Source organism: Microbacterium sp. 13-71-7, from assembly GCF_002257455.1.
Taxonomy (GTDB): Bacteria; Actinomycetota; Actinomycetes; order Actinomycetales; family Microbacteriaceae; genus Microbacterium.
On sequence record NZ_NCKN01000003.1, the window covers coordinates 1 to 47904 of the forward strand.

Here is a 47904-nt window from a genome sequence, read left to right on the forward strand (position 1 = left end):
TGCGTCGTGAGGGTCGTGTTGTAGTCGGCGAACGGGAGGCTGTCGAAGGTGATCGACTTGATCTCGGGATGCGTGGCCTTGTAGCCGTCGGCGATCGAGGCGAACAGCGCGAGCTGCGCTTCGTTCGAGGTCCACACCGTCATCCGGAGAGCCACGCTGTCCGGGGCGGCGGTGGTGGGGGCAGGGGTGCTCGGAGTGGCGCTGCATCCGGTGATCGCGACGATCGCGGCGGTCGCCAGGGCAGCAGCGCCGACCAGCTTCTTTGCTGTGTTCATGGGGGGGCTTTCTTGATAGGAGGGGGCTCGCTAGTAGCCGAGGATCTCCGGCCAATGGAGTTCGATGCCCGACTCGACGAGTCGGTTCTGGAACCGCTGTCGCAGCTCCTGGTCCGAGAGCACGTGCCTCGGAAGCGTGGATTCGTCGAGGCAGAAGCTCGCGAGCTCGCCCGCGGCCTCCCCGATGTTCCATTCGACGGGATGGAGCCGATAGGCCCCGTTGGTGATGTGGGTCGTGCCGATGTTCTTCGCGGCGGGGATGAGGTTGCGCGTGGCGACCGGCACGAGCGCGCCGAGCGGGATCTCGAACGGCGCGCACTCGACGTCGATGTAGTTGTCGCCGCCGGTCGAGGGGTGCAGGTCGATCCGGTACATGCCGATCCCGACCGAGTCGTCGAACGTCGCCGGCCCCGCGTGCCCGCGGTGGGCGACCGAGATGTCCTGCTCGACCACGGTGGTGACCGCCCTGATCCGGCGGGACTCGCGGATGTAGGGGGCCTGCGCGAATCCGTCGGCCGTTCCGGTCTGGTCGCCCCTGGGACGGAGTCCGGGCCACCCCGTGCCGCCGTCCGGACGCGGCGCCTCCGTCTGCAGCCAGTACAGGTAGGAGCGGGAGAGCTCCTTGGCCGCCGCGCGATGGGCCTCGGCGTCCGGATCGTCGATGATCGACCCGTCCAGATAGTCCAGCATCGGCCAGTTGGCCACCACGATGTCGCTCTCGTAGGCACCGGGCTCGAAGTTCTGACGGGCGATGATCCGGCGGAACTCCCAGAGGTCGAGGTCGCCGGGATCCTTCCGCGGATCCTCCGCGGCGCCCGTGCCGTAGGGCGGGTTCACGTGGAGCGTGCGGGATTCCGGCTCGAGCGTGCGCGGCTGCGGCGCGGTGAACGAGAGCAGCCGGTCTCCCCAGAACGCGGGGGCGTACTCGCGCCAGTAGTCGTAGTTCGCGGGCCGATCGATCGTGAAGTCCGCGCCCTCGATGTGGTCGAAGACGAAGCACCACGAGATCGACTGGACGTTGCCGGGATCCGCATGCTCCGGGGCGCTCGGCTCACCCGTCTCGGCGCGCGACTCGGCCCCGAGGACGAAGTCGGTGCCGGTGAGCGGGAGGAGCTCGCCGGTCTCGGTGGCGTCGAGGATGAACGGCGCCTCCACCCGCACCTCCGTGCCGTCTTCGGCATGGCGCAGGACCACGGAGGAGACGACGTGCTCGGCCACGGCGGCCGAGGTGGGCGTGTACGGCTGCAGGACCGTGAGCCGGCCGCTGGAGAGGTGGGGGGCCAGCTGCTGCGCGATCACCGCGACGGCGACCCGGGGTTCGTGGCAGAGCCTGCTCACGCGCCCGAGCCCGGGGTTGAGCCGGAGGTCGCGCCGGGCGGCGTCGGTGAGCGGATAGAAGGAGCGATAGTGCGCGCGGATCCCCTCGCGCAGCGCGCGGTAGCGGGCGGTGACGCCGAACTGCTCGACCCAGACGTGCTCGTCGGGCGGGACCGCCTGCGAGGTGAGCTGGCCGCCGAGCCACGCGTACTCCTCCGAAAGGACCACGCGCTTGCCGCGGCCGAGGGCGGCGAGGGCGGCGGCGACGCCCCCGAGTCCGCCTCCGATGACGGCGACGTCCGCACGGAGAACCCTCATGCGTCCGCCCGACGCGCCACGAGCGTCTCGCCGAGCTCGAGGGAGCCGTTCAGGAGCCGCTGCCGGTCGATCGTCGCCGCGTCCTCCGGCTCAGCCGAGATCAGCTCGCGGAGCAGGCTCAGCGCCTCGAAGGCGATCCGCTGGCGCGGAGTGTGGAATCCGGACAGGCGCAGCCCGCCGACCGTGTGGCTCTGCACCTCGCCGAGCGCCGCGAGGGAGATGTCGCCGGGCAGGGAGATGCCGAGGCGCTCGAGGGCGAGGGCGAGATCTTCGGCGGCGAACGCGTCTTCGGCGACCACGAGCGTCGCTCCGCTCTCGACGATCGCGCGCGCGGTCGCGGCGAGGTCGCCGCCGACGTCCGGCAGGGAGAGGAAGGACAGGGATCCGCTCTCGCCCGCCGCCTCGATCTCGGCGAGACGGTCGCGCGACGAGGGGGTGTCCCTGTCGCCGTGCACGTAGACGGCGGTCGTGTGCCCCCGCTCCGCGGCCTTCGCGATCAGCTCCCGGGTGAGCGCGCGGTAGTCGATCCCGACGTAGGGCACGCCTTCGGCCTCGTCCCGCCGACCGACGGCGACGAAGGGGAAGCCCTCGCTGACCAGCCGGGCCAGCTCTTCGCCGTCCATGTGCTGGCCGAGCAGGATGCACCCGTCGGCGAGACGCAGCCGGGTGTTCCGGTGGAAGAGCCGGCGCGAGCCGTTCTCGACCGGGGAGCTGGTGAAGAACAGGAGGTCGCAGTCGTGCTGCTCGGCGGCGCGCTCGATCCCGTTGAGAAGGGGTCCGTAGAAGTCCATGCTCTCGGCGGTCAACGCCGACTCGTAGGTGAAGACGCCGAGGATCTTGTTGTCCAGCCCCGCGAGCCGTCGCGCGGCGGGATCGGCGACATAGGTGGTCTGCTCGATCGCGCGCCGCACCCGCTCCCTGGTCGCCTCCGGGATCCGGACGTTCGTGCCGTCGCGATCGTTGAGCACGAGGGACACCGTCGTCTGGCTGACCCCGGCGATCCGTGCGATCTCCTTCTGGGTCGTCTTGCCCGTCTTTCCCGACATGCCGTCCTCCGCGTCCGTCTGATAATGCCTATCACCAAGGCGTGACCACGACGCTAATGCGTATCTTCAGGAAGCGCAACCCTTCTTGACATCGCCGCGAACGAGGGAACAGACTGAGGACCACTCTGGCGCTAATGCGCATTATCACGATCGAAGGAGATCCGGATGACGAACGGGACCGACGACGCCAAGGGATTCACCCGACGGGGCTTCCTCGGCGCGACCTTCGCGGCGGGTGCGCTGCTGGTGGCGGCGCAGAGCCCGATCCGCGCGAATGCGGCCGCGGGCGATGTGACGCTCAGCGCGGACGGGGTGAGCATCGTCGCGAGTCCCGGCGGTCGCGTCGCCATCAGGGACGGCTCCGGCGTCATCCGCATGCAGGGCTCCAAGTTCCAGACCAAGGACACCGCGACGGGAATCCAGGTGTCCACGGGCGGCACCCCGACGCTCGTGACGCAGGCAGACGGAACGCCCGCGATCCGGATGGACTATGCGATGCCCGCCGCAGCGGGCACGATCGCGGTCTACGGGCTGTTCTCGATCAGCACCCGCCATGTGCGCCTCGAATGGCACGCCTCGGGATCCGCTGCGTTCATCCCGGACGGATTCCTGTTCAGCCGCGCGGTCCTGTCCGCGACCGAGCCGGACGGCTATGTGGCCCTCACCGAGTGGAAGCGGGACGCCGGCGGAGGAATACCCTTCGAGGACGCCGTGGGTGTCGCGCACACCTCCGCATGGGGCGCGCTGCACGGCCTGCTCATCCTCGATCGATCGCGCCAGTCCTGGACGAACTCGACCTGGGTGCACGCGCCGGGCGTGGTTCAGCCCGACGGCAGCGTCGTGAGCCGGGCGGACTTCTTCTTCAGCGACAAGCGCCCCTCGGCGGTCGCCGCGATCGGCACGGCGCAGGATCTCGGCATCGAGGTCTGGACGGACCGCCCGTTCGGCCTGTGGGAGTCCGCGGGGCAGCAGCTCACGATCTCCGCGCAGGTCGCGAACGGCAGTGCGACCGATCGCGCGGTCGATCTGGTGTGGTGGGCGCGCGACTTCAACGGAGCGCTGCTGGCGAGTCAGACCGTCTCCGTCGTCGTGCAGGCCTCAGGAACACTGGATCACAGCTTCCTCCTGACCGCGCCCGGATCCGGCTTCATCGTCACCGAGATCGCCGCGGTGGCCGGCGGGACGGAGGCGTTCGCCCGCACCAATCTCGCGGCGATCCCGCCCCGCGACCATCCGGCGACCTCGGACAGCATGTTCGGGATGGCCAACTACCCGTGGCTCCAGGTGCCCTCGGCGACGGCCGTCCTCGACCTGTGGCAGAGCATCGGCGTCGACCGGGTGCGGATCTCGTACGACGGTGGGCCCGGGCTGCCGCCTTCCGTCTTCGACGCACGGGGCATGTCGCACAACATCGAGCTGCAGCCCTCGCTCACGGCGACTCCCGCCGAAGCGACGGCGTGGGCCTCCGCGAACACCGCGATCGCCGTCGGAGCCGGTGCGGAGTACTTCGAGGTCGGCAACGAGCTGAACCGTCCGTTCAACACCGGGACCGCGGCGCAGGCGTACGTCGACAAGGCGCTGCGCCCCGTCCACGACCGATTGGTCGCCACCGGGGCGTCACTCAAGCTCCTGAACAACGGGCTCGCCGGCATGGACGAGCCGTGGGTGCAGAACTTCCACGCGGCCGGGGGCTGGGATCTCATCGACGGCATCGCCTTCCATCCCGGCCGCGGCAATTTCACCCCGGACTACGTGCCGCAGGATCCCGTGGACGCCGGATCGAACGGCACGTACTGGAACTTCCTCGGCGGTCTCCGCCGGCTCAAGGCGCTCGTCGCGCAGTACGGGCCGAAGGAGATCTGGATGACCGAGGCGTACGCCTGCACCAAGCCCAACGCGTGGTGGTACGACACCTACCGGCACGCCGCGGAGAACGTGTTCCTCAGCCTCGCGCTCGCCAAGGCCGAAGGCGTCCGCTGCGTGTGCTGGTATCAGTTCCACGACAGCGTCCTCGGCAACCCGCAGGTCGCGAACCCCGCGGACGCCGAGTACCACTACGGCCTGATGAACCGCGACACCAGCGCGAAGCCGTCCCTGCTCGCCTACGCGAACGCGGCGCGACTGCTCGACCGCGCCACGTTCGTCCGCTGGCTCGACTTCGCCGATGCCGACAACAGGGGCCTCCTGTTCGACGCGCCGGACGGCGAGTTCGCCGTGCTGTGGAACCGCGCCGACGGCTACATCCTGAACGCTGTCCACGACCCTGCGAGCAGCACGTTCCCCGCTCCCGAGCTCTGGCTGGATCCCTGGCCGACCAAGACGACGCTGGCGATCCCGGCCGCAGGTGCGAGCGTGATCCAGATCGACTGCATCGGACAGGAGACCTCTCTCGCGCCCGGCGCGGGAACCGTCACACTCACGCTCGACGGCGCGCCCCGCATCTACCGTGGGCTGGACTGCAGCGGCACGCAGCTCGGGGCGTGAGCGCTGCGCGCACCGCGTCAGATCCGCACCTCAGTCTGCAGGACGGATCCACGTCTGCAGGATGATTCCACGGGAATCGTCCTGCAGACGTGCAGAAGTCCTGCAGATGTGAGGACCGTGGCCCGACCAGCAGCGGTCGGCAGCAGCCCGGGCTAGGCCCTGGTCAACTCCTCCAGCACCTCGACGACGTGCCGGTACGGCTGCCCGGTCGCGCGGCTCATGCCGAGCTCGCACGTGCGGTTCGCCGACACATAGGCGTCGAAGCCGCCGCGGTCGACGCCGGCGGCCGCGATCTCGGCGGCCTCGACCGCCGTGGCGCTCGCGGTCAGCTCGGGGTGCAGCATGCCGCGGTCGCCCGCGAACGCGCAGCAGCCCCAGCCCTCCGGCACGTACACGTCGTCGGCGACGGCCGCGGCGAGCGCGCGCAGGGCGTCGTTCGCGCCGAGCTGCGTGGTGGAGCACGTCGGGTGCACCGCGACCGACCCGATGCGCTCCCGCACGGTCAGTCTCGGCAGGGCCTCCCGGGCGAGGAAGGTCGTCGCGTCCTCGATCCGCAGCGCGGCGTACTCGGGGCGCTCCGCGACGGCCTTCGCGAGCATGACGTGCAGCCCCTCGGTGCACGACGCGGCGTCGCAGACCACGGGCAGCGCGCCCTCGTGGCTCGCCCGCCAGAGGGCCGGCAGGACGCGTTCGGTCATCGTGGCGTAGCCGTCGAGCTGGCCCTTGGACTTCCACGGGGTGCCGCAGCAGAGGCCGCCGGCGTCCGGCGGCACGCTGTAGGCGATCCCGGCGCGATCCAGCAGCAGCCGCACGGCCTCCCTGGAGCCCTCGCCGTGCACGCCGTCGGCGTCCTGCTCCGCGCCGAACATCGTCCCGATGCAGGATCCGAACAGCACGGCCTGCGCATCGACGGGACTCTGGGCCTCCGGCGCGCGCGAGCCTCCGCCGGGGAGGCGCGCGTCGTAGAGCGGCACGGTGTCGGCACCGAGCACGGCTCGGGCGGCCCTGGTCACGCCGGTCACGAGCGGCGCCGGGAGCGCCTGCGCGACGTTCAAGGCGAGACCGCCGCCGCGGGTGACCGCACCCCAGCCCTTCGCCGCGGCGTTCCACACGCCCTGCTCGAGCCGGCCCGCCTCTTCGGCGCGCAGCCGGCGCACGAGATCCCCGGTGTTGATGTCGACCGGGCAGGCGACCCCGCACATGCCGTCGACGGCGCAGGTCTGCACGGCGTCGTAGTCGTAGTCCCGCGCGATCTCGGCGGCCACCTCGACCTCGCCGCGGTGCAGGGCCGCCGTCATGTCGCGGCGCAGCACGATGCGCTGCCGCGGGGTGAGCGTGACGTCCTTGCTGGGGCAGGTCGGCTCGCAGTACCCGCACTCGACGCAGCGGTCGACCTCGCCCTCCACGGTCGGCACGAGCTTGAGGTCGGCGAGGTACGAGCTCGGATCGTCCGACAGGACGACGCCGGGGTTGAGGATCCCCTCCGGATCCAGGAGGCCCTTGATCTCCCACATCATGTCCGTCAGCACGTCGCCGTACTGGCGGCGCACGAACGGGGCCATGATGCGGCCCGTGCCGTGCTCCGCCTTGAGGGTGCCGCCCTGGGCGAGCACGAGCTCGACGAGATCCTCGGTGAAGGCCTCGTAGCGGCGCAGCGCCTCCGGATCGTCGAAGCGCTCGTTGACCAGGAAGTGCACGTTGCCGTCCTTGGCGTGCCCGAAGATCACGCAGCCCTCGTAGTGGTGCTTCTCGAACAGCGCCGTGAGCCCCTCGCACACTCCGAGCAGGCGCTCGACCGGCACCGCGATGTCCTCGAGCAGCGCCGTCGTGCCCGACGGGCGGGCTCCCGCGACCGCGGTGTACAGCCCCTTGCGGACGGTCCAGAGCTCGCCGCGCTCTGCCGGATCCTCGGTCATCCGCGCCGGCGTCGTGAGCGGCAGGGAGGCGACGTGCGCGAGCGCCGCAGCCTTCCCCTCGGCGAGCGCCGCGGCATCCGGGGCGTGCACCTCGATGAGCAGCGCCGCGTGCCCCTGCACGTCGATCCCGGCGATCGCCTCCGGCACCGTGCTGAGCCCCTGCGCGACGCGCAGCGAGGCCGCATCCATGAGCTCGATCGTGGCGAGCCCGAGCGCGGTCAGTCCCGGCAGCGCCGCCATCGCATCGGAGAGCGTGTCGAAGACCAGCAGCCCGGTCGAGATCGCGGGCTGGATCGGGATGGTGCGGAACCGGGCCTCCGCGACGAACGCGAGCGTCCCCTCGGATCCGATCACGAGGTGCTCCAGGATCCGCACCGGGTCGTCGAAGTCGAGGAGGGAGTTGAGGCCGTACCCCATGGTGTTCTTCATCGAGAACTGACGTGCGACCTCGGCGCTCAGCGCGGGGTCGCCGCGCAGGCGATCGCGCAGATGCTGCAGCCCCCGGGCGATCCCGGGCTCCCGATCCCGCAGCTGGGCGAGAGCGTCGGGCGCGCCGGTGTCGAGGACCGTGCCGCTCGGCAGGACCAGCAGCATCGACTCGATCGTGCGGTAGGAGTTCTCCACGATGCCGCAGGCCATGCCGCTCGAGTTGTCCGCCACCACCCCGCCGATCGTGCAGGCGATCTCGCTCGCCGGGTCCGGCCCGAGCTTGCGCCCGAACCGCGCCAGCCGCGTGTTCACCTGGCGCACGGTGGCGCCGGGCTGGGCAGCGACGGAGGTCCCGTCGGCGCTCACGCTGATGCCGCGGAACGCGGAGCGCGTGTCGACCATGACGTCGCCGGTCACGCCCTGCCCGCTGAGGCTCGTGCCGCCGGAGCGGAAGGTCAGGGTGCGGCCCGCCGCGCGCACGGCGTCGAACACCCGCGCGACCGCTGCGGCGTCCTGAGGCACGAGCACCGCGTCGGGCACGAGCAGGTAGTGCGAGGCGTCGTGCGCCCGGGCGAAGCGGTCGATCGTCCGCGAGGCGACCCGGACGCCGGGCCCGAGGGCGGCCTCGTCCAGGGGTGAGGTCAGGGCGGCGGGCATGCGGGACTCCTCGCGACAGCGCGATCAAGATTGTCTGACAAGCATACCGATCGGGCCCGCATCTTCTACGCTGTTGCCATGATCAACAGCGCCCTGGACATCGTCGGCGTCGTCGAGGCGACGAGCCGGGTGCTGCGCGAACGGATCCTGAACGGAACGCTCCCCGGCGACGCGGCGGTCACCGAGGCCTGGGTGTCCGCAGAGTTCGGCATCGCGCGCCCGAGCGCCAAAGCGGCGATCGAGCAGCTCGTCGCGAGCGGGCTGCTCGTGCGGACCGCGCACCGCAGCGCCCGTGTGGCCGCGATCGACGCGGATATGGTGCGCGACGTCTACCGCACCCGCGCGCGCATGGAGAGCATGGCGCTGCGGGAGCTCGCGGTCGACGCCCGGATCCCGGCGGCGGCCATCGCGGCCAACGACGAGATCAGCGCGTTGCCTCCGAGGCCGGATGCCGCCACCGTCGATCCGGACATCCGCTTCCACACCGCGCTCATCGACGGGATCGAGAGCGCGCGCACCTCGCGCATGTACCGCACGCTGCTGGACGAGACGCGGCTCTGCATGGCCCAGGTGCAGGACCGCCGCCTGCTCGACGCGCATGACATCGCGGCGCAGCACCGCGCGATCCTGGACGCCGTCCGCGACCATGACGGGGATCTCGCCTCCCGGCTCCTGCACGACCACCTCGGCTCCGCCGAGGAGCGCCTGGTGGACGCACTGAGCGACTGAGTATCGCGTCGGATCCCGCCGCTCAGGCGCCGATGCCCGGCTCCGCCATCCGGTACACACCGTCGACGAGCACCGGCACGGTCGAGGACACGTCGGTCTGGGCGGCGAGCTCGACGTCCGCGCCCTGTCCCTCTTCACGCAGTTCGACGCCGCTCGACGAGGCCGTGAACAGGTGACGGGTCGCCCGGGAGAGGCCCGTGTAGGCGGCGCATGCCGCCGCGGCCTCGGGCGAGCACGCGTCGATGCCGAGCGTTCCCAGGGCGTCGATGACGGCGCCCGCCGCGAGCAGGTCCTCGACGGAGAACCGCACGGTCTCGTCGTCGCGCACCTCGCCGCCCGCGACCACGGCGACCTTCACGCGGTGCCCGACGGCGTGCTGGTGGTCGAGGATCCACTGCGCGACGGCGGAGCGGTTGCGCAGCGAGGCGGCGAGCACCGGCACGCCGAACCGCGCGGCGGCCGCCGACAGCCGCGAGCCGTTGAACGACGGCACCACGGCCCTGCTCGCACCGAAGGCTGCGACGTTCTCGGTCGTCAGGCTCGACGGCGACAGCGTCACCCCCGCTCCCCCGCGCGGGCCGGCAAGACGGGCCTCTCCGAAGCCGTGCTCTGCGGCGATCCGTTCGGCCTCGGTGCGCGTGCCGGGGAACGGCTGCACCTCGAGCCCCTCGGTCACCGCCCGCTCCACGGTCGTCGTGAACGAGATCGCGTCGATCACCACGATGACGCCGGCTCCCTGCGCGATCGAGCGCAGGCCCTCGTGCGCCCAGTCGAAGCGCACCTCGTAGTCCTGCTGCAGCGGATGGTCGGGGCTCATCGGGGATCTCACCCGGGAATGCTACCCGGCCGGACTCGGCGCCCCGCGCTCAGCCTCGCCGGGCTCCGGACTCCGGGCTCAGCCTCGCCGGACTCCGGGCTCAGCGCACGTCGTCGGAACGCAGCGGCGCACTGCTCCAGGTCGACGCCGACCCGGTCAGCGCCGCGTCGAGCGATTCCTGCGCGTACCGCATGTTCTCGGCGTAGCGCGGCTCCTGCAGGCGCTGCCACATGACATCCTCCGGCACGTCCTCGACCTGGGCGGAGACCCACCAGATGTTGCCGAACGGATCCTTCACGCGCCCGCCGCGCTGCCCGAAGGCGTTGTCGCCGAGCTCGGTCACGACCGTCGCTCCGCGGTCCAGCGCTCGCACGAAGGCCGCATCGGCGTCCGCCACCCAGACGCGCAGCAGGCTCGGCATGACCGGCCAGTCCTGACGCCGGTCGAAGGCCAGCACCACGGTGTCCCCGACACGGATCTCGCCGTGCCCGATCGAGCCGTCCGCGGTCTGCACCCGGGCGAGCTCCTCCCCCTCGAAATGCACCCGCGATGAAGTCGAGCAGTGCGCCGGTGTCGTCGGTCACGACCCAGGGCGCGACGGTCGTGTAGCCGGTGGGAGTGGCCGGATCGATCATCGCCATGGGGGATCCTCTCGTCGTGATCCCGAGCCTACGGACGGCCTCCGACATCGGACCGGATACCCTGTATTCCGCCGATCCGCCGCCGCAGACCACCCGAGGAGGGCGATGTTCGACAGCCCGCTCTCCGCCTCCGCGTACGAGGTGCTCGGCGTCGTCGCGAGCGCCTCCGACGAGGAGCTGCGCCGCGCCTACCGGCTGCAGCTGCGCCGCACGCACCCCGATACGGGGGGCGATGCGACCGTGTTCATCCAGGTGCAGCGCGCCTGGGAGCTCGTCGGCACGCCCGAGCTCCGCGCCGCCTACGACCGCGGGCACGGGTTCTCCGAGGACGAGGTCGCGTGGGACGGCTGGCGCGCGCCCGCCGCGCGCACCGACACCCGCCCGCGTGCGAAGGCCTACGGCGAGGCGGGCGCGAGCCGGCGGCGTCACTACGTCGCGCAGGTGCACGCCTGGGCCGGATCCGACGTGCCGGATCCGTACGACCCCGCGTTCGTGCGCACGATCCCCCGCGAGCTGCGCCGGATCCTCGCGCACGCCCTCGCCGAGGAGCACACCGCCCGCTCGGTCGCCGACCTGGGCATGGGCTTCACCGCGTGGCACGACGTGGCCGTGCCCGGCGGCCCTTCCCCGACCGACGCTCCCACGGCCGGGTCGGCCCCGGCACCCCCCGACGCGCTCGATCACATCGTGCTCGGCCCGTCCGGGCTCTACGGCCTGATGTCGGCCGACTTCGGCGAGATCGCGCGCTTCCGCGGCGGCGAGGTGATCGGGTCCGGACCCCGCGCCCCGATCACGGCGCTCGTGACGCAGGTGCGCACGGTCGCGCGCGCGGCGCGGGTGCGCTTCGGCGGCGCGATCCTGGTGCTCCCCGACGACGACCTGGCCCAGGCGATGACCCCGCTCGGCGCGATCCGCGGCACGACCGTGGTGGTCTCGCGCCGCAGCACGCTCCGCACCCTGCTGCGCTCCGGCGTGCCGGGATCCCGGACGATCGGCGGCACCGAGCTGTTCGACGTGCGCACCCGGATCCAGCAGACCGTCCGCTTCGCCTGAGCCCCGCGGAGCTCCGCCCCCGCGGAGCGTCCCCGCGTCGCGGCCCCGCGTCGCCTGCCCCGGCCTGCGTCGCTGCCGCCACCTGCGTCGGCGCCCCCTCAGGCGATCCGCGCCCCCTCTGGCGGACGTCACTGCGAGGGGGCGTCGAAACTGCGAGGGGGCGTCGACGTCTTGCGGCCCCGACGAGGCGAGCGCCCCGCGGCGCAGCCGCCGCCCCCGGCACGGGACTCAGGCCCATGGTCACCGCTGCGGCGACGCGACATCATGGGGGTGCGCGTCATGCGCATCGCGAGGGGCGAAGAGGAGAGGCGATGGCGGATCCGGGAACCGTCGACCTGCCCTCCGCCGTGCGCCCGCGCGGCGGGTCGGAGCGCCCGCTTCCGGCCGCCCTCGTCATGATCGCCGCGTTCGCGCTGCTGCTGGGCGTGGTCGAACTCGGCATCGGGCTGCGCACCCCCGACACGCTCTGGGTGGTCGCGCTGTTCACCGGCGTCTTCTGGATCTGGGTCGCCGCGGGCCTGCTCGCGTGGTGGCGCCGCCCGCACAACAACACGGGCCTGCTGCTCGTGGTCGGCGGGATCGCCCTGTTCCTCGCCGGTCTCGTGAACCTCGGGGTCGACGCGCTCTCGGTGCTGAGCGCGATCTTCGCGACCAGTCCGCTCGCGATGACCATGCATCTGCTGCACGCGTTCCCGTCCGGGCGCCTGCGCGGCCGGCTGTCGATCACCACCGTCGTGCTGGGCTGGGTGGCCTGCCCCGTGTTCCAGCTCGTCCTCGTCCTGCTCTCCGCGACGACCCCGGGGGCCGTCCCGGCGGTCGCCGCCGTGCAGAAGACCCTGGGGATCACCGTCATGGTGCTCACCGCGATCGTGCTGGCCCGCCGTCTCGTCCTCGCCGATCCGGGCCACCGGCGCGTGCTGCTGCCCCTGTTCGGCTACGGCATCGTCGCCGTGCTGCTGCTCGCCTTCGCACCCACGATCGTCGGCGCCCTCGGGTGGGATCCGTCGCTCGGCGGGGTGACGCAGCTCATCGTCTCCGCGGCGATCCCCGTCGCGTTCCTGCTCGGGGTGCTGCTCGGCGGGTTCCGCCGCACCGGCGCGCTGGAGCCGCTGAGCGCCTGGCTCGGCATCACCGGCGCGGGCGGCCCCGCGGTCGCCCGCGCGCTGGCCGGCACCCTCGGCGACGACTCGCTGCGGGTCGTCTACTGGTCGGCGGAGCGCGACGAGTACGTCGACGAGACCGGCGGCCAGGTCGACCCCGCCCAGCGCGGACCGGACCGCGGCTGGTGCGAGATCCGGGTCGACTCCCGGCTCGTCGGCGCGATCGTCTACGACACCCGGATGACGGCGGATCCGGCGCCGGTGCGGCGTGCGGGCGACGTGCTCGCGATCGCGATCGACCGCGAGCGCCTCACCGCCGAGCTGCTCGCGAGCAACGACGCTCTCACCCAGTCGCGGATCCGCCTCGTCGAGACCGCCGACCGGGAGCGCTCGCGCATCGCGCAGGACCTGCACGACGGCATCCAGGTGCAGCTCGTGCTGCTGGCCCTCGCCGCGCAGACCATCGCCAACGCCCCCGACGCGAGCGCGGAGACCAGTGAGGCCTCGGCGCGACTGAGGCACGGCATCGACGAGGCCGCCGCGGACCTCCGCCGCCTCGTGCACAACGTGCTGCCGGTCACCCTCACCGAACGCGGGCTGACCGCCGCCGCGGAGGACCTCGTCGATCGGCTGGCGATCCCGGCGACCCTCGAGACCGACGTCGAGGATGCGGCGATCTCGTCGACCACCGCGCACACCGCGTACTTCATCATCGCCGAGACCCTGACGAACACGGTCAAGCATTCGAAGGCATCGTGGGTGCGCGTCATCCTGCACACCGACGCGGGCCGGCTGCACATCGTCGTCCGCGACAACGGCGTGGGCGGGGCGAGCGTCGACCGCGGCGCGGGCCTGCGCGGCCTGCTCGACAGGGTCGACGCCCTGGGTGGCAGCCTGCGCATGCGATCGGAGCCGGGCCACGGCACCGAGGTGAGGGTGGAGCTGCCATGCGCGTGATCATCGGCGAGGACGAGGTGCTGCTGCGCGAAGGCCTGCGCCATCTGCTCGCACAGGACGGATTCGAGGTCGTGGCGGCCGTCGGCGACGCCGCGGCGCTGCTGGAGCAGGTGGATCTGCTCCAGCCGGACCTCGTGATCACCGACATCCGGATGCCTCCGACCCACACCGACGAAGGCCTGATCGCCGCGCTCCGGATCCGCGAGACGCATCCGGGGATCCCCGTCGTCGTCCTCTCGCAGTACGTGCAGCGCCGCTACGCGACCGAGCTGCTCGATCAGAACGGCGGCGGCTTCGGCTATCTGCTCAAGCAGCGCATCGCCGACGTCACCACGTTCACCGCCGACCTGCGCCGCGTCGCGGCCGGCGGCACGGCCCTGGATCCCGAGGTCGTCGCCGTGCTGGTCACCCGCGCGAGCCGGGCGAGCGGGGCGGTCGGATCGCTCACCCCGCGCCAGCTCGAGGTGCTCTCGCTCATGGCGGAGGGGCGCAGCAACGCGCGGATCGCGACGGAGCTGTTCCTCTCCGAGAAGGCGGTCGTCCAGCACACCTCGCACATCTACACCGCGCTGGGCCTGCCCGTCGACGGCGAGGACCACCGCAGGGTGCTCGCCGTCCTGCGCTTCCTGGCGTCCGTGGCGGAGGAGTACCGCTGAGGCGGATCCGATACCCGCTGCGAGGGGCACCGCGTTTCGTCTCGCTGCGCTCGCTCAACGACCCCGGGCGAGGGCTGCGCTCGCGACCCCGGGCGGGGGCTGGATCGCTCCCCCGGGCGGGGGCTGGATCGCTCAACGGCCCCGGGGCCTACTTCCGCGGCGGCGGCGCGTACGCCGTGCCCAGCTCGGTGGTGAGGGCGACCAGGAGCCGCACCGCGGGCGTCTGGCAGATCGCGTCGCCGGGGTCGTCGGTGAGCGTGGGCGACGTCGTGCAGCCGCCCGACGCGATGTCGCTGTTGGTCTGCACCGCGACGGTGGTGTCCGTCGCGGTGTCGTAGAAGAGCGAGGTGTTGTAGCCGGAGAGATCGCCGGTGTGTCCGACCCACCCCTGCGAACAGCTCATCCCGAAGCCGTAGCCGATCGGCGAGAAGGACGTCAGCCGCAGGGTCTGCGTCTTCGCGTCGACCAGCCCCTGCCCGGTGCCGAGGGCGCGGCCCATCGTCAGCAGATCGTCGATGTCGGAGATGATCTCGCCGGCGGTGAAGCTCCACGACGGGTTCCAGTCCGTGGAGTCGGTCGGGGCGTCGGGGGTCGCGGTGTTGCCGTTCAGCGTGTACCCGTGCGCATACGGCTCCGGCAGGGCGGCCGAAGTTCCCGGCCACGACGTGTTCGTCAGGTGCAGCGGGTCGAAGATCCGCGCCTGCATGACCGTGCCGATGTCCTGGCCGGTCACCTTCTCGATCACCTTCCCGAGGAGCACCGTGTTCGTGTTCGAGTAGGCGAAGCTCTCCCCCGGCGGGAACAGCGGCGAGACGGCGGCGCCCGCCTCGATCACCTCCTCCGGCGTGTAGACCGCGGTCGGATCCGCGAAGTACTTCTGCAGGAGCTTCTCGTTCATCGTGTAGCTCGCGACGCCGCTGGTCATGTCGGCGAGCTGGGTGAGCGTGATCCTGTCGCCGTTCGGGATCCCCTCCACGTACTTCGCGATGGTGTCGGTGAGCTTCAGCCTGCCTTCGTGCGCGAGCTGAAGGACGATCGTCGCGGTGTACATCTTCGTGAGCGATGCGATGCGGGTGTGCATGCCCACCTGCATCGCGGTGCCGGCGGCCGGATCGGCGGATCCGTAGGCCTTCGTCCAGGTGCCCTCGGGCGAGCGCACTCCGACGATCGCGCCCGGGGAGGCGCCGAGGGCGAACGCCTCGGCCGCGGCCGCATCGAGTCCGGCGACGGTCTCCGCAGGCAGCGCGGCCGTCGTCTTCGCGCCGGGCTTCGCGGCGATGGTCCTGGCCGGATCCGCGACGCACGCGGCCGCGGCGGTGGGCGCCGGGGTCGCCGACGGCGAGGGCGTGCCCGGCGACGCGGTGGAGGGGCCGGAGCAGCCGGCCAGGACGAGCGCTCCGGCGACGGCGGCGAGCGCCAGGATCCGGCGCAGGTCGCGCGGGGTGCGGCGGGAGTCGCGCAGCACGCGGCGGGGGGACGGCATCATCTCAACCTCCGTAGATGCTCTTCATGAGCGAGGTGGCGATCGTGGCGGCGGGCGGTCGCCCGTCGGCGGCGGGGGCGAGGTTCGTCCAGACGACGATCGTCACCTTCTGCACGGGGTCGTACCCCATGAACGAGTTGTAGCCCGGCAGCTCCCCGGTGTGACCGTAGAGCGGGCCGATCTTCGCGATCCCCCAGCCGTACTTCGGGTCCGGGAGGGAGACCGGGACCGGCTGCACGCTGGCCAGGCGCTCCTTCTGCAGGGTCGGCCCGAGCAGAGCGCCGGAACCGAGCGCCTCGACCCAGTGCGCGAGATCGCGGATCGTGGAGATTCCGGCGCCGGCGGCACCGGCCCACGACGGGTTGAGGTCCGTGGTGTCGCTCGGCAGCAGCGTGCCGGCCTTCGCCTGGGCGAGCTGGTCCGGCGGCAGCGCGCTCGACTCCATGGTGTCGACGTTCGTCGAGTACATGTAGCCGTGCGAGTACGGCTCCGGCAGCGAGGCGTCCGCGATGTCGGGGTAGGAGGTCTCCCGCAGACCGAGCGGCTCGAACAGCCGCTCCCGGAAGATCTGGGCGAGCGGCTTGTGCTCGAGCTGCTCCGCGATGAGGCCGAGCAGCACGGTGTTGGTGTTGGAGTAGTTCCAGCCTTCGCCCGGGGCGAAGGTCGGCGGCTCGGCGAGACCCATGGCCACGAGCTCCTCGGGATTCCAGGCGCGCTGCGGCTGGGTGTCGAGGGCCCGGTTGAGTTCGAGCGTCGTCGTGTAGTTCGCCAGCCCGCTGCGCATCGTGAGCAGCTGTTCGATCGTGATCGAGCCGCCGTTCGGCACGTCGGGGCGGTACTTCGCGACCTTGTCGGCGAGCGCGATCCTCCCCTCCTGCACGAGCTGCAGGATGACGGTCCCGGTCATCGTCTTCGTGTTGGATCCGATCCGGAAGTGGTCGTCCAGGGAGACGGGCGTGGATCCGTGCAGCTGGGTCACGCCGTAGGTCGCGGTGACCTCTCCTTGCGGCGTGCGCACGAGCATTGCCGCTCCCGGCACGCCGAGCTCGGTCGCGAGCGCGTCGAATCGCGTGCGCAGGGCGCCGGCGTCCGTGGTCACGCTGCCCGTGGTGGCACTGCCCTCGGATGCGGAAGGGGACGCGACGGCGCCCGAAGCGCCGCCGCTCGCACATCCCGACACGATCAGTCCGATCGCCAGGAGGGCGGCTGCCGCCGCGCCCCGTCGCACCCCGGTCTCCGCCATCATCGTGAGCCTCCTCGTCGCGCACATCGGAACCCCGCATGTGCGGATCCGGCCCCCGATCCCCTCGAGCATCCCCTGCGATCACCAGTCTCGCGGGGCAGGGCGCGGGCCGGAATGGGCCTACGTCTATTCCTCACGGGCGCGGCCGGTGCCAGAGTCTCGTATGGGAGAGGACTGATCCGCCTGAAGGAGCTCCGCCATGGTCACCGCTCGTCTCGCGAGGCCGATCGCGCTCGCGGCCGCCCTGCTCGTCCTCGCCGGCTGCTCGGCGCAGCCCTCGACCGGCCCCGCCTCGACGGGGGCCGGCACGCCCTCATCGACGGTGCCCGCGGTCTCGACCTGCGTCGCCGACCCTTCGGCCGTCGTGGCGCGCACCGCCGACCTGCCGACCTCGGCGCTTCCCGACGACCTGACCGCCACGATCGACAAGACCGCGCAGGCGGCCTTCGCCCAGACCTCGGCGAAGGGCGCGGTCGTGGCCTTGCAGTCGCCGAAAGGGCTGTTCCTCAAGGCCTACGGCGTGGCGGATCCTTCCTCCGGCGCCCCGATGACGACCGACATCTACCAGCGCGTCGGGTCCATCACGAAGCCCTTCACCGGAACGCTGACCCTGCAGCTCGCAGCCGAGGGCAAGCTGAGCCTCGACGACCCCATCTCGAAGTACGTCGACGGCGTGCCGCGCGGCGGCGAGGTCACGATCCGCATGCTCGCGGACATGAGCAGCTCGGTGACGAGCTACACGAAGGACGAGGCCTGGCAGAAGATCTTCTTCTCCGAGCCCGACAGGGTGTGGAAGCCGGAGGAGCTGCTCAAGGCCGGTCTGAGCCTGAAGCCGCAGGACTTCGCGCCCGGAACCGCGTTCGACTACTCGAACACCAACACGATCCTGCTGGGCTTCGTGATCGAGAAGGTGACGGGCAAGAGCTACCAGGACGTGCTGGCGGAGAAGATCCTCGGCCCGCTCGGCCTCACGCACACGATCTTCCCGGCCGGATCCCCGGCGTTCCCGGATCCGCACGCCCAGGGATTCACCCTGCAGGGCGGGCACGGCACCCCGGAGAAGCCCGCGAACACGACGAACTGGAACCCCTCGTGGGGCTGGACCGCCGGCGAGCTGATCTCGAGCCCGCAGGACCTGCTGAAATTCGGGCGGGCCGAGGCGACGGGGGCGGGGCTCGTGGCGGCGAAGTACCAGATCGAGCGGCTCACGTCCTTCCGTGAGTTCAACGGGCCGGGCAACGGCGGGTACGGCATCGGCTGGGGCTGCCAGAACGGCTGGGTCGGTCACACCGGCGAGCTGCCCGGCTACAACACCGCGATGTTCTACAGCACGAAGGACGACACCACGATCATCGCGATGGTCAACAGCGACATCCCCTCCGGCGACTGCCCGAGCGACGCCAGGACCCTGACCGACAACCCGACGGACCTGCCCTGCAGCTCCCCCGCGACCCGGATCTTCCAGTCCCTCGCGCAGGAGCTCGGCACCCCCTTCGCCCGGCAGAAGAAGTAGGTGAGCGGGCCGGGCGCGTTGCGGGCGGGCGCTTTGCGGGCGGGGCGCTTTGCGGGCGGGGCGCGTTGCGGCCGGGCGCTTTGCGGCCGGGCGCGTTGCGTCGACGCCCCCTCTGAGCGTCGGCGCCCCCTCGCAGCAACGTCAATACAGGGGGGCGCGGATGCTGCGAGGGGGCGTCGGCTCGCCCGGCTGGGATAGCGTGGCGGCATGAGTGGCTACGACGTGAGCGAGATCGGCGGCATCGACACCTGGGGTGTCGCGGAGGGCACCGGGAAGAGGTTCGTCGACGGCGAGGCGGCGCGGTACCTCGGGATGTCGGTGAACGCGACGGATCCAGGAGCGAGCTCGCCGTTCTGGCACCGGCACGACCGCTTCGAGGAGCTCTACGTGTTCCTCGACGGGCGCGGGCAGATGGCGCTCGACGATGACGTGGTCGAGGTGCAGTCGGGCACGGTGGTGCGCGTCGCGCCCGAGACCTGGCGGGCCGTGCACAGCGCCGCGGACGCCGAGACCCCGCTGAAGTGGCTGTGCCTGCGCGGGGGCGGCGACAGCCTCGCCGCGATCGGACGCGACGGCGAACTCGACAAGGAGCGGACGTTCCCGTGGACGGCGTGAGCGAGGACGTCTCCATCGGGGGCGAGGGCATCCGGCTCGGGCAGTTCCTGAAGTTCGCGGGGCTGCTGGACTCCGGCGGTGACGCCAAGGAGGCGATCATCGACGGATACGTGCGCGTGAACGGCGAGGTGGATCGTCGCCGCGGTCGGCAGCTCGTCGACGGCGACCACGTGACGTACGAAGGACGCACGGTGCGCGTCCGCCCCTGACGCGGTGCCGCGCGGATGAGCCGAGAACACAGCTGTTGCGCCGCTCCTCGTCTGCGCGGGGACTCAGCGCGCCATTCCGAAGAACACCAGGAGCAGTCGTTCGACCTGGGTCATCTGCTCGGCGGACAGGCGACCGATCCGCGCATCGACGTTCTGCCTGCGCACGGTCGTGGCCTTGTCGATCATGACGTCGCTCTCCTTCGTCAGGCCGGAAAGCTCGCCGGGGCTGATCCTGACTCTCAGCAGCGGAGCATCGATCAAAGCACCGGTCAACGGCAGCACGGTCACGGATGCCGTGCCGGCGAACAGGTCGTCTTGGATGATCAGGGCCGGCCGAGGCTTCGACGCGTACACACCGCCGGCCACAGTCCAGAGCTCGCCGCGGATCATTCGTCATCCCACTCGGCCGATACGGCTTCGATGAAGGCCTGCTCCTCTGTCGCCGATGCCGCACTCGCGATCAACGCGGCCTGTCGTTGCGCCTCCCCCGCGAACGACGCGCTGCGGACGTCGGGCACCCAGACCTGTATCGGACGGAAGCCCCGCTCGCGCATTCGCCGCCGATACTCGCCCACCCGCTCGTTGACGCCCATGTCCCCCATCGTTACATGTAACGGATCGCGGGGCAATGACGTGACCTTCATCACGATGCGGCTCGTGCGACTGCGGACGATGACTTCGACTGCGTGCGCTCTGTCATGACCCCATGATCGATGGACGAGGCTTCCACGGGGCCACGGTGCACGCAATCGGTGCGCAACGGGCTGACGTCGCGATCTGTGTGGACCGAACGGCCCGCGCTCGACCGATCGGTGCTCGACCCTGACCGATCGGTGGATCCCCCGGGCGCCGCGTCTGAGGACGCTGGAGGCATGAACAAGACACTCCCCCTCACCGCCGGCAGCACCCGCGAGACCGCCCGCCGCGCGGCCTTCCGTCCCGTCCTGCTGCTCAGCGGGGCCTTCGTCACCGTCAGTGCCGCCATGATCGCCTACCTCGGCGTCGCGAGCGCCGCCGGGATCGGCTTCGACACCGCGATCTGGATCCGCTGCTCCCTCGTGCTCGCGAGCGCGATCGTCGTGCTGGCGATCGCGGTCTCCGCCGCCCGCGGATCCCGCGGCGCCTGGGTGCGCCTGCGGATCGTGAGCCCGATCATCGTCGCCGCCGTCGTCGTGATCGTCTCCATCCCCGGGTTCCTCCCCGACTGGGTGCGTCTCGAGCAGGCGGTCTGCGGACTGCTCCTGCTGCCGGTCGCGATCCTGGTGAACCTGCCCCGCATGGGCGCTCATTTCCCGAAGACGGCGTAGGGTCGGGCCGTGATGGACTCGCGCTGGCGGAGCGTGCTCGCGGTCACCCCGTACGTCGTGCTGGGGCTGCTCGTCGCGTTCGTGACACCGGTGCAGTGGGGGCAGTGGTCCCGGCTCGGGCCCACGCTGGCGCTCTGCGCGGCCTACGGGCTCTGGGTCCTCCTGATGCGCACCCTGCCGTTCCGCTGGCGCGATCGGCCCGTTGCGATCGCCGTGTTCCTGACCGTCGCGATCGCACTCAACCTCCTGCTCGTGCTCCGCGAGGGCACGTTCGGATTCCTCGCGATCGCGACGTTCTCATTCGCGTACTCGCTCGTCGACTGGCCGTGGGAACTGCTCCCCGTCGCGGGGACCGCGGTCGTCGCGGGCCTCGCGCAGAGCTCCGGATTCCGCGCGGATCCGGCCGGCGTCGCAGGGACCATCGCGGTCATCCTGCTGAACGTCGTCGTGATGTGCGGGCTGTCCTTCGGCCTGCATCGCGCCGAGCAGACCCTGCACCGCACGGCCGTGCAGGACGAACGTGCCCGCCTCGCCCGCGAGATCCACGACACGCTCGCCCAGGGCTTCACCGGCATCATCACCCAGCTGCAGGCCGCCGAACAGGCCTCAGACGACGCGATCCGCCGCCGCCACACCGAATCCGCCCTCGCCCTGGCCCGCGACGGGCTCGCCGAGGCGCGCCGCTCGGTGCAGGCCCTGCGCCCCACCGCGCTCGAGCAGACCTCGCTTGCCGACGCCCTCTCCGGTGTCGCGCGCGCGTGGTCGGCGCGCACCGGCGTCCCCTCCGCCGTCACGGTGACCGGAACGGCGCGCCCGCTGCCGACCGAGACCGAGGTCGCGCTGCTGCGCATGGCGCAGGAGGCCCTCGCGAACGTCGAGAAGCACGCCGCGGCGAACAGGGTGACGATCGCGCTGCGGACGGATCCTGCCGGGGTGCGCCTCGAGGTGCGGGACGACGGCCGCGGCTTCGACCCCGTCGAGCGCCTGCAGAACGCCGCAGCGGGATCCGGCGGCTACGGACTCATCGCGATGCGGGAACGGCTGGAGTCCTCCTCTGGCTCCCTGATCGTCGAGGCCCGCCCCGGGCGCGGCACCCTGGTGCGGGCGGAGGTCCCGGCGTGAGCGCGCTCACCCTGCTCGTCGTCGACGACCACCCCGTCGTGCGGGACGGCATCGTCGGCATGGTCGGATCCGCAGAGGGCATCGAGGTCGTCGGCGAGGCCTCGGACGGCGCCGAGGCGATCGCGCTGGCCGAGGTGCTGGCGCCGGACGTGGTGCTCATGGATCTGCGGATGCCCCGGATGGACGGCGTCGCGGCGCTGCGGGAGTTCGCCCGGCGCGGCATCGCCAGCCGGGTCGTGGTCCTGACCACGTTCGACGCGGACGCCGACGTGCTGCCGGCGATCGCGGCCGGCGCCACCGGATACCTGCTCAAGGACGCATCCCGGGATGAGCTCCTGGCCGCGATCCGCGGGGCGGCGGCCGGCAAGACCGTGCTCTCGCCCGAGGTGGCGTCGCGCCTGGTCGGCCGTGTGCGCGCCCCGGAGGCGAGCCTGCTCACGCCGCGCGAGCTCGAGATCCTGGGCCTCATCGCCGATGGCGCGACCAATCGCGCCGCGGGAGACCGCCTGCACGTGAGCGAGGGCACGGTCAAGACGCACCTCCTCAGCATCTACGCCAAGCTCGGCGTCGGCGATCGCGCCTCCGCGGTCGCCGAAGGATTCCGACGGGGACTGCTCGACACGACGCGCTGATGGCATCCACGGGACGGCGGCCGACTGGGACAGGCGACTGGATATCGGAGTTGCCACATACGGGTAGATAGTCACTGGTTGGCGAACGAGGGCGTCAATACCCGGTCTGGACCTCGCGCGAGGGGTCGGCAGGACCATGACACCTGGCTCTAGCGCGAATCCCATGGGGGTGGCGCGCACTGCAATGCGCGCCACCCCCATGTTGTGTTCGGTCAGATCAGCGGGTTGTCGAAAGGTCTACAGATCGACCTGTGACGCTGCTTCCCAACTCGATCCAGGCGTTGGCCCCGTTTCGCTCTGGCATGCAGAAGGTGCCAAGGCCGTTGTTCCAGCAGAGCTTCGCATAGTACGGGCCCGTGTAGAAGTTGCCGCGATTCGGCCAGGTACCGCTCGTGACGCCGAGGTTGAAGTCATAGTTGAGAGCGGGTGGGCGGCCATACCAGGTGCCCACTGAGGTGAGCGTACGACTTGAGATGCCGCCGCCGGCGGCTCGCAGTAGTCCGCTCATCTCGGAGTCGGTCAGGCTCTGAACTGAAGTGATGTCGCCGGAGTTCGGATCGACCTGGATCTTCTTCGGTGCATCACTGCGCAGGACTTCCAGTTCAATGGTCGACAGCTGATCAAGGTCGCCAATGGTCGGAGCGTCCGATGCGAACGCAGGGGCGCCTAACATTGCGACAATAGCCAAAGCTGCGGCGGAACCCGCCAAAGCCAAGCGAATTTTCTGCATTAGTTTCCCTTTTCATGGGTGGCCTAGCTCGTTTGCTAGGACTATTTGATTTGCAGTTTTGCAGGTTGCGGTTTGATTCTGCTCGCGTAGACTCCCCCACAAGTACCTGTCCGACTGGAGGCCTGCATTATGACCCTTGAAGGCAAGACAACGAGCATTGTGCACAAGAAGTTGACCCCGTATCTCGCCGTAGTCTTTTTGGTGGCGACATTGATTGCAGCAGCCATTTCCGGATATTTCAACGGCACGGTCAATGGTGATATTCCGTTCCCGGCCACCGGTGCCGAACAGGCACATTACGACAGCGGCCGGATGTGGATGATCGTCGGATTGGTTTCCGCGCTCTGCGCCGTGGTCGCTTTGATCATTTGGAGTGCGCGCCGCGCTCGCAAGTCAGCAGGCTGGGCTGCAGTCGGGGTCATCGCAGGTCTCGCGGTCGGATCTGCGATGGTCTTTTATGCGTTCTACGCCTGGGGCCACACCATCGGTATCTGATGCCAGTCGAGCAGTCGCGGGGCAGGCGCTTCGGCGCCCGCCCCGCAGTCTGTCGTTAGGGATTGCACTTGGTGATGGGATTGCCCTGAAGGGTCCAGTGGATGTTGTCTCGCCAAGATTCCATGTCGTAGGTCGCTCCACCGCCGAGCCATCCGTAGTTCACGTGGCAGATGAACTGGTTGTCGATGGTCGCTGTCACTTTGTAAGCAAGTGATCCGAGTTTCGCTTTAAGCTCGGCGACGTGGGCGTAGTGGGTGTCGATTCCGCGATAGAACTCGCCCCAGGAAGTCGGAACAGCGTGGACGACATACTGAGATCCGCCTTGGTTGGTCACCCAAGCAGAGGCAACGAGGTCGTGCCCTGCCCATGGGTCCGCCACAACGGGATAGGCATCAGCGGGGACACTGGACAGATCCACGTGCTGACGGACCGTGTTCGCCTCCGTGACCTCGAACCGTGTCGGGATGTCGTTGCCCTTGGAGTCCCGCGCCCACGGTGTCGCGAGACCGCCCTTGAAGGTGCCGTCGGCGGCGGTGAAGACTACCGAGCCGTCCTCGAGCACCTTCGCGCGCGAGTCATCGGACGTGAGGGCCTGGAACTCGAACACGTCGCCGGCCGCGGGCGAGTCGATCACGATCGCGATCAGGGCGCTTCCGCCGTCCATCAGCACCGGCTGATATTCAACGCCCAACGTTTCCTGTGGGGCGACCAGCGACAGGGTCCCTGAGTCCGACTTGATCGTGATTGCCTCATCCGAAACCGTAGCGACCGCATTGTCCGAACTTGTGGAGAGCGCAGTCTCCGGTGCCACAGCATTTGCGACGTAGTCGGGCGCGACGCTACGAAACGTCGACAACGCGTCATCGGCGGTTCCGTCATCCGCGATCGCCATACCCGGAATAGCTGCCATGACCAACCCAGCGGCCACGGAAATCGAAAGAATTGCTGTACTCGATTTCTTCACAATCACCCTCTCGTATCTTTCGCTCCAAAAGGAATTGCTCGACCACTCGCACCTGACATTCTGTCAGTCGCGTCGCGGTCGCCCCCCGTTGGTTAGGAAGCTACTGAATCCCCTGCGGCTTGCCAATGTGCTCCAGCATCTTGACCCCTGAAATCGCCCGGCAGTATCGTAAGCAGGTTGAGGATGTGACGATAGGCACGCACGGCTCCCCGATGCGGATGTTGGGTGTGTACTGTCGAGGCATGGAATGCGGAGGCGCAGGCTCGCCGGTCGATCCCCGCGTCAGCATTGGAACGTCCATCGCCCGCAGGTCTCGGACCGGGACCAGGCGCGTCCGCGCCGCCGCCCTGATGAGGGCTTTCTTCTCGCTCGCCCTGTACTGCGCGCTATCTCTCATCCCGCTCGGCACGGCTCAGGCAGAGGACGCCTCAGCCGAAGTCGGGGCTGTCGCGTTCGCACGACAGTCACGTCTACCGAGGAGACGAGCTGACGCAGAAGAAGGACCGCTCACCGATCTGGAACTAGCTCACCGGCGTCGAGCACAAGCCCGCGCGTTCGGGGCGATGCTCCGAAAGGCCCGCCTCCTCAAAGGGGTGTCCCAGGAGCAGTTGGCTTTGGAAGCCGGAATCACCGTCTACACGTACGGTGGCCTCGAACGCGGACACACGCCTCGAGGAGGCGAGGTCAACCCCACCATGGATACGGTGATGCGAATCATCCACGCACTCGACATCGACATCGAGCTCAAGTTCCGCTTCGCGGACGGCCCGTAGCCCGGCTGTCCGAAACGCACGCCAGCATGTCACAAAGCCCCCAGAGCTGGAGGTTGCTCGTGCGTCTTGCGATCGCAGATCCGCCGTTTTCTCAGGCGTGCGAACCGGTGGTGTGGATCCAGTCGCGGTCACCGCGGCGCCCGACGGCCGGGCCTAGTCCTCGCGTCGCCCCTCGACCGCCGCGAGCGCGTCCCGCGCGCCGCGCGTCGGGGCGATCCGCACGAGTCCGCGGTAGAGGCGCAGCAGCGCTGCCCGGTCGGTCACGCCGGTGCGAGCGCGGTCGCAGTGCACGGACTGGATCGCCGCCTCGAGCTGGAACCGCCCGGGCTCCGCTCCCCCGGCGACGCCGGCGAGCCTCGCCGCACGGTGCAGCAGCGCCTCGCCCTCCGCGATGAGCGCGCGGTCCCACAGGGCAGGATCCTGCTCGTCCAGCGCGGGCCAGGGATCGCCGGTGCGCGCGGGCGCGCGGGACTGGGCGAGCGTCAGCAGCGCCGCCAGCCCCCACGCCTCCGGGTGCGTGTCGAGCAGGGTCGCGGTGAGCACGGCGAGCCAGCGCGCCTCATCGGCGAGCGAGGTGCGCACGTCGTCGTGCCGGTCCAGCCAGTCCAGCGCGTAGGCCCCGTAGATCGCCTCGAGCACGGCGGTCGTGCGCGCGGGCATGTCGGCCCGGGTGGGAAGGGCGAAGGGGATCCGGGCGTCGCGGATCTTGCGCTTCGCCCGCACGAGACGCTGCGCCATGGCCGCGGGCTCGACGTCGAAGGCCCGCGCCACCTGGGCGGCATCGAAGCCGAGCACGGCCTGCAGCATGAGCGGCGTGCGGATGCCCTCGTCGATCGCGGGGTGGGCGCACGCGAACAGCAGTTCGAGGCGCCGGTCGGGGATCGCCTCGCCGCGCTCGACGAGGGCGGCGACGTCCATGCCGGGATCGACGTCGCCCAGGGCGTCGTCGAGCGGGGCGCTCGTGCGGCGCGCCGCGGAGCCCCACACGTCGCGCAGTCTGTTGCGGGCCACGGTGAGCAGCCATCCTTCCGGGTTGTCCGGCACTCCGACATCGGGCCAGGTGCGCAGCGCACGTTCGAGGGCGTCGGCGAGGCAGTCCTCGGCGAGCGCGAGATCCCCGCTCCCGGCCGAGAGGAGTGCGACGAGCCGCCCGTAGGAGGCGCGGACCGCGCGCTCGGTGGCGGTCCGCGCCTCCTCGGCCGTGCTCATGTCGCCTCCTGGCTTTCTCGGATCCGGCGGGTCTCCGTCGCGGCGATCGGCACCGCGACCGGATGCGCCTACCGGACCGGTGAGGCTCCCTGCCACGCGCCGTCCGCGAAGCGCGTCGCCACAGGGCGCACCTCGACCGCGCCCCACTCGACCGACGGCGCCTTCGCGGCCCACGCGATCGCGGCGTCGAGGTCGTCCACCTCGATCACGAAGCTGCCGCCGAGCTGCTCCCTGGTGTCGGCGAACGGCCCGTCCTGGATCACAGGCCGGCCCTCGCGCACGCGCACGGTCGTGGTCGCGGTCGACGGGTGCAGCACCTCGGCGCTGCGCAGCACGCCCGCCTCGTCCAGGGCCTTGGCATAGACGTCGAAGGCGCGCATGCCCTCGGCGAGCACCTCCGGTCCGAGCTCCTCGGCACTCATCTCGGGGTACTGCAGCAGAAGCGTGTAACGCATGATCCGTCCTTTCGTAGGTATCGACATCATGGTGACGATCGAAGGATCCGCCGATCGACATCCTCCTCCGCGGCGGCGCGGATCGGGAGGGCGAGGATCATTCCCCGTGCGGCCAGGGCGGCATCGACTCCAGGAGCTCGTGCAGCAGACCCGCCGCGGCCAGCAGGGCGACGCTGCGGCGGGTGAGATCCGCGAGCCGCTGCTGCAGGATCCGCTGCGCATCGCCGCGGTTCCCGTGCGCGCGGACCTCCTGGAGGATGCTCCGGATCGCGGGGATCCCGTATCCGCCGGCACGGAGGGCAGCGGCGATCCGCGCCTCGGTCACGGCGAGCGCGCCGTAGCTCCTGGCACCGGAGCCGCCGGAGCCGCCGGAGCGCGTCGTGCGGACGAGCCCCTCCCGCTCCCAGTGCCGAAGCGCGGAGGCGCGCACGCCGAGGGCCTGGGCGAGCTCGCCGATCGTCATCGCGTCGCGGTCGTCGAAGTCCTCCGCGGCCTCGATCAGCACGGTGTCGAGCGCGCGGAGCGCCTCGTGCACCCTGCGGCGCTCGAGGGCGAGGTCGCCGTGCAGCTCGTCGATGCGGGCGGCCGCGGCGTCGACCGGGCCCTCCGCGAGCGCCGGCAGGAGGGTCCTCGCGGCGACCGGACCGATCGCGGCGGCCAGGGCGCGATACGCGCGGGCCGCAACCACGTGGCGGGCGCCGTAGCGACGGTAGCCGTTGGGGGCGCGCGATGCGGGCGGGAGCACGCCGAGCCGCTCGAGGTCGCGCACCTGCTGCGGGGAGTATCCGGCGAGCCGCCCGACGTCCGTCGTGGACAAGAGCTCTGGAGGGTTGGTGACCATCCCGTCCGATAGATCCGCGCCTTCCGGGTGCATAAGTCCACATAAGCACGTCAACCTCACGATGGAGGGATGGAGATGCAGCAGATCGTGGATCATGTCAGGGCGTTCGACGGCGTCCTCGTCCTCGCCCCGGAGCCCGGAGGGCCTTTTCCCGAGATCGCGTGGGGTGACGCGTTCTTCTACTACGCGCCGGACGGCGCCGTGCCGGAGCGCACCCAGCCCTACGGCACGATCGTCACGAAGGACTATCCCGACGACAGGGCCTCCGCACTGGATGCGCCCGATCGCTTCCGGGTCAACATCCATGTCGGGCGGGAGCGCGCCGCTCAGCTTCCGCTCGGAGAGGATCCGGCCGCGAGCGACGCCCTCGCACCGCACCCGCAGTACGGCGACGCCGGGTGGGTAAGTGCGGTGAACCCCGGATCCCGGACGGCAGCGCTGGTCCTCGCGCTGCTGCGCGAGGCGCACGACGCCGCACGCACCCGCACGGAGCGCCGGGGCGGGGGCGGGCGATGAGCCGAGCGCTCTCGGCGCAGGCGCTGTCCGAAGAGGACCGTCGCCTCGTGGCGGAGCGGGCCGCGGGCTGCGCCGAGCATGTGCTGTGGCTGTTCGAGGCGGAGGCGCCGGACGACGAGCGCCCCCACGACGCGATCGCCCGGGCGCGGGCCTTCTCCCGCGGCGAGCTCGACGCCGCGGGAGAGATCCGGCGCCGGTTCGTCGCCGGCCGCGCCGCGCACGCCGTCTCCTCGGTCGGGGCGGTGTCCGCCGCCCGTGCCGCGGCGCAGGCGGCGGGCGTCGCCCACATGGGAGCGCACGCCCTGGGGGCCGCGGCCTACGCCGCCCGCGCGGCCGGCGCAACCGCTGCGACCGCCGGGGATCGGTCGGCGGCGGTCGCGGCCGAGCTCGCCTGGCAGCGCGGCCGGATGTCCGACGAGGTCGCGGCCGCCCTGCGCCTGCTGCCCCCGATCGGCACGGACGACGCGGGCCCCCTCGGGCGGGGCCTGCTCGCCTCCGGAGAGCTCGGCTCGAACATCCGCGCGCTTCAGGCGGCACTGGGCTGAGGCGCCGCAGGGTCAGAGCCTGCCGAGGACGTCCCTCGGATCGGCATCGAGTGCGAGCGCCTCCAGCACACCGAGCAGCTGCCGTTCCTCGAAGGCGAAATGGTTCTCCATGATCGCTCCGACACCGTCGAGGTGGCGTTCGAGGTCCTCCGGGGGGACTCCGCCCTCCGCGGCCGCGGCCAGCGCCGTCAGCAGCACGTCGATCATCGCGTGATCCTCCGTGAGCGCGCGCAGCACGGGAGCCAGCTCCGGGTGCGCGGCCTCGATCGCCGGGAAGAGGGCTCGATCCTCGCCCCGGTGGTGCTGGTCGAGGGCCGTGCAGAATCCGCGGCAGTGCAGCAGCAGGTCGCGACCCCGTGCCGGCGGATCCGATCCGTGCACCTCGGCGCGCACGATGCGCAGGGCTTCGCGCAATCGCGCGTGCGCCTGTCGGAGTTCGCTGCTCCAGGCGATCAGCCTGGTCGTCTCGCGCTCAGTCACGCGAGAGCGAAGGGTGGGACGAGAACATCGTCACGCTCCTTCCATCCGGCGCCTCCATGCCTGACACGGTCTGCCACCGGCACGCGACGCTCGGGCCAGTGTACCCGGCGCGATCGCGACGCCCGTGGGCGGCGGGCGTAGGGTGACAGCGGAGCCACCGGACGCAGAGGAGATGCGATGTTCGGAGAGAAGCGACGCGAGGAGAAGCGCGAGGAGGCGGCGCTCGCGGAGGCGAAGGAGCAGGCGGCCGCCGCGGTCGAGGAGAGCGAGACGGACGACGCCTCGTTCGAGCCCGACGAGCAGCTCGAGGAGCAGGAGGAGCCGGACGCCGGCGACGTCCGCCGCTGACCAGGGCTCACCCGGATCCGGCGTCCGAAACCGTCGTCATCGGAGACGCTCTCCTCAGCCGAGGACGACGCTCGCCTCGGACGTGTACGCCGAGAACGTCAGCGACTCCTGCGCGTAGAGCCGGATCCCGTCCGCGTCGTGCGAGAGGTAGCCGATCGCGACGTCCTGGCCGAGCGTGAGCGCGTAGTCGCCGCCGCGCATCGTGAGCACGATCGCGCCGTCGAGCGCGGGCGCGAACACGATGGCGCCGTCGTCGCCGACCAGCCGCTGCAGGTGCTCGTGCACGGGGTGGCCGTGATCGACCGTCTCGGAGGCGGCGGTGTAGAGCTCGGCCGACAGCAGCAGCGCGTACGGACCCTGCACACCGACCGTGCGGAGCGCCGTGAGCGCCTGGGCGACGGCCGCCGGCAGCTCACGCGGATCGGCCGCGAGCGGGATGCGCGCGTTCGAGCTGCTCGCGACGATGCCCTGCACCCCCGCCGCCGCGGAACCGGCGAACACGAGCGTGTCCTCGGCGGTCGCGAGCGCCTCCACCGCGTCCTTCACCGGCTGCCAGTCGGAGTCCTGCGCGCCGCGATCGACGTCGTCGACGGCGGCGCGGGTCACGGTGAACTCAGCACGCAGCTCGATGAGCGGCTGCACCTGCCGTCGCCGCGCCTGCACGGCGGCGGCGGCGGCGGCGGGAGAGTCGATGGGCTCGACGTGCCCCGTGCCGACGGCCGACAGCGCCGTGCCGCCGGGTGCGGGCACGTCGACGACGCGGCGCCCGGCGATCCGGGTGATGAAGGTGCGGCGCGCCTCATCGTCGATCTGGTCCCATGCCGCCGAGGAGATCGGCGCGAGCGTGCGGTGGAGGTTGTCCATGTCTGCGACCTTTCGCTGTCTGACCGTCAGTTCTCGCCGGATCCGCGAAGTCCGCCGATGCCCAGATCGGCCGGCTCCGCCGAGACGGCGTCGCCGTCGTCCGTGACCACGGGGTCCACGGAGGCGGCGGGCCCCGGCCCCGGGGGCACGTCGTCGAGGAAGTCCACCGTTGGCACGAAGAAGAGCGATCCGGTGCGTGCGGTGGAGAAGTCCAGGATCCGGTCCGTGTTGCCGGGAGGGTCGCCGAGGAACATGTTCCGCAGCATCCGCTCGATCACATCCGGATCGGCCGCATAGCCGATGAAGTAGGTGCCGAACTCCCCGGTGCCCAGCTCGCCGAACGGCATGTTGCTGCGGAGGATCTGCCGCTCGGTGCCGTCCGGGTCCACGATCGTGTTGAGGTGCACGTGCGAGTTCACGGGCTTGACCGCATCGGGCATCTCGATGTCCTCGAGCTTGCTGCGGCCGATGACCCGCTCCTGCTCGTGCACGGGCAACTCGCCCCAGGAGGTGAGGTCGTGCGTGTACTTCTGCACGATGGCGTAGCTGCCGCCGGCGAAATCCGGATCCTCGTCGCCGATGAGCACCGCCGCCGTGGCCGCGGATCCCTCCGGGTTCTCCGTGCCGTCGACGAAGCCGAGCAGGTCGCGCTCGTCGAAGTACTTGAAGCCGTGCGTCTCGTCGACGACATCGGCATGACCGCGGAGTCGGTCCACGACCTGGCGGCACAGCTCGAAGCACACGTCCATGTGGTGCGCGCGCACATGCAGGAGCAGGTCCCCCGGCGTCGCGGGCGCGACGTGGCGGGGGCCGTGCAGCGCCTCGAAGGGGTGCAGCCCCTTCGGTCGCGGTGCGCCGAACATCCGGTCCCACAGCAGCGCGCCGATGCCGAGCACCGCGTCCAGGTGGTCGGTCGGGGTGCGGAACGACACCGACCGGGTGATCCCGGACAGGTCGGCGAGCAGGTCGCGGACGACCTCCTCGCTGCCTTCGCGCACGGTGAGCACGAGGAAGAGAGCGGCGCGCGCGGGTGGTGCGACGACCTGCTGTGTGACCACCGGATCCGTCCCCTCCGCGCGCGCGTCGGCGGCGCACGGTCAGCCTGTCACGGGCGGGCATCCGCTTCAAGTTCCGCGGGGACGGAGGTCATCCGCGGCGCGGTCGCGCCGGACGCCGACATGCCCGGCCGACATAGCGAGGTGACCGACAATGGGCCTGGCCCCTTCCCCCGACCGAGGACCTTCGTGAACGACTCCCTGAACGCCCTGGGCCGTTACGTGCGCGCACGGCGCGGCGTCGTGCAGCCGGAGGAGGTCGGTCTCGTCAGGCAGCCAGGGAGACGCGTCAGCGGGCTCCGGCGTCTCGAGGTCGCGGAACTCGCCGGCATCAGTGCCGAGTACTACCTGCGCATCGAGCAGGGGCGCGTGGGGCGCCCGTCCGAGCAGGTGCTCTCCTCCCTCGCCCGCGCGCTGCGCCTCGACGAGGAGTCGGTCGCGCACCTGCAGCGGCTGGTCGCCGGCCACCCGCCGATGAGGAGCGCCCCCAGCCCGGAGATCACGGAGCGCATCGCCCGAACGCTCTCCCGCTGGTACCGCACCCCGGCGTACATCTCCGACCCGCATCGGGACATCGTCGCCTCCACCGCCCTGGCCGCGGCCCTCGGGCACGGCGGACTCGCCGTGGGATCCAATCAGGTCGCCGCCCTCTTCAACGCGCGTATGAAGAGCACCCTCGTGGAGTGGGAGGCGATGACGCGTTCGGCCGTGGCGACCCTGCGCAGGGATGCGCATCCGGACTCGCCGCGACTGGCCGAGCTCGTCCGCGAGCTCTCGTCCGATCCGGACTTCGTCCGCATCTGGGAACGGCACGACGTCTCCGGCCCCGAGGACACGACCTTCCACATCGCCATCGAGGGTTTCGGCGACGTCGCGATCGATGCGCACAACTTCGCCGTGCGGAGCCTCGCGGGCTACCAGCTCACCGTGCTCTCGGCCCCTCCGGGCGGGATCGCGGAGACCCTCTTCGCCGGCCTCGCGGCATCCGTCCCGCTCTCCGCAGAACCGATCACCACCCCGCCCCGGCGAGAGGGACCGTCCGCCGGAGGGTAGTACTGCGCGGGCCTCCCTCCCTCGTTCCGTCCGGGCATATCGTGTGGTCGCGGACTTGCGTCGACCTCGTCGCCGCAGGCCGCACCCCCTCCCCAGGAAAGGACACACGATGCCCTACATCACCACGCCCGACGGCACCGAGATCTACTACACGGAGCTCGGCGAGGGCCGCCCCGTCATCTTCAGCCACGGCTGGCCGCTGAGCTCGGACGCCTGGCAGAAGGAGCTGAAGATCTTCGCCGACGCCGGATACCGCGCGATCGCGCACGATCGCCGTGGTCACGGCCGCTCGTCCCGCACCTACCACGGCAACGACATGGACACCTACGTCGCCGATCTCGCCTCGCTCGCCGAGCAGCTCGACCTGCAGGACATCCTCCTCGTGGGCCACTCCACCGGAGGCGGCGAGGTCGTCCGCTACGCGGCCACCCGCGGCGCCGGGCGGGTGTCCAAGGTCGCGACGGCCGGGGCGGTGCCCCCGATCATGCTGCAGTCGGCGACGAACCCCGAGGGCACTCCGCTCGAGGTGTTCGACGGCATCCGCGCGGGCGTGCTCAACGATCGCTCGCAGTTCTACAAGGACCTCGCCGAGTCGTTCTTCGGGTTCAACCACCAGCCGGAGAAGCGCTCGCAGGGGCTCGTCGACGACTTCCAGCGCCAGGGGATGATGGCCGCCCTCAACGCCGCCTACGACTGCGTGAAGGTCTTCTCGGAGACCGACTTCACCCAGGACCTGCAGGCCCTCGACGTCCCGATCCTGCTCGCGCACGGCGACGACGACCAGATCGTCCCGATCGCGGCCGCGGCGGAGAAGGCGATCACGCTCGTCTCCCAGGGGACCCTGAAGGTCTACCCCGGTGCCTCGCACGGGATCTGGGGCGACTACCAGGTCGCGCTGGACGACGACATCCTCGCGTTCTTCGCGGAGTGAGGTCGACGGGTGGCGAGGAGCGGATCCGCTCCTCGCCACCCGGCATCCGTTCCGGCGCTCAGGCGGTCGACTCCGCCTCGGCCGGGGCGATGCGCACGAGCATCTTGCCGGTGTTCGCGCCGCGCATCATGGCGAGGAACGCGTCGACCGTGTTCTCGATGCCGTCGACGATCGTCTCGTCATAGGCGATCCGGCCCGCGGCGAACCACGCGGCGATCTTCTCCTGGAACTCGGGCGCGAGCCCGAGGTAGGCCGAGAGCGTGAAGCCCTTGAGCATCAGGCCCCGGGTGATGACGTTCGCGAGGTTGTCGGGGCCCGGAGTGCGATCGGTCGTGTTGTAGCCGGCGATCGCCCCGCACAGAGCCGCCCGCCCGCCGTCGTTGAAGGCGTCGAGCGCCGCCTCGAGGTGATCCCCGCCGACGTTGTCGAAGAACACGTCGATGCCCTCCGGTGCCGCCGCGGCGAGCTGCGCCCTCACGTCGCCGTCCTTGTAGTCGAACGCGGCGTCGTAGCCGTACTTCTCGGTCAGCAGGGCGACCTTCTCCGGGCTGCCCGCCGAGCCGATCACCCGCCCGGCGCCGAGGAGCTTCGCGATCTGCCCGACCGCGGTGCCCACGGCGCCCGCCGCACCGGAGACGAACACGGTGTCCCCCGGCTTCATCCCGGCGATCGCCGTGAGGCCCACGTACGCCGTGAGCCCGGTCATCCCGAGGATGTGCAGCCGCAGGGAGGAGGAGACGCCGGGGATCTCATCGACGGCCCGGAACGAGGACGCCTCGGCCTGGACCACGTCGGCCCAGCCGTGCTGGTGCAGCACGGCCGTGCCCACCGGCAGCTCGTCGGCGTTCGACGCGACGACTCGGCCGATCGCGCCGCCGGTGATCGTCTCGCCCAGCGCGAAGGGCGGCACGTAGCTGCGCACGTCGTTCATCCGGCCCCGCATGTACGGATCCACGGAGACGAACTCGTTGCGCACGCGCACCTCACCCGGCGCGGGATCCCCGTACGTCACCTCCGCGGTGCGGAAGTCGTCGGGCGTCGGCCATCCGACGGGGCGCTTCACGAGCTGGATCTGAGTGCTGGGAGCAGTGGACATGGAACTCTCTTTCTGGAGGGAGGGGTCGGTGGGGCCTGGCCGGCTCAGAGCACGAGGCCGATCGCCAGGGCGAGGACGGCTGCCGCGGGGAGGAGCCCCTGCTTCAGTGCGGCCGACCGCTTGTCGGGGCTGGACAGCAGCAGCACCAGCGCGGCGCCGGCCATCGAGCCGGTGCCGGCGAACACGAGCCCGGCACCGAGCGCCGACGCGCCGACGAGGACGCCGATGATGCCCGCGACCGCGATCAGGGCCAGGAACAGGTTGTAGAAGCCCTGGTTGAAGGCCATCGCCTTCGTCGCACGCGCCTCGTCCTCGCTCATGCCGAAGGTCGCGCGCACCCGGGGGCTGGTCCATGCCATCGACTCCATGACGAAGATGTAGACGTGGACGAGGGCCGCCGCTCCGGCGAGGATCAGGCCTGCGATCACCATGGGGGTACTCCTTCTCGTGAGGATCTATTCTGTAACGACCTGTCCAATATATACTGGATCGGTCATTACAGAAAGAAGCAGGCATGGCACGCACGCAGGGCTTCGACCGCGACACGGTCATCCGCGCCGCTCGCACGCTGTTCTGGACCGCCGGCTACGAGAGCGCCTCGATCCCCGACCTCGAAGCGGCGACCGGACTCAGCCGATCCAGCATCTACAACGCCTTCGGCTCCAAGCGGGGACTCTTCGACGCCGCCGTGCAGAGCTACCTGGACGAAGTCGTCCGTCCTCGGCTGCAGCCGCTGAAGGCCGATGTCGTCGCACCCGAGGCGATCGTCGACTATTTGCGAGGACTCCACGGCGCCTTCCGCAACCTGGGTTCGATGCCGGCGTCGAACGGCTGCCTCCTCATCAACGCGGCGGGCGCGCCGATCGCCCGCGATCCGCATGTCTCCCGGGTGATCGCGGACTACCGGACGGAACTGCACGACGCGATCGCGCAGGGCATCCGCGCGCGCCAGGGCACGCGACGCGCCGCCGACGAGCCGCAGCTCGCCGACGCGGTCACGAACCTCGTCGTCGCGGCATTCGCGCTCGCCCGCATCGATCCCGCCCAGGCCGCGCAGAGCATCGAGACGGCGGCAGGGCTCCTCACCGTCGAGGCCGACGCCGTCCGCTGACCCCGCCCGCCGACCGCGCGCTCCGGAGCGGATCACCGCAGGGGACGGCCCTCCCCCACCGGGCTCACCGTGCGGGGAGGCTCACAGCCTGTCGAGGCCCTCCTCGCGGCGCTCGTCCTGCGACCCCTCGTCGTCGACGCCGCCGGTCTCCTCGAAGGTCTCGTCGCGGCGATGCTGTCGGCGCTCCTCCTGCTCCTGCCGGTCCTCGCGCAGCTCGTCGTTCTTGTCGTGGCCCATGCGGTCCTCCTCGCCGTCGCGCGCGGCCGCGCGCTCCTGAGTCCAGGATGCGCCTCCCCGCCCCGCGGCGCACGGGTCTCATCGCCCGGGCGGGCCCTCGAGCACCGTGGGGACGTATTCGAGCAGCTGCAGACGACCGTCGAACGTGCGCGACTCGACGAGATCGAGGCGCACATCGGGGTATCCCTCGAAGATCCGGTCCTGCCCCGTCGCGCCGGTGATCACCGGGAAGAGCACGACGCGATAGCGGTCGACGAGTCCCGCGTTCAGCAGGGCGCGGCAGAGCGCGATGCTGCCGAGGGTACGCAGCGGGCGATCCGACTCCTCCTTCAGCCGTCGCACGTAGTCGACGGCGTCATCGCGGACGAGGGTCGAGTTCTCCCACGTCAGCGGCTCGTCGAGGGTGGAGGAGAACACGTACTTGGGGATCGCGTCGAGCACGCCGACGCCCTCCTCCCCTCCCGCGGCGAACGCCGACATGAGCCGATAGGTCGTCGCGCCCATGAGGATCGGATAGTCCTTGTCCGGCGCTGAGCCGAGCCACTCGAAGTACTCCGGGCCGCCCATCCCCCACAGGCCGGGCCAGCCTTCCGCGGCGCCGTAGCCGTCGAGGGAGCAGATGAAGTCGATCGTCAGGGTCTGCATGTCTTCTCCTTCAGCTCCGCCGGGGCGCCGAGGATCTCCGGTGCGATGCGGAGGCTTCGCGCAGGAGTCTAGGCCGGAGACGGCGCGCACGGAAGGCATCCGCGGGTTACGCTCCCCCGCCGAACATGAGATAACAGAGCCATGCAGATCCCGCGACCGTCCGAGGACGCCAAGGAGTTCTTCCGCACCGTCATCCCCACGGCGCCGGGCGTCGAGGTCAAGCCGATGTTCGGCAACCTGGGCGCCTTCGTGAACGGCAACATGTTCGCCGGGCTCTTCGGCGACGACCTCGGCGTGCGCCTCGTCGACGAAGAGTCTCTCCGCGCCCTGCGAGCCGTTCCCGGCGTGGGCCCGTTCGGACCCGCGGAACGGCCGATGGGCGGCTATCTCGCGCTGCCCGCCGAATGGCGGGGCGACCACGAGCGGGCTGCGGAGTGGGTGGCCGCCGCACTCGAGCAGGTCGGGCGCCTGCCCGCCAAGCAGCCCAAGGCCCGCGCTCCGCGGAAGAAGGCCTGAGGTGGCCGCGATGTTCCCCGGGTGGTCGGAGCGCGCGAGCGCCTTCTACGTCGGCCTCGAAGCCGACAACACCAAGGACTACTGGACCAGGAACCGCGCGGTCTACGACGCGGAGGTCCTCGCGCCGATGCAGGCCCTGCTGGACGACCTGTCCGCCGAGTTCGGCGAGGGACGGATCTTCCGCCCGAACCGCGACATCCGCTTCAGCGCCGACAAGTCGCCGTACAAGACGTCGATCGGGGCCATGCTCGGTCAGGGCTACGTCGAGTTCTCCGCCCGCGGACTCGGCACCGGTGCCGGCTGCCACATGCTGGCCGCGGACCAGCTGACGCGTCTGCGCTCGGCCGTCGCCGACGATGAGACGGGCCCGCGCCTCGAGGCCATCATCGGCAGCCTCGAGGCATCCGGCATCGACGTCACCTCCCACGATCGCCTCGCCACCGCTCCCCGCGGATATCCGAAGGACCATCCGCGCATCGAGCTCCTACGGAACAAGGACCTCGTCGCGAGGAAGCACTGGGATCCGACGACGCCCTGGCTGCACTCCCCCGAGGCCGCGGACCACGTGGTCGCGGTGCTCCGCGCCGCGCGCCCGCTCGTGCGGTGGCTCGACGAGAACGTCGGCCCTACGGCGAGGGAAGGGCGTCGCTGAGAGCCGGCGGACGACGCGGCCCAGCGCCGGTCCGCGACCCGCGCCCGGATGATCGCCTCGCGCCCGGGAAGACCCGCCGCCCTCGGGATCCGCTCCGCCGCGGTCATTCCAGGCGGGTGATGTCGACCGACACGAACATGTCGGACGCGCCGGATCCGGCATAGACACCGCGCAGCGGCGCGATGTCCGCGTAGTCGCGGCCCACGCCGACGAAGACGTGCGACGGGCCGATCTCGACGACGTTGGTGGGGTCGTAGCCGCGCCAGCCGCCCGAGAACCACTCGACCCACGCGTGCGACTCCCCGGTGACGGTCTCCCCCACCTTCGGATCCGCGTCCGGGTGCAGGTAGCCGGAGACGTAGCGGGCCGGGATCCCGGCGGCACGGAGCATCCCGAGCGTCACGTGCGCGATGTCCTGGCAGACGCCGGCACGGGCGGGCCACGCGTCACGGGCGGTCGAGTTCACCCCCGTCACGCCGCGACGGTACGTCATGGCCTCGCCGACGAGGCGGCAGATCGCTGTCGCCGCGCCGTCGACGTCGTCATGCTCCCCGCGGGCATTCCTCGCGAGCATGCGCATCTGCTCGTCGGGCTCGGTGGCATCCGTCTGGATCAGCATCTCCGCGACCTCGAGCGAGATCCGCGCGGCGTGCAGCAGCTGCGCCCAGTCGAGCCCAGGACCGGGGACGGTCGCCGCCCGCGTCTCCACCACGCTCGTCGCCACGACGGAGAGCTGCTCGTGCGGGCTGAGGACCTCGAAGGCCGTGACGGGTGTGCCCCAGTGGTCGCTGTACGTGCTGGGGTTCGTCGCCGGGCTGGTCTCGACCCGCGCCTGCAGCACGAGCTGGCGGTCCTGCGTCCGCGGCAGCATCCGGGCCTCGTTGTACGACGCCGTCACCGGCGACGCGTACTGGAATCCCGTGCGATGCACGATCCTGAGCCTGGTCACAGCGCCTCCCCGGTCCAGACGGGGGCGGCGATGGACGGGAAGTACTGCTCCTGCACGGCGTTGCTGATCGTGGAGACGCTGTCCTGCACGTGGCGCATGCTGCTCTCCAGCAGGAGGACGAGCTCCGCGACCGGGCGGTACTCCAGCTCCGACCGGAGGCGGCCGATCGCCCTGCCCACCGCATCGGGCGGCAGCAGCGGCGATCCCTGGCCGATCCGTCTCAGGCTCTCCTCCGCACGGAGGACGCTGGACAGCACCGACCGCGGGAAGTGCCGATCGACCAGGAGGAACTCGGTCGCCGAGGTCCCCGTCGGCATGGCCCGATGCACGCGCAGGTGCGCGTCGTACGCGTCGCAGCTGCGCAGCAGCGTCATCCAGTTGATCGTGCTGCCGTCCTCGGCACGCGACGCGGAGACGAGCAGCCGCGCCGTCATGTCCGCGGCTTCCAGGGCGCGCCCGAGCACGAAGAAGTACCAGGCCTCGTCCCGGCTCATCGACGTCTCCGCGACGCCGTAGGTCAGCGCGGCGCGTTCCCTCACCCACCGGAAGAACGAGTGGGAGCGCTCGAAGTCCACGTGCAGCGGAAGCCGGGTGCTGGTCGTGTTCAGCACCTCCCAGAGATCCTGCGAGATGACCTCGCGGGCACGGCGGGCGTTCTCCCGCGCGGAGGACAGCGAGTGCGCCACGGAGATCGCCCTGCCCCGGTCCGTCGCGAGCACCCGGAGCGCGTCCCCGCGCCGCGGATTCCGCCCGGCCGCGTCTGGCACGCCCATCACGGACAGCACCCCGCGGCACACCGACTCCTCGTCGGCCCAGGGATCCTCGAGCAGCAATTGGAGATGCACGTCCAGGATGCGGGCCGTGCCGTCGGCGCGCTCCACATAGCGTCCGATCCAGAACAGCGCCTCGGCGATCCGGCTCAGCATGATGCCTCCTGCTGCTGTTGTTGTTGCTGCTGTTGTTGCTGCTGCTGCTGCGGGTCGTCGAGAGGCGGGACCGGCAGCGGGCCGACCACCGGATCCGGGGAGGGTGCCGGGATCGCGGCGGCGGTCGCGGCGACCCGATCCGCCCGCAGGGTGGACGACAGTCGCGGCGTCGACGGATCCTCCAGCACCCAGGTGTCCTTCGAGCCGCCCCCCTGACTCGAGTTGACGACGAGCTGTCCCTCGGGCAGGGCGACCCTGGTCAGGCCGCCGGGGAGCACCCAGATCCCGTCGCCGTCGTTCACGGCGAAGGGGCGGAGGTCGGCGTGCCTGGGGCGGAAGCCGCCGTCGATCAGGGTGGGGATCGTGGACAGCTGCACGACCGGCTGCGCGATCCAGCCCCTCGGGTCCGCCGCAAGCGTCTTCCTGGCCTGGTCGAGTTCGGCGCGGGACGCGGCCGGCCCCATGATCAGCCCCTTCCCACCGGATCCGTCCACGGGCTTCACCACCAGCTGCTCCAGGCGATCCAGGACCTCTTCGAGCGCGCCGGGCTCCTCGAGGCGCCAGGTGTCGACGTTCGGGAGCACCGGCTCCTCGGCCAGGTAGTAGCGGATGAGGTCCGGCACGTAGGTGTACACGAGCTTGTCGTCGGCGACGCCGTTGCCGACCGCGTTGGCGACCGTCACGTTCCCGAGGCGCGCCGCGTTCAGGACGCCGGCGGCGCCGAGCATCGAGTCCGGGCGGAACTGCTGCGGATCCAGGTACTCGTCGTCCACGCGACGATAGATGACATCGACGCGCCGCGGGCCCGTGGTGGTGTGCATCCACACCCGCCCTCCCGCGCAGAAGAGGTCGCGCCCCTCCACCAGCTCGACCCCCATCAGGCGTGCGAGCAGCGTGTGCTCGTAGTACGCCGAGTTGAAGACCCCCGGTGTGAGCACCACGACCGTCGGGTCGTCGACGCCGGACGGCGCGGCCGCCCTGAGGGCGCCGAGCAGGCGGTTCGGATAGTCGACGACGGACTGGACCCGCATGTCGGCGAACATCTCCGGCACCATCTGCGCGAGCGCCCGCCGGTTCGCGAGGACGTAGCTGACGCCGCTCGGCACGCGCACGTTGTCTTCGAGGACGCGCCATCCGCCGGACTCGTCCCGGATGACGTCGATCCCGGCGACCTGGATCCGCACGCCGTTCGCGGCGGCGATCCCCGCCGCCTGACGATGGAAGTGTTTCGACGAGGCGATCAACGACGCCGGCACCACGCCGTCCGCCACGCACCGTCGCTCGCCGTACACATCCTCGAGGAACGCCTCGAGGGCTCTCACCCGCTGCACGACCCCGAGGTCCACATCGCGCCATTCGTCGGGCGCGATCACCCGCGGCACGACGTCGAGCGGGAAGGGGCGCTCTTCCCCGGCGAAGTCGAACGTGACCCCCTGAGACAGATACGCCCCCGCGAGCGCCTCGACCCTTCCGCGCAGATCCTCGTCGGACATCTCGCTGAGGGCGCGATGGATCGCCCGGTACGGCTCCCGCGCCGCGAGATCCTGGTCCGCCTCGTACACGTCGAACATCTCGTCCCACGGCGACGCGGATCGGGGATCCGAATGCCGTCGGCTCCAGTACTCGGCGAAAGGCGTGTCCATGCACGGAGGATGGCACTGCGGTGTTTCCCCCGCATTTCGGGCGCGAGTCCTCGCCGCTACGCAGCCCCGGGGAGAGAATCCCGTCACCGAAGGCCGCACTTCACAACTCACCCGCTCTGTGTGAATCCCCAGGCCCATACTCTGCGTGTCATGACGGGGGAGACGAACGCGCCGCGACCGGCGCCGCAGGCCCTCCTCCTCCACGTCCGCGACCGGATCCGCATCGTGCACGCGCGGATCGAACGAGGAGAGCTCGATGCGGCGCGCGCGCTGCTCGCGGAGATCGACGAGAGTCTCGGCCGAGGCGCGTCCGACGCGGAGGCACCGGACCCCGCCCGGCACGACGCCCAAGCGGAACCCGCCGGCGCCGCGAGCCACGTCCGCATGACGCCCGCGGAGCTGCGGCTGCTCCCCTTTCTGCGGACGCATCTCACCCTGGCCCAGATCGGCGAGCGCCTCTTCGTCTCCCGGAACACCGTGAGCTCGCAGGCGACCGCCGTCTACCGCAAGCTCAGCGTCGGTTCGCGTGCCGCGGCCGTCGACGAGGCGATCCGGCGCGGCCTGCTCGTCGACGACACGCAGGATCCGTTCGCGTGAGCGCGCCGCCGCGGCCGCCCCGCGCCCCAGGTTCACCCGATCCGCGTGATGTGCGCGATCTCGATCGGTTCGTAACCTGGGCACGGCTGTGCCGGCTGGGGGCACGGCCGCTCGTGCTGTCCGCTGATCGGAACCTGCAGAACGACCTCGACGGCGTTCGCGCGTCTCTCCGCGCACGCACGGGCACACACGTCCGAGAAAGGAACCAGATGTCGATTCGACGAGCTGCCTACAGGCTCGGCGTCGCGGTCACAGCGGCGAGCGTGCTTGCGACGGCCGCCGCACCGATGGCCTTCGCCGCGACCGGACCCGGTCCGTACGGGACGTACGGCCCGAAGTTCACCACCACTCAGGCCTCCGCCGAGGACGGGAACTTCGAGGCCCTCTCCAGCAAGCCGGGCGCGCCCAAGACGATCTGGCTCGTCTTCGACGGCGGCACGCTCACCGGCTCGCCGTGGAACAAGAACCGCGCGAACGCCGCGCGCAACGACACGCCCCTCGCGTTCGGCGCCGTCGACGGCGACTCGAAAGAGCTCCGCCGCGAGGTGTACCTGCGCATGGCCGAGTACTACTCGCCGTTCGACGTGAACGTGACCACCGTCCGCCCGAGCGACGACCAGCTCGCGAAGACGAGCGCGACCGACACCGAATACGGCGACGTCGCGGTCTTCACCGCGAACTCTCTCGGCGAGGACGGCGGCAACGGGCTCTCCATCGTCGAGGGCGCGCTCGGCGTCGCCCACTCCAAGAGCTTCGGCGACTTCAGCGACAACTTCGCCTGGACGACCTCCGTCGGACAGGAACCGCGCAACGCCCGGCAGCTCGCCGCGACCGCCGCACACGAGGTCGGTCACACCCTCAGCCTCGGCCACCAGGGCTGGAGCAGCGTGCAGCCCGCCCCGGAGGGCGGATACGTCGAGGGCCCGAACACGAACATCTACTACTCGCCGAACACCGGCTTCTGGGCCCCGATCATGGGCAACGCCGACAACATCGGCATGGACCGCTGGACGGACGGGCAGTACCCGAACGCGACCAACGGCGGGCAGAACGACCTCGCGGCCATGACCGACCCCTCGTGGGCCAGGTCCCAGCGGTGGGCCGTCACCTCGACCGGCCAGGAGGCCAACGACGGCTGGTGCGGCGACAACCCCGACGCCTACCTCCCGAACGCCGCCGGCGACTGCGATGGCACCGGGGCGCACGTCGACGTCTACACCTACTACTCCGGGGCGATCGATTTCCGGCAGGACGACCACGGGAACGCTCTGGACGGCACGGCCACCGCGCTCCCGCTCGGATCCAAGGTCCCGGGCGTGATCGAGCGCAACTTCGGCCCGAACGGGGCGAAAGACAGGGACGTCTTCCGGGTCGACGTGCCGACGTCCGGCAAGCTCGACGTGAGCGCCGCCGTCGCGGAGTACGGCCCGATGCTCGACGTGAAGCTCAGCGTCTACGACGCTGCGGGCGCCCCGGTCGGGCAGCCCTTCGACCCGGCCCCCGTGGTCAACGACGGCAACCGTCGGTCGTACGTCAGCGGCATGAGCGCGTCCGGTCGGGTCGATGTCAGCCCCGGCACGTACTACCTGACGGTCGAGGGCGTCGGCTACGGCACCACCGCCGGCTACACGCAGACCGATACCAGCTCCGGCATGCCCGAGTACGGCTCGATCGGCCAGTACACGATCTCGGCCTCCATGGTCACCCCGCTGCTCAGCGCGACGGCCACCGGGCGGGTGGTGACGCTCACCGCGACCACGGAGGGCGCCCCCTCGACCCCGGCCATGGAGTACCGCCTCGGCGGCGGGACGTGGCAGCCCTACACCGGCCCCGTCACGGTGCCCGGTTCGGATGCCCGCGCGCTCGAATACCGCTTGGCCGGAGCGAGCACGACCGCCGGCACGGTGACGGTCGCTGCGACGGGCCCCGCGGTCGCGACCGCGCAGGCTCTCGGGCAGGCGGTGACGCTCAACGTCGGCCAGACCGCGTCCGGATCCGGCGTGCGGCTCACCGATGCGAGCGGCGGACCGGTCGTCGGTCAGAGCGTCGTCTTCGCCTGGGACGGCTCGATCGCGACCGTCGCGGGCAGCGGAGCCGCGACGGCGACCGTCAAGACCAATGCGGACGGCATCGCCGTCGTCCCGCCGCTGACGACGACGGCCGCCGGGCAGCTCGTCATCACGGCGAGTCACCCCGCCGGATCCACCCCGCTGCCGACCGTCTCCGTCGTCCAGGCGAGCGCGTCGATCGCGGGCTGGACGGATGCGACGCCCAAGACCGTGACCGGCAAGGTGGCGCTCGACGTGCGCGCGTACAACACGGGCGCCGATCCCGTCACGATCCAGCTGAAGACGAAGTACGGCCTGAAGACGTACGGCGGCATCACCACCGACAAGGGCGTCAGCGTGACGTTCAAGTCCTACACGACCAGCATCCCGACCGGCGCCGTCTCCGCGGTGTTCACGTCGGCGACCGGAACCAACACGTTTGGGTACACCTATGACGCTTACGCAGCCCAGTAACCCCGCCCGCACCGACCGGACGGGAGAGGGCTCCGCGCCGCTGTCCCGGCGCCGGCTTATCGCCGCCGCGGCGTGGTCCGTCCCCGTCGTCTCGCTCGCGGTGGCGGTGCCCGCCGCCACCGCGTCCGCGCAGGATGTCTACACGGCGACCGCCGCGAACGGCGACGTCAGCCAGGACGGTCACTCCGTGACGTTCGGCGTCGACGCGGGCGACCAGACGATCGCCCTCGCCCTCGCGCTCACGAAGAACGGCACCCCCTACACGGGGGACGTCACCGCCACGCTCAGCGGCGCCTCGGGGATCGCGGCCTGGAGCGGATCCGGCAGCGCCATCACCATCGCGAGCGCCGCGGGCGGATCCGCCGACCTCCCCCTGGACATCCTCGGGTACGGCACGTTCTCGGTGATCGTCAGCGTCGGGGGCACGAGCATCGTGCTCAACGTCACCTTCCAGGCGGCATGATCGCGCGGCGGGTGCTCGGCGCCGCGCTGGCGCTGCTCCTCCTGACGGGGACGACCGCGTGCGCGGCCTCCGCCTCGGGCGGGGGCGCGAGTGCGGCGCCGACCTCGACGCGCGCCGGTGCCGCGCCCTCCCCGGGTGCGGAGACGCCGGGGGCGGGCGCCGCGACGGCGCCCGCCCCGACCGGGATCCGGCTGCTCGGCCCCGACGAACCGGTGCCGTTCGACGGCCAACCGGTGTCCGTCGTGGTCGAGCTCACCGGAGCCGACGGGCCGATCGCCGGCGCCGACGTCACCTTCACGGTCGTCTCGGGTCCTGCCGCGTTCCCCGGGCGGTTCGAGGCCTCGACGACCGACGAGACCGGCGTGACGGCCGCGCTCATGCTCACCCCGACCGGACCGGGCGACGTCGTGCTCCGCGTCGCCAGCGGAACCCTCGCCTCCACGGTGACGGTGACCGTTGCCCCCTGAGCGGCGACGCCGACGGGTTCCCGTCGTGCGGCTCCCGGTTCCGGCGCCCTGGCGAGAACTCCGACCGTGACCGAGGAGGTCTTCTGAGTGCGCCGGATCCGGAAGAATCGTCGCATGCCAGGCCCCACCGACTCGAGCGCGTTCGCATCGACGCTGAGCGAAGCGATGCTGCGCTCAGGGATCACCCTCACCGCCCTCAGGGACGGATTGCTGTCCAGGGGCCACCCGATCTCGCTGACCGCCTTGTCGTACTGGCGCTCGGGGCTGCGACTCCCGGAACGCCGCGGATCCCTCGAGGCGCTCCCCGTCCTGGAGGCTCTGCTGCACCTCGAGCCGGGAGCACTCGCCAAGCTCGTCGCGGGACCCGCGGCGCGACGACTCGGTCCGGTCGAGCCCTTCGACGCCCTGATCGACTACCCGGTGCAGGATCCCGCCGACGGCGTGGAGCTCCGCGGAGAGAGCGACATCTCCCGCGTCTCGACGCAGTTGACGGTGCACGTCGGCGCCGACCGTGAGATCGTCTCCACCCGGAACCGCCGGCTCGTCGTCGCCAACCGCGACGGAGTGGAGGGCATGACGGTCTTCATGGGCACAGATGGCGACCACGGAGCCCAGGCGTACCGGTTCCGCGCGATCAACGGCTGCTCCATCCACGAGGAGCACCAGCCGGCGCACAACGTGCGGCGCGTCCAGCTGCGCTTCCCCCGGCCGCTCATGCGGGGCGAGTCGGCGCTCACCGAGGTCGAGGTCACGCGCGCGGAGGACGCGCCGCAGGAGATCGTCGACGATTACGAGGTCTACGCCGAACAGCGGCTCGAGGAGATCCTCATCTGGGTGAACTTCGATCCCCGTGCGCTCCCGCGCCGCTGCTGGGTGTACTTCGCGGAGGGCGATCTGAAGCACGAGTGGCCCGTGGACATCGAGGGATCGCCATCCGTCCACTACCGGCAGCGCGACTTCGGGCCGGGCGGCCTCGGCGTCCGCTGGGAGTGGTAGCCGGCAGGACGCGGCAAGAGCATCACCGGAGGACCTCTTCACGTCGGCGCGCAGCGCTGCTCGACGGCAGTGCGGCGAGCGGGATGATCGCGAGCGCCGCGATCGCGGCGGCGAGGAACGGCAAGGCCGTCGGTGACGCGCTCGCAGAGATGGCGCTGCCGAGCGCGGCGCCGGCGCCGATGCCGAGATTCAGGACCGTGATGAGGATGCTGCCGGCGGTATCGCGGAACTGCTCCGGGGCCGCCCGCATGACGCGCGCTTGAAGCACGACGGGAAGCACTCCGATCACGCCGCCCAGGACCGCCACCAGGGCCACGTACGCGATCGGGCTGCGGGCGATGCCCATCCCGACGAGCGTCATCGCCAGCGCCAGCACGGTGATCGGCAGTGCCGCGGTAGGCCACCGGTCGCTGATCCGGCCTGCCGCGAGGACTCCGACAAGGCCCCCGATCCCGCTCGCGAGCAGCACTCCCGGCATGGCGGCCGCATCGATTCCCGCGATGGCGTCACTGACCGGGACGATGAACGTGAACACCGCGTAGAAGCCGATGAGCGCGAAGAAGCCGCCCGCGGCGACCAGAAGGATCGGCTTCGCCGATCGGTCCCACTTCTCGGCCCGGCCTCGCGGGGAACCGGCGCCGACCGCCGGCACCGCGACCGCGACGACGACGACGCAGACGAGCAACGCGATCGCCAACGCGACGAAGGTCGCGCGCCACCCGAGGATCTGCGCAAGGGCGGAGCCGCCGGGCAGGCCGACGAGGCTCGCGAGCGTGGGGCCCGCCAGGACGATCGACAGGGCGCGCCCGACACGGTCCGGGCTCACCAGGGAGGCGGCGTAGGACACCACCACCGCCCAGAACAGACCGTGGGCCGCGGCCGCTGCGATCCGTGCCGCCAGCGCCGCTCCGTACCCGGGCGCCAGCACTGTCGCGACGTTCGCGGCGGCCATCAGTCCGAGCGTGGCGAGGATGACGGACTTCCGCCGCCACCGCAGGGTCGCCCGCACCAGCGGGATGCTGGTCAGGGCGACGGTTCCCGCCCAGGCCGTCACCAGCAGGCCGGCTGTCGCATCCGTGATCGAGAAGGCGGAGCTGAGCGAGTGCAGCACGCCCGACGGCATCATCTCCGCGCTCACCGTCGTGAACGTCGCAGCGCTCAACGCCAGCAGCGGAACGAGGGAGGACTTTGATCTCTTCACCTCGGCGACTCTAAACTTTGACATAAGTGTCAAGGTCAAGCGGGGAGGTCGAGGATGAAGATCGGCGAGCTGGCGCGGCGCGCGGGGACCTCGACGCGCATGCTC

51 protein-coding genes and 1 pseudogene are annotated in these 47904 nt (G+C 71.0%); 26 read left to right on the top strand and 26 right to left on the bottom strand.

The genetic code is table 11. The features are described 5' to 3' along the window. The 3 genes and pseudogenes from B7X32_RS00530 to B7X32_RS00540 form a co-directional block, all read right to left on the bottom strand. A pseudogene (locus tag B7X32_RS00530) lies at positions 1-275 on the bottom strand (sugar ABC transporter substrate-binding protein); the annotation flags it as partial. Positions 276-305: 30 nt separating this feature from the next. Continuing rightward, a complete protein-coding gene (locus tag B7X32_RS00535) occupies positions 306-1910 on the bottom strand; it encodes an FAD-dependent oxidoreductase (RefSeq protein WP_292714428.1) in 1605 nt (534 codons plus the stop codon). Then, positions 1907-2956 (bottom strand): LacI family DNA-binding transcriptional regulator, encoded by a 1050-nt coding sequence (locus tag B7X32_RS00540; protein WP_292714430.1) that lies wholly within the window; start codon positions 2954-2956, stop codon positions 1907-1909. Before B7X32_RS00540 ends, B7X32_RS00535 begins: the two co-directional genes overlap by 4 nt. A 165-nt stretch (positions 2957-3121) precedes the next feature. Between B7X32_RS00540 and B7X32_RS00545 the strand changes: the two genes are divergently transcribed. After that, on the top strand, positions 3122-5440 hold the full coding sequence (locus B7X32_RS00545; RefSeq protein ID WP_292714433.1) for a hypothetical protein: 2319 nt from the start codon (positions 3122-3124) through the stop codon (positions 5438-5440). Positions 5441-5592: 152 nt separating this feature from the next. Here the strand turns inward: B7X32_RS00545 and B7X32_RS00550 are convergent, their stop codons facing one another. Then, entirely contained in the window at positions 5593-8442 is a 2850-nt protein-coding gene (locus B7X32_RS00550) for an FAD-binding and (Fe-S)-binding domain-containing protein (RefSeq protein WP_292714436.1), read from the bottom strand. Between the two features lie 78 nt (positions 8443-8520). Between B7X32_RS00550 and B7X32_RS00555 the strand changes: the two genes are divergently transcribed. Then, positions 8521-9171 carry a GntR family transcriptional regulator gene (locus tag B7X32_RS00555; RefSeq protein ID WP_292714439.1) on the top strand — a complete coding sequence of 217 codons (651 nt, stop codon included), beginning with the start codon at positions 8521-8523 and terminating at the stop codon, positions 9169-9171. Between the two features lie 22 nt (positions 9172-9193). Here B7X32_RS00555 and B7X32_RS00560 read toward each other — a convergent pair whose 3' ends face one another. Beyond that, complete coding sequence (locus B7X32_RS00560) at positions 9194-10000, bottom strand: 2-phosphosulfolactate phosphatase (RefSeq protein WP_292714442.1); 807 nt, start codon at positions 9998-10000, stop codon at positions 9194-9196. Between the two features lie 88 nt (positions 10001-10088). Continuing rightward, complete coding sequence (locus B7X32_RS00565; RefSeq protein ID WP_292714445.1) at positions 10089-10532, bottom strand: VOC family protein; 444 nt, start codon at positions 10530-10532, stop codon at positions 10089-10091. A 202-nt stretch (positions 10533-10734) separates the two neighbouring features. Here B7X32_RS00565 and B7X32_RS00570 point away from each other — a divergent pair, with 202 nt between their 5' ends. The 3 genes from B7X32_RS00570 to B7X32_RS00580 all read left to right on the top strand — a co-directional run bounded on the left by B7X32_RS00570 (position 10735) and on the right by B7X32_RS00580 (position 14395). Then, the gene (locus B7X32_RS00570; RefSeq protein ID WP_292714447.1) at positions 10735-11682 is read left to right on the top strand and encodes a J domain-containing protein; all 948 of its coding nucleotides are present in this window, start codon (positions 10735-10737) and stop codon (positions 11680-11682) included. Positions 11683-11993: 311 nt separating this feature from the next. Then, a complete protein-coding gene (locus tag B7X32_RS00575) occupies positions 11994-13739 on the top strand; it encodes a sensor histidine kinase (RefSeq protein ID WP_292714449.1) in 1746 nt (581 codons plus the stop codon). After that, complete coding sequence (locus tag B7X32_RS00580) at positions 13730-14395, top strand: response regulator transcription factor (protein WP_292714451.1); 666 nt, start codon at positions 13730-13732, stop codon at positions 14393-14395. Before B7X32_RS00575 ends, B7X32_RS00580 begins: the two co-directional genes overlap by 10 nt. 148 nt (positions 14396-14543) lie before the next feature. Here B7X32_RS00580 and B7X32_RS00585 read toward each other — a convergent pair whose 3' ends face one another. Beyond that, on the bottom strand, positions 14544-15881 hold the full coding sequence (locus B7X32_RS00585) for a serine hydrolase domain-containing protein (RefSeq protein WP_292714453.1): 1338 nt from the start codon (positions 15879-15881) through the stop codon (positions 14544-14546). Between the two features lies 1 nt (position 15882). Further along, on the bottom strand, positions 15883-17124 hold the full coding sequence (locus B7X32_RS00590; RefSeq protein WP_292714455.1) for a serine hydrolase domain-containing protein: 1242 nt from the start codon (positions 17122-17124) through the stop codon (positions 15883-15885). Positions 17125-17320: 196 nt separating this feature from the next. Between B7X32_RS00590 and B7X32_RS00595 the strand changes: the two genes are divergently transcribed. From B7X32_RS00595 to B7X32_RS00605, 3 genes are all read left to right on the top strand, one after another. Next, complete coding sequence (locus B7X32_RS00595) at positions 17321-18634, top strand: serine hydrolase domain-containing protein (protein WP_292714457.1); 1314 nt, start codon at positions 17321-17323, stop codon at positions 18632-18634. 207 nt (positions 18635-18841) lie between these two features. Beyond that, positions 18842-19249 (top strand): cupin domain-containing protein, encoded by a 408-nt coding sequence (locus B7X32_RS00600; RefSeq protein ID WP_292714459.1) that lies wholly within the window; start codon positions 18842-18844, stop codon positions 19247-19249. Continuing rightward, a complete protein-coding gene (locus tag B7X32_RS00605; RefSeq protein ID WP_292714462.1) occupies positions 19237-19458 on the top strand; it encodes an RNA-binding S4 domain-containing protein in 222 nt (73 codons plus the stop codon). The genes B7X32_RS00600 and B7X32_RS00605 overlap by 13 nt, the downstream gene beginning before the upstream one ends. A gap of 63 nt (positions 19459-19521) precedes the next feature. Here the strand turns inward: B7X32_RS00605 and B7X32_RS00610 are convergent, their stop codons facing one another. Together B7X32_RS00610 and B7X32_RS00615 are read right to left on the bottom strand one after the other, a co-directional pair. Next, positions 19522-19848 carry a type II toxin-antitoxin system PemK/MazF family toxin gene (locus B7X32_RS00610; RefSeq protein ID WP_292714465.1) on the bottom strand — a complete coding sequence of 109 codons (327 nt, stop codon included), beginning with the start codon at positions 19846-19848 and terminating at the stop codon, positions 19522-19524. After that, a complete protein-coding gene (locus B7X32_RS00615; protein ID WP_292714468.1) occupies positions 19845-20051 on the bottom strand; it encodes an antitoxin MazE-like protein in 207 nt (68 codons plus the stop codon). The genes B7X32_RS00610 and B7X32_RS00615 overlap by 4 nt, the downstream gene beginning before the upstream one ends. A 279-nt stretch (positions 20052-20330) precedes the next feature. On the opposite strand from B7X32_RS00615, the gene B7X32_RS00620 reads away from it, so the two are divergent. From B7X32_RS00620 to B7X32_RS00630, 3 genes are read left to right on the top strand one after another with little or no spacing between them, the layout of a single operon-like run. After that, positions 20331-20765, top strand: a complete 435-nt coding sequence (locus B7X32_RS00620) for a hypothetical protein (protein ID WP_292714471.1) — start codon at positions 20331-20333, stop codon at positions 20763-20765. A gap of 12 nt (positions 20766-20777) precedes the next feature. After that, on the top strand, positions 20778-21887 hold the full coding sequence (locus tag B7X32_RS00625) for a sensor histidine kinase (protein WP_292714559.1): 1110 nt from the start codon (positions 20778-20780) through the stop codon (positions 21885-21887). Next, positions 21884-22519, top strand: a complete 636-nt coding sequence (locus B7X32_RS00630) for a response regulator transcription factor (RefSeq protein ID WP_292714473.1) — start codon at positions 21884-21886, stop codon at positions 22517-22519. The genes B7X32_RS00625 and B7X32_RS00630 overlap by 4 nt, the downstream gene beginning before the upstream one ends. Before the next feature lie 217 nt (positions 22520-22736). Here the strand turns inward: B7X32_RS00630 and B7X32_RS00635 are convergent, their stop codons facing one another. Then, complete coding sequence (locus B7X32_RS00635; protein ID WP_292714475.1) at positions 22737-23249, bottom strand: hypothetical protein; 513 nt, start codon at positions 23247-23249, stop codon at positions 22737-22739. Positions 23250-23378: 129 nt separating this feature from the next. Between B7X32_RS00635 and B7X32_RS00640 the strand changes: the two genes are divergently transcribed. After that, a complete protein-coding gene (locus B7X32_RS00640; RefSeq protein WP_292714478.1) occupies positions 23379-23744 on the top strand; it encodes a hypothetical protein in 366 nt (121 codons plus the stop codon). A 55-nt stretch (positions 23745-23799) separates the two neighbouring features. On the opposite strand, the gene B7X32_RS00645 is transcribed toward B7X32_RS00640, so the two are convergent. After that, positions 23800-24714 (bottom strand): hypothetical protein, encoded by a 915-nt coding sequence (locus B7X32_RS00645; RefSeq protein ID WP_292714481.1) that lies wholly within the window; start codon positions 24712-24714, stop codon positions 23800-23802. Between the two features lie 557 nt (positions 24715-25271). On the opposite strand from B7X32_RS00645, the gene B7X32_RS00650 reads away from it, so the two are divergent. Continuing rightward, entirely contained in the window at positions 25272-25481 is a 210-nt protein-coding gene (locus B7X32_RS00650; RefSeq protein ID WP_292714562.1) for a helix-turn-helix transcriptional regulator, read from the top strand. 153 nt (positions 25482-25634) lie between these two features. Here B7X32_RS00650 and B7X32_RS00655 read toward each other — a convergent pair whose 3' ends face one another. The 3 genes from B7X32_RS00655 to B7X32_RS00665 all read right to left on the bottom strand — a co-directional run bounded on the left by B7X32_RS00655 (position 25635) and on the right by B7X32_RS00665 (position 27986). Further along, positions 25635-26690, bottom strand: coding sequence for a DUF6596 domain-containing protein (locus B7X32_RS00655; protein ID WP_292714484.1), 1056 nt, complete (start codon positions 26688-26690; stop codon positions 25635-25637). 68 nt (positions 26691-26758) lie between these two features. Beyond that, on the bottom strand, positions 26759-27145 hold the full coding sequence (locus B7X32_RS00660) for a YciI family protein (RefSeq protein WP_292714487.1): 387 nt from the start codon (positions 27143-27145) through the stop codon (positions 26759-26761). Positions 27146-27242: 97 nt separating this feature from the next. Next, positions 27243-27986 (bottom strand): MerR family transcriptional regulator, encoded by a 744-nt coding sequence (locus B7X32_RS00665; protein WP_292714490.1) that lies wholly within the window; start codon positions 27984-27986, stop codon positions 27243-27245. A gap of 69 nt (positions 27987-28055) precedes the next feature. Here B7X32_RS00665 and B7X32_RS00670 point away from each other — a divergent pair, with 69 nt between their 5' ends. Together B7X32_RS00670 and B7X32_RS00675 are read left to right on the top strand one after the other, a co-directional pair. Next, on the top strand, positions 28056-28502 hold the full coding sequence (locus B7X32_RS00670) for a DUF6194 family protein (protein WP_292714495.1): 447 nt from the start codon (positions 28056-28058) through the stop codon (positions 28500-28502). Next, a complete protein-coding gene (locus B7X32_RS00675) occupies positions 28499-29047 on the top strand; it encodes a putative immunity protein (protein ID WP_292714498.1) in 549 nt (182 codons plus the stop codon). Before B7X32_RS00670 ends, B7X32_RS00675 begins: the two co-directional genes overlap by 4 nt. A 12-nt stretch (positions 29048-29059) precedes the next feature. Here B7X32_RS00675 and B7X32_RS00680 read toward each other — a convergent pair whose 3' ends face one another. After that, the gene (locus B7X32_RS00680) at positions 29060-29527 is read right to left on the bottom strand and encodes a hemerythrin domain-containing protein (RefSeq protein ID WP_292714500.1); all 468 of its coding nucleotides are present in this window, start codon (positions 29525-29527) and stop codon (positions 29060-29062) included. A 177-nt stretch (positions 29528-29704) separates the two neighbouring features. Between B7X32_RS00680 and B7X32_RS00685 the strand changes: the two genes are divergently transcribed. Then, positions 29705-29875 carry a hypothetical protein gene (locus B7X32_RS00685; protein WP_292714503.1) on the top strand — a complete coding sequence of 57 codons (171 nt, stop codon included), beginning with the start codon at positions 29705-29707 and terminating at the stop codon, positions 29873-29875. A 54-nt stretch (positions 29876-29929) separates the two neighbouring features. Here B7X32_RS00685 and B7X32_RS00690 read toward each other — a convergent pair whose 3' ends face one another. Next, positions 29930-30739 (bottom strand): family 1 encapsulin nanocompartment shell protein, encoded by an 810-nt coding sequence (locus B7X32_RS00690; RefSeq protein WP_292714506.1) that lies wholly within the window; start codon positions 30737-30739, stop codon positions 29930-29932. A 26-nt stretch (positions 30740-30765) separates the two neighbouring features. Continuing rightward, positions 30766-31797 carry a Dyp-type peroxidase gene (locus B7X32_RS00695; protein ID WP_292714509.1) on the bottom strand — a complete coding sequence of 344 codons (1032 nt, stop codon included), beginning with the start codon at positions 31795-31797 and terminating at the stop codon, positions 30766-30768. A 186-nt stretch (positions 31798-31983) separates the two neighbouring features. Here B7X32_RS00695 and B7X32_RS00700 point away from each other — a divergent pair, with 186 nt between their 5' ends. Further along, positions 31984-32847: a helix-turn-helix transcriptional regulator gene (locus tag B7X32_RS00700; RefSeq protein ID WP_292714511.1), complete on the top strand. Its 864-nt coding sequence runs from the start codon at positions 31984-31986 to the stop codon at positions 32845-32847. Between the two features lie 109 nt (positions 32848-32956). Continuing rightward, positions 32957-33778: an alpha/beta hydrolase gene (locus B7X32_RS00705; RefSeq protein ID WP_292714513.1), complete on the top strand. Its 822-nt coding sequence runs from the start codon at positions 32957-32959 to the stop codon at positions 33776-33778. Positions 33779-33836: 58 nt separating this feature from the next. Here B7X32_RS00705 and B7X32_RS00710 read toward each other — a convergent pair whose 3' ends face one another. Continuing rightward, complete coding sequence (locus tag B7X32_RS00710) at positions 33837-34874, bottom strand: NADP-dependent oxidoreductase (protein ID WP_292714518.1); 1038 nt, start codon at positions 34872-34874, stop codon at positions 33837-33839. A 44-nt stretch (positions 34875-34918) separates the two neighbouring features. Continuing rightward, complete coding sequence (locus B7X32_RS00715; protein ID WP_292714521.1) at positions 34919-35305, bottom strand: DUF1304 domain-containing protein; 387 nt, start codon at positions 35303-35305, stop codon at positions 34919-34921. A gap of 83 nt (positions 35306-35388) precedes the next feature. Here B7X32_RS00715 and B7X32_RS00720 point away from each other — a divergent pair, with 83 nt between their 5' ends. Next, on the top strand, positions 35389-35985 hold the full coding sequence (locus B7X32_RS00720) for a TetR/AcrR family transcriptional regulator (RefSeq protein ID WP_292714524.1): 597 nt from the start codon (positions 35389-35391) through the stop codon (positions 35983-35985). 81 nt (positions 35986-36066) lie between these two features. Here the strand turns inward: B7X32_RS00720 and B7X32_RS00725 are convergent, their stop codons facing one another. Continuing rightward, positions 36067-36222: a hypothetical protein gene (locus B7X32_RS00725; RefSeq protein ID WP_292714527.1), complete on the bottom strand. Its 156-nt coding sequence runs from the start codon at positions 36220-36222 to the stop codon at positions 36067-36069. Positions 36223-36300: 78 nt separating this feature from the next. Continuing rightward, on the bottom strand, positions 36301-36867 hold the full coding sequence (locus B7X32_RS00730; protein ID WP_292714530.1) for a dihydrofolate reductase family protein: 567 nt from the start codon (positions 36865-36867) through the stop codon (positions 36301-36303). 141 nt (positions 36868-37008) lie between these two features. On the opposite strand from B7X32_RS00730, the gene B7X32_RS00735 reads away from it, so the two are divergent. Both B7X32_RS00735 and B7X32_RS00740 read left to right on the top strand, forming a co-directional pair. Next, positions 37009-37383 (top strand): TfoX/Sxy family protein, encoded by a 375-nt coding sequence (locus B7X32_RS00735; RefSeq protein WP_292714533.1) that lies wholly within the window; start codon positions 37009-37011, stop codon positions 37381-37383. 10 nt (positions 37384-37393) lie between these two features. Continuing rightward, entirely contained in the window at positions 37394-38035 is a 642-nt protein-coding gene (locus B7X32_RS00740; protein ID WP_292714565.1) for a DUF2461 domain-containing protein, read from the top strand. A 103-nt stretch (positions 38036-38138) separates the two neighbouring features. Here B7X32_RS00740 and B7X32_RS00745 read toward each other — a convergent pair whose 3' ends face one another. From B7X32_RS00745 to B7X32_RS00755, 3 genes are read right to left on the bottom strand one after another with little or no spacing between them, the layout of a single operon-like run. After that, complete coding sequence (locus B7X32_RS00745; RefSeq protein WP_292714536.1) at positions 38139-38984, bottom strand: transglutaminase family protein; 846 nt, start codon at positions 38982-38984, stop codon at positions 38139-38141. Then, positions 38981-39910: an alpha-E domain-containing protein gene (locus B7X32_RS00750; protein ID WP_292714538.1), complete on the bottom strand. Its 930-nt coding sequence runs from the start codon at positions 39908-39910 to the stop codon at positions 38981-38983. Before B7X32_RS00750 ends, B7X32_RS00745 begins: the two co-directional genes overlap by 4 nt. Beyond that, entirely contained in the window at positions 39904-41481 is a 1578-nt protein-coding gene (locus tag B7X32_RS00755; protein WP_292714568.1) for a circularly permuted type 2 ATP-grasp protein, read from the bottom strand. The genes B7X32_RS00750 and B7X32_RS00755 overlap by 7 nt, the downstream gene beginning before the upstream one ends. Before the next feature lie 222 nt (positions 41482-41703). On the opposite strand from B7X32_RS00755, the gene B7X32_RS00760 reads away from it, so the two are divergent. From B7X32_RS00760 to B7X32_RS00780, 5 genes are all read left to right on the top strand, one after another. Further along, positions 41704-42150, top strand: coding sequence for a LuxR C-terminal-related transcriptional regulator (locus B7X32_RS00760; protein WP_292714541.1), 447 nt, complete (start codon positions 41704-41706; stop codon positions 42148-42150). A 209-nt stretch (positions 42151-42359) separates the two neighbouring features. Next, on the top strand, positions 42360-44672 hold the full coding sequence (locus B7X32_RS00765) for a hypothetical protein (protein WP_292714544.1): 2313 nt from the start codon (positions 42360-42362) through the stop codon (positions 44670-44672). After that, on the top strand, positions 44650-45135 hold the full coding sequence (locus B7X32_RS00770) for a hypothetical protein (protein ID WP_292714547.1): 486 nt from the start codon (positions 44650-44652) through the stop codon (positions 45133-45135). Before B7X32_RS00765 ends, B7X32_RS00770 begins: the two co-directional genes overlap by 23 nt. Further along, entirely contained in the window at positions 45132-45602 is a 471-nt protein-coding gene (locus tag B7X32_RS00775; RefSeq protein WP_292714550.1) for a hypothetical protein, read from the top strand. Before B7X32_RS00770 ends, B7X32_RS00775 begins: the two co-directional genes overlap by 4 nt. A gap of 114 nt (positions 45603-45716) precedes the next feature. Then, positions 45717-46598, top strand: a complete 882-nt coding sequence (locus tag B7X32_RS00780) for a hypothetical protein (protein ID WP_292714553.1) — start codon at positions 45717-45719, stop codon at positions 46596-46598. A gap of 22 nt (positions 46599-46620) precedes the next feature. On the opposite strand, the gene B7X32_RS00785 is transcribed toward B7X32_RS00780, so the two are convergent. Beyond that, positions 46621-47799, bottom strand: a complete 1179-nt coding sequence (locus B7X32_RS00785; RefSeq protein WP_292714556.1) for an MFS transporter — start codon at positions 47797-47799, stop codon at positions 46621-46623. Positions 47800-47904: the final 105 nt, after the last annotated feature.

Coding starts and splice junctions, on each gene's coding strand:
- B7X32_RS00615 (WP_292714468.1), bottom strand. CDS start 20,051: ATGGGCGTCAACGAGCGGGTGGGCGAGTATCGGCGGCGAATGCGCGAG.
- B7X32_RS00725 (WP_292714527.1), bottom strand. CDS start 36,222: ATGGGCCACGACAAGAACGACGAGCTGCGCGAGGACCGGCAGGAGCAG.
- B7X32_RS00660 (WP_292714487.1), bottom strand. CDS start 27,145: ATGCGTTACACGCTTCTGCTGCAGTACCCCGAGATGAGTGCCGAGGAG.
- B7X32_RS00625 (WP_292714559.1), top strand. CDS start 20,778: ATGGACTCGCGCTGGCGGAGCGTGCTCGCGGTCACCCCGTACGTCGTG.
- B7X32_RS00765 (WP_292714544.1), top strand. CDS start 42,360: ATGTCGATTCGACGAGCTGCCTACAGGCTCGGCGTCGCGGTCACAGCG.
- B7X32_RS00690 (WP_292714506.1), bottom strand. CDS start 30,739: ATGGACAACCTCCACCGCACGCTCGCGCCGATCTCCTCGGCGGCATGG.
- B7X32_RS00705 (WP_292714513.1), top strand. CDS start 32,957: ATGCCCTACATCACCACGCCCGACGGCACCGAGATCTACTACACGGAG.
- B7X32_RS00640 (WP_292714478.1), top strand. CDS start 23,379: ATGACCCTTGAAGGCAAGACAACGAGCATTGTGCACAAGAAGTTGACC.
- B7X32_RS00550 (WP_292714436.1), bottom strand. CDS start 8,442: ATGCCCGCCGCCCTGACCTCACCCCTGGACGAGGCCGCCCTCGGGCCC.
- B7X32_RS00740 (WP_292714565.1), top strand. CDS start 37,394: ATGTTCCCCGGGTGGTCGGAGCGCGCGAGCGCCTTCTACGTCGGCCTC.
- B7X32_RS00775 (WP_292714550.1), top strand. CDS start 45,132: ATGATCGCGCGGCGGGTGCTCGGCGCCGCGCTGGCGCTGCTCCTCCTG.
- B7X32_RS00650 (WP_292714562.1), top strand. CDS start 25,272: ATGCTCCGAAAGGCCCGCCTCCTCAAAGGGGTGTCCCAGGAGCAGTTG.
- B7X32_RS00760 (WP_292714541.1), top strand. CDS start 41,704: ATGACGGGGGAGACGAACGCGCCGCGACCGGCGCCGCAGGCCCTCCTC.
- B7X32_RS00780 (WP_292714553.1), top strand. CDS start 45,717: ATGCCAGGCCCCACCGACTCGAGCGCGTTCGCATCGACGCTGAGCGAA.
- B7X32_RS00770 (WP_292714547.1), top strand. CDS start 44,650: ATGACGCTTACGCAGCCCAGTAACCCCGCCCGCACCGACCGGACGGGA.
- B7X32_RS00755 (WP_292714568.1), bottom strand. CDS start 41,481: ATGTTCGACGTGTACGAGGCGGACCAGGATCTCGCGGCGCGGGAGCCG.
- B7X32_RS00670 (WP_292714495.1), top strand. CDS start 28,056: ATGGAGATGCAGCAGATCGTGGATCATGTCAGGGCGTTCGACGGCGTC.
- B7X32_RS00600 (WP_292714459.1), top strand. CDS start 18,842: ATGAGTGGCTACGACGTGAGCGAGATCGGCGGCATCGACACCTGGGGT.
- B7X32_RS00575 (WP_292714449.1), top strand. CDS start 11,994: ATGGCGGATCCGGGAACCGTCGACCTGCCCTCCGCCGTGCGCCCGCGC.
- B7X32_RS00545 (WP_292714433.1), top strand. CDS start 3,122: ATGACGAACGGGACCGACGACGCCAAGGGATTCACCCGACGGGGCTTC.
- B7X32_RS00590 (WP_292714455.1), bottom strand. CDS start 17,124: ATGATGGCGGAGACCGGGGTGCGACGGGGCGCGGCGGCAGCCGCCCTC.
- B7X32_RS00580 (WP_292714451.1), top strand. CDS start 13,730: ATGCGCGTGATCATCGGCGAGGACGAGGTGCTGCTGCGCGAAGGCCTG.
- B7X32_RS00675 (WP_292714498.1), top strand. CDS start 28,499: ATGAGCCGAGCGCTCTCGGCGCAGGCGCTGTCCGAAGAGGACCGTCGC.
- B7X32_RS00570 (WP_292714447.1), top strand. CDS start 10,735: ATGTTCGACAGCCCGCTCTCCGCCTCCGCGTACGAGGTGCTCGGCGTC.
- B7X32_RS00610 (WP_292714465.1), bottom strand. CDS start 19,848: ATGATCCGCGGCGAGCTCTGGACTGTGGCCGGCGGTGTGTACGCGTCG.
- B7X32_RS00535 (WP_292714428.1), bottom strand. CDS start 1,910: ATGAGGGTTCTCCGTGCGGACGTCGCCGTCATCGGAGGCGGACTCGGG.
- B7X32_RS00715 (WP_292714521.1), bottom strand. CDS start 35,305: ATGGTGATCGCAGGCCTGATCCTCGCCGGAGCGGCGGCCCTCGTCCAC.
- B7X32_RS00540 (WP_292714430.1), bottom strand. CDS start 2,956: ATGTCGGGAAAGACGGGCAAGACGACCCAGAAGGAGATCGCACGGATC.
- B7X32_RS00750 (WP_292714538.1), bottom strand. CDS start 39,910: ATGCTGAGCCGGATCGCCGAGGCGCTGTTCTGGATCGGACGCTATGTG.
- B7X32_RS00665 (WP_292714490.1), bottom strand. CDS start 27,986: ATGGTCACCAACCCTCCAGAGCTCTTGTCCACGACGGACGTCGGGCGG.
- B7X32_RS00735 (WP_292714533.1), top strand. CDS start 37,009: ATGCAGATCCCGCGACCGTCCGAGGACGCCAAGGAGTTCTTCCGCACC.
- B7X32_RS00595 (WP_292714457.1), top strand. CDS start 17,321: ATGGTCACCGCTCGTCTCGCGAGGCCGATCGCGCTCGCGGCCGCCCTG.
- B7X32_RS00555 (WP_292714439.1), top strand. CDS start 8,521: ATGATCAACAGCGCCCTGGACATCGTCGGCGTCGTCGAGGCGACGAGC.
- B7X32_RS00585 (WP_292714453.1), bottom strand. CDS start 15,881: ATGATGCCGTCCCCCCGCCGCGTGCTGCGCGACTCCCGCCGCACCCCG.
- B7X32_RS00730 (WP_292714530.1), bottom strand. CDS start 36,867: ATGCAGACCCTGACGATCGACTTCATCTGCTCCCTCGACGGCTACGGC.
- B7X32_RS00720 (WP_292714524.1), top strand. CDS start 35,389: ATGGCACGCACGCAGGGCTTCGACCGCGACACGGTCATCCGCGCCGCT.
- B7X32_RS00635 (WP_292714475.1), bottom strand. CDS start 23,249: ATGCAGAAAATTCGCTTGGCTTTGGCGGGTTCCGCCGCAGCTTTGGCT.
- B7X32_RS00685 (WP_292714503.1), top strand. CDS start 29,705: ATGTTCGGAGAGAAGCGACGCGAGGAGAAGCGCGAGGAGGCGGCGCTC.
- B7X32_RS00710 (WP_292714518.1), bottom strand. CDS start 34,874: ATGTCCACTGCTCCCAGCACTCAGATCCAGCTCGTGAAGCGCCCCGTC.
- B7X32_RS00655 (WP_292714484.1), bottom strand. CDS start 26,690: ATGAGCACGGCCGAGGAGGCGCGGACCGCCACCGAGCGCGCGGTCCGC.
- B7X32_RS00620 (WP_292714471.1), top strand. CDS start 20,331: ATGAACAAGACACTCCCCCTCACCGCCGGCAGCACCCGCGAGACCGCC.